A 56685-nucleotide genomic window follows, 5' to 3' on the forward strand; every position below is an offset into this window, starting at 1 on the left:
ACCCACAACGCAACCGGCCCCGCCCCCCGAACGGGGACGGGGCCGGAACGCTCACCCGGGGACCGGCTCCGGCGTCACCCGCCGGTGCCGAAGCCGATCGCCAGGTACTCCTTGTCACGCGCGCTGCTCGGCTTGCTGGCGTACACCTGCGACATGTACAGGTGCCCCTGCTCGTAGATCAGCTCGGAGTAGTCCGGCGACATGCTGGACTCCACGTCCCGCACGGCCTCCGTGGCCGGGTTCTCCATCAGCGTCGTCTGCTTGAACGTGGAGCCGTCGATGCTGACGATCTGACCGCCCTTGTCGTACGGCGGACGCTTGTAGGCGAGCACGTTGCCGCCGTCCATGCGCAGCGGGGTGATCGTGTAGTCGTCGCCGGAGTCGGCGCGCTGGCCGGTCTGCTTGCCGGTGGCGAGGTCGAAGGCGACGACCTCGTTGGCCCGGCTGTAGGACTTGCCGCTGCCCTCGTGCTCCTCGGTGGCGATGTAGAGCTTGCCGTTGCCGGTCGCGAGCCCCCTGCAGCCCTCCGGCTTGGTGATGCTGTCGCAGCGGGCCGCGTACTGGTCACCCGGCGCCGAGATGCGGGTGAGCAGCTTGCCGGTCTTGTTGTCGATGGAGAAGAAGTCCGAGATGCCGCTGCCGTCACCGGCGGAGTCACCGACGTCGGCGGCCACGACCAGCGGGTTCGTCGACACGATGCCCGCGTACTCGATGCCCTTGGCCATCTTGTACTCGGAGAGCACCTTCCCGTTCTTCGGGTCGATGGTCTGGATGTGCAGCTCCCGCGCGTCGTACGAGCCGCACTTGCGCACCGCGACCAGCTTCTCGCCGCCGCCGTAGCCCGCGTCGTAGCAGGAGTCGCCCGGCTTCGGGGACCAGAGGATGTCGCCCTTGGCGATGTCGAAGGCGACACCGCCGTCGGTGCTGCCCAGGGCGACGGTGTCACCGCTGATCGTGACGTTGTTGAAGGAGATCGGCCCCTCGCCCGCGGTCTTGGTCCACACCTTCTTCCCGGCGTCCAGGTCGAGGACGGCGACCTGGGTGCAGCCGTGCGAGGGCTCCGCCTTGGTCGGCATGGCGGGCTGGTGGATGATCACCGTCTTGTTGTCGTCGGTGACGTGCGGGGTGACCGCGCAGACCGGTCCCTCCAGCTTGATCGACCACTTCTTGCTGCCCTTGTCGCGGTCGTAGCCGACGACTTCGGCGATGCCGCTCTTGGCGTACACCGTGTCGGTGAGCCACGAACCGGAGACGACGACGCTGTCGTCGTCCTTGGGCAGCGCGGGCATGGGCACCTGGAAGAGCACCTTCGCGGAGGGGTCGGCGGGCGCCTTCTCCTTGGCGCCGGAGGTCTTGCCGCCGTCGCCGCCCTTCTGGTCGGTGCCGCCGTCGCCGCCGGTGCCGCCGCTGGTGCCGGCGGTGTCCTTCTTGCCGTCGTCCTTGCCGGAGGAACCCGCGTACCAGACGCCGCCACCGATGATCAGGGCGATCGCGACGACGGCCGCCACGATGATCGCGACCTGCGCGTTGATCTTCCGTCCGCCGCCGCCCGCGCCCTGCGGCTGCATCGGCATGGTCGGCGGCTGGTAACCGGGCTGGTAGCCGTACCCGGGCTGGCCGGGCGGCTGGCCCGGCTGCCCCGGCTGGCCGTAGGCCGGCGTCGGCTGCCCGTACGCAGCGGGCGGCTGACCGGGGTAGCCGTATCCCGGCTGGGGCTGCGGCGGGGTCTGCGGGTACCCGTACCCCGGCTGCTGGGGCGGCGGCCCGGCGGGCGGGGCCGGCGGAGCCGCGGGTGCCTGTGGCGGGGTCGGCGGGGGCGTACCCGGAGTCTGCGGGTAGCCGTAACCCGGCTCGGGCGCCTTGCCGAAGCCGGGCCCGGAGGGCGCGGCGGGCGGCTGCGGCGGCTGGTGCTGTGCCGGCTGGTTCTGCGGCGGCTGGTCCTGCGGCGGGCCGAAGCCGCCGCCCTGCGGAGGCTGGTTGGGCGGCGGGGGCGGCGGCTGGGTCATGACGTGAGCACCTCGGGAAGCGGAAACGACGGGAGGGGAACGGACCACGGGAGCGCGGCCGGAAGAACGGCCGGGAAAGCGGTCGGGAGAACGGCCGGGAAAGCGTCCGGAGAAGGGTCACTTGCCGTAGGCGAGCATCAACTTCTCCTTCGACTCGTCGTTCCCGTTCAGGCGGGTGGTGGAGATGTAGAACCGCCCGTCGACCCAGTCGATGTCCTTGGAGTAGAAGCCGTTCTCGATCTCCGCGACACTCGCCGGATTCTGCAGCAGCGTGGCCGGCTGGTGGCTGGCGCCGCCGGTCGGGATGGACACGACCCGGCCGCCCGCCTCGTAGGACGGCTGGACGTAGGCGATGAGCTGGTCGCCCTCGGCCTTGATCGGCGTCATCGACTCGTCCACGGGGGACTTGGTGCGCCACTTCTCCTTGCCGGTGGCGAGGTTGATCGCGACGATCTCGTTGGCGCCGCTGGTCGCCTTGGTCGGCAGGTAGAGGGTGCCCTGGGCGACGGTCACGCCGGTGCAGCCCTGGAGGTCGCGTTCCATGATGGCCCAGCCGCACTCGGGGGCGAAGTCCTCGTCGACGCCGACCTGTTCGAGGACCTTGCCGCCGGAGGTGAAGGTGGAGATGTTCCAGACCTTGTCGTCCTCGTTGTTGGCGTAGACGACGAGCGGGTCGACGGAGTAGGCGCGGGCCACCCGCCAGCCCTTCTCGTACGGGTAGGTCCACAGGACCTTGCCGGTCTTGGGGTCGAGCCCCTGGAGCTCGTCGTGCGCGTTGTTGCCGCCGGCGCCGCAGGAGGCGACCTGGACGAGCTTGGTCGCGCTGCTCGCGAATCCGGCGGGGAAGCAGGCGTCGCCGTACTTCTTCTTGTCGTAGAGCTTCTTGCCGCTGCGGACGTCGTAGGCGGTGCCGGACTGGGAGCGGCCGACCATCATGACGTCGCCGCTGAGCGAGAGTTCGAGGGAGAGCGTGGAGTCGAACAGGTCGCCCTCGGCCACCTTCTCCGTCCAGCCCTTCGCACCGGTGGCGAGGTCGATCTCCTGGAGCTGGTTGCACTTGGCGCGGTCGCTGGAGCCGCTCATGTAGGCGACGACGATCTTGTCGGCGGCCGTCTTCTGCGGGGTGACCGCGCAGATCTTCTGCGGGAAGACGACCGGCGCCCACGTGGGCTTGCCGTCGTCGACGTTGTAGGCGAAGACCTGCTTGTAGGCGGCCTTCACGGCGGCCTTGTCGGTGATCCACATGCCGTCGGCGTCGGCACCGGAGCCGGGCGCGTCGGGCGCCTCCTTGTACCAGAGCACCTTGGACTCGCCGTCCTGGCGGCCCTTGTTCAGGTCCTGGGTCTCCTCGGCACCGTCGCCGCTGCCGTCACCGGGGTCGACGGGGGCGCCGCCCTTGGAGCCGGAGGGCTTGGGGTCGTCGCTCTTGGCGGCGACGGGCTTCTTGTCCTTGTCGTCGTCACCGCCGCTCGCGGTGACCGCCCACACGCTGCCGCCGATGACGACCAGGGCCGCCACCGCCGCGGCGACGGCGAGGGCGGGCTTGCCCTTGAAGGGGTTGCGCGACCCGGGGCCGCCGGGCGGCGGGGTCCCGGGAGCGCCGGGCAGGCCGGGGTACGGCTGCTGCTGCGGGTAGCCGTAGCCGGGCTGCTGGCCGTACGGCCCCGGCTGCTGCGGCTGGGCGTACGGGCCGGAGTTGTACGGTCCGGGCTGCGCGTACGGCCCGGGCTGGCCGGGCTGGCCGGGCTGCTGCGGGTAGCCGTAGCCCGGCTGCTGCGGCGGCGGGCCGGTCGGCGGGCCCTGCGGGGGCGGCGGGGTCGGTGCCCCGAAGCCTCCCGGCGGCGGATCCTGCGGTGCTCCGAAGCCACCCGGCTGCGGCGGCTGATTCGGCGGCTGGCTCATCAGCGCGTTCCCCCCTTAGTGCTCACTCACTGATTTCTAGCCACGCCCCGGGTCACACGCTGGCCCCGGAGTCGTCGAAGGCGATCGTCGGACCTGTCTCGCACCGTGCTCGGACAGTCCTCGGACGGCCTTTCTATCACCCGCGGCGAAGCCCCCACCGGGCCGCGTCCACCGCTGTTCCCAAGGGAGGACCGGCCCGTGATGCCCCCGTTACGAGCCTTCACCCGCCCTTTACATCACCTGCGCCCGCCGCACGCGAGGGCTCAGGCGTCCTCGGCCAGTTCCAGCCAGCGCAGCTCCAGCTCGTCGCGCTGCCCCACCAGTTCACGCAGCTCGGCGTCCAGTTCGGCCACTTTCGCGAAGTCCGTGGCATTCTCGGCGATCTGGGCGTGCAGTGCGGTCTCCTTCTGGGAGATCCTGTCCAACTGCCGCTCGATCTTCTGCAGTTCCTTCTTGGCGGCGCGCACGTCGGCGGCGCTCTTCTCGGGTGCGGCGGCGGGCCTGGCCGCCACGGCCGGGGCGCTCGACGCGGCGGACTCCTCCATCCGCTGCCGCCGCTCCAGGTACTCGTCGATGCCGCGCGGCAGCATCCGCAGGGCGCCGTCGCCGAGCAGGGCGAAGACCCGGTCGGTGGTCCGCTCGACGAAGAACCGGTCGTGGGAGATGACGATCATCGAGCCGGGCCAGCCGTCGAGGAGGTCCTCGAGCTGGGTGAGGGTCTCGATGTCGAGGTCGTTGGTGGGCTCGTCGAGGAAGAGGACGTTGGGCTCGTCCATGAGCAGCCGCAGCAGTTGCAGCCGCCGCCGCTCACCGCCGGAGAGGTCCCCGACCGGCGTCCACTGCTTCTCCTTGCCGAAGCCGAAGGTCTCGCAGAGCTGCCCGGCGGTCATCTCGCGGCCCTTGCCGAGGTCGACGCGCTCACGGACGCGCTGCACGGCCTCCAGGACCCGCCAGTCGGGGTCCAGCTCGGCGACCTCCTGGGAGAGGTACGCCAGCTTGACGGTCTTGCCGACCCGCACCTGCCCGCCCGCCGGCTGCTCCTCGCCCTCGCTGCGGGCGGCCTCGGCCATGGCGCGCAGCAGGGAGGTCTTGCCGGCGCCGTTGACACCGACCAGGCCGATGCGGTCGCCGGGGCCGAGCTGCCAGGTGACGTGCTTGAGCAGCACCTTGGGACCGGCCTGGACGGTGACGTCCTCCAGGTCGAAGACGGTCTTGCCGAGCCGGGACGAGGCGAACTTCATCAGCTCGCTGCTGTCGCGGGGCGGCGGCACGTCGGCGATCAGCTCGTTGGCGGCCTCGACGCGGAAGCGGGGCTTGGAGGTGCGGGCGGGGGCGCCGCGGCGCAGCCAGGCCAGCTCCTTGCGGACCAGGTTCTGCCGCTTGGTCTCCTCGGTGGCGGCGATGCGCTCGCGCTCGGCGCGGGCGAAGACGTAGTCGGAGTAGCCGCCCTCGTACTCGTAGACGTCACCGCGCTGGACGTCCCACATGCGGGTGCAGACCTGGTCGAGGAACCACCGGTCGTGGGTGACGCACACGAGCGCGGACCTGCGCTCGCGCAGGTGCTTGGCCAGCCAGGCGATGCCCTCGACGTCGAGGTGGTTGGTGGGCTCGTCGAGGACGATCAGGTCCTGTTCCTCGATGAGCAGCTTGGCCAGGGCGATCCGGCGCCGCTCACCGCCGGAGAGCGGCCCGATGACGGTGTCGAGCCCCTGCGGGAACCCCGGCATGTCGAGCCCGCCGAACAGCCCGGTCAGCACGTCCCGGATCTTGGCGCTGCCCGCCCACTCGTGGTCGGCCAGGTCGCCGATGACCTCGTGCCGGACGGTGGCGGCGGGGTCGAGGGAGTCGTGCTGGGTGAGCACGCCGAGCCGCAGCCCGCCGGAGTGGGTGACCCGCCCGGTGTCGGGCTCCTCCAGCCGGGCCAGCATCCGGATCATGGTCGTCTTGCCGTCGCCGTTGCGCCCGACGACACCGATGCGGTCCCCCTCGGAGACGCCGAGGGACACGCCGTCGAGGAGGGCACGGGTGCCGTACACCTTGCTGACGTTCTCGACATTGACCAGATTGACGGCCATTTCTCTCCTGCCTGGGGGATCGCTCGACCCTCCAGGGTAGTCCGGCCGCCGCGGGCCTCATTCCAGGATGGTCGCCCCCGGCACCGCCCCGGCCGCCGTACGCACGTCGCGGCAGGTCCCCGAGGCCCGCAGCACCCCGGCGATGTCGGAGGCCGACCCGGCGTCGGTCGCGAGGAAGGCCGTCGTCGGCCCCGAGCCCGAGACCAGGGCCGCCAGGGCTCCCGCCGCCCGGCCCGCCGCGAGGGTGTCGGACAGCTCGGGGAAGAGGGAGAGCGCGGCGGGCTGGAGGTCGTTGGAGACGGCGACGGCGAGCGCGGCGGCGTCGCCCTTGGCGAGGGCGTCCAGGACCGCCTGGTCGGCGGCCGGCTCCGGGATCTCCAGGCCCTCCCCCAGCCGGTCGAACTCGCGGAAGACGGCCGGGGTCGACAGCCCCCGCCCGGCCAGCGCGAACACCCAGTGGAAGTCGCCACCCACCTCCAGCTCCGTCAGCCGCTCCCCCCGCCCCGTGCCCAGCGCCGCGCCGCCGACCAGGCTGAACGGCACGTCGCTGCCCAGCTCGGCGCAGATGTCGAGGAGTTCCTCGCGGGAGGCGCCCGTGCCCCACAGCGCGTCGCAGGCCAGCAACGCGCCCGCGCCGTCGGCGCTGCCGCCCGCCATGCCGCCGGCGACGGGGATGTCCTTGGCGATGTGGAGGTGGACGTCCGGTTCACGGCCGTACCGCTGCGCGAGGGCGAGTGCCGCGCGGGCGGCGAGGTTGGTGCGGTCCAGGGGCACCTGGTCGGCGTCCGGGCCCTCGCAGGTGACGCGGGGCCCGTCGGCGGCCGGGGTCGCGGTGATCTCGTCGTACAGCGAGACGGCGAGGAAGACGTTGGCGAGGTCGTGGAAGCCGTCGGCGCGGGCGGCGCCCACCGCGAGCTGGACGTTGACCTTGGCCGGGACGCGGACCCTCACGCTCACTTGCTCGTCACCCCTGGTTCTTGTGCTCGGCGATACGCGCGAACTCTTCCACGGTCAGCGCCTCTCCGCGCGCCTGCGGCGACACCCCCGCACCGACGAGCGCGGCCTCGGCGGCGGCGGCCGACCCCGCCCATCCGGCGAGCGCGGCCCGCAGGGTCTTGCGGCGCTGGGCGAACGCGGCGTCGACGACGGCGAAGACCTCGGCCTTGGACGCGGTGGTCTTCAGCGGCTCGGTCCGCCGGACGAGTGACACGAGCCCGCTGTCGACGTTCGGCGCGGGCCAGAAGACGTTGCGGCCGATGGACCCGGCCCGCTTGACCTCGGCGTACCAGTTCGCCTTGACGGAGGGCACGCCGTAGACCTTCGACCCGGGTCCGGCGGCGAGCCGGTCGGCGACCTCGGCCTGGACCATGACGAGGGTCCGCTCGATGCTCGGGAAGGTGTCGAGCATGTGGAGGAGGACGGGGACCGCCACGTTGTAGGGGAGGTTCGCGACCAGCGCGGTCGGGGCGGGGCCCGGCAGGCCGGTGACGTGCATGGCGTCGGAGTGCACGAGCGCGAACCGGTCGGCGCGCTCCGGCATGCGCGCGGCGACGGTGGCGGGCAGGGCACCGGCGAGTACGTCGTCGATCTCGACGGCGGTGACCCGGTCGGCGGCCTCCAGGAGGGCCAGGGTGAGCGAGCCGAGACCCGGTCCCACCTCGACCACCACGTCGTCGGGGCGCACCTCGGCGGTGCGGACGATACGGCGGACCGTGTTCGCGTCGATGACGAAGTTCTGGCCGCGCTGCTTGGTGGGGCGTACGCCGAGGGCCGCCGCGAGTTCACGGACGTCGGCGGGACCCAGAAGGGCGTCGGGGGTGGGGCTGCTCACCCCGCAAGGGTAGCCGGGGGCACGTGGGGCTCCGGCCCGCAGCCGGGCACCACCCAGCGGCCGTGCGCCCGCACCCGGACACCACCCAGCGGCCTCGTGCCCGCGCTCCGGCACCACGAGCGGCCCCATGCCCCCAGCCGGACACCACGAGCGGCCTCATTCCCGCAACCGAACACCACCAGCGGCCCCACCCCACAACCGAACCACCACCGGCCCGGTACCCCCAGCCGGACACCACCACCAGCCCCATGCCCGCAACCGGACACCACCACCAGCCTCGTGCCCGCAACCGGGCGCCACACGGACGGCCCCACTCCGCAGCCGGTGCGCGGCGGCCCGGCTCCCGGCCCCCGCCTCGCGCTCGGGCGCCATGGGGCACCCCGGCCGCGGCCCACCGCGGCCCGCCACGGCCCGCCCCGCGCAGCCGGGCACCGGCGACGGCCCGTACTGCGGCCACTCTCCCCCCGCGCGCCGCCGCCGATCAGCGCGGCGAGCGCTTCGCGGCCCTCAGTAGCCGAAGGCGCGGGCCGTGTTCGCGGCCAGGGCGCCCGCCAGGGTGTCCTCGTCGACGCCCCGTACCTCCGCCATGGCCCGCACCGTGACCGGCACCAGGTAGGGGGCGTTCGGCCGCCCCCGGTAGGGCACGGGAGTCAGGAACGGTGCGTCGGTCTCCACCAGGACCAGTTCCGCCGGGGCGACGGCGAGGGCGTCGCGCAGGTTCTGCGCGTTCTTGAAGGTGACGTTGCCCGCGAAGGACATGTAGTACCCGGCGCGGGCGCAGACCTCGGCCATCTCGGCGTCGCCGGAGTAGCAGTGGAAGACGGTGCGCTCGGGGGCGCCCTCCTCCTTGAGGACGCGCAGCACGTCGGCGTGGGCGTCGCGGTCGTGGATGACGAGGGTCTTGCCGTGCCGCTTGGCGATCTCGATGTGGGCGCGGAAGGAACGCTCCTGCGCCTCCTTGCCCTCGGGGCCGGTGCGGAAGTAGTCGAGTCCCGTCTCCCCGACGCCCTTGACCTGTCCAAGCGCCGCGAGCCGGTCGATCTCGGCCAGCGCCTCGTCGAGCGCCGCGTCCCCGCCGGGCCGCCGCGCCCCCTGCCTGGACCACCCGTCGGGATCGCCGTGGACGATGCGCGGCGCCTCGTTGGGGTGCAGGGCGACGGTGGCGTGGACGGCGTCGTGCGCGGCGGCGGTCTCGGCGGCCCAGCGGGACCCCGCGAGGTCGCAGCCGACCTGGACGACGGTCGTGACGCCGACGGACGCGGCCTTGGCGAGCGCTTCGTCCACCGTGCCGGACTGCATGTCGAGGTGGGTGTGCGAGTCGGCGACCGGCACCCGGAGGGGCTCGGGGAGCGGGGGCGCGGCGTCCTTGTCGGACCGGCCCGAGGCGTTCGAGGGCATGCCCCGATCCTACGAAAGCCCCCGCGCTCCCCCGAAGCACCGGCTAGCCCGCCCGGCGGTGGAGGCGCAGGGCGCGCAGCAGGTCGCCCAGGTGCCACTGCCGGTGCCCGGTGCCGAGCCCCGGAGCCCCCGGTCCGGGTGCCTCGGGCGACTGCGGCAGCAGGGGCACCTCCGGCGGGCCGGCCGGCGGCACGTGACCCCCGTACGTGGTGCCGCGCACCGAGGCGACCCGGCCCGGGCGCATGATCCGTACGACGTGGTGGTCGCAGATCGCGCAGGTCGGCCGGGTCAGCGGTGAGGGGACGGGGCGGCCGTCCGCGACGTAGCGCACGTACTCGTGGCCGTCCGCGTCCGTGCGGTGTTCTATCTCGTACGCCTGCTCCCAGCCGTGCCCGCAGCGCATGCAGACGAAGGAGTACGACTCGTGGACGACGGCGGTGGCACCGGCACGCGTTCCGGTCCGCACGGCGCTCTCACTCATGCTCATCCCGGCTCCTTCGGTTCGTTCCGTTCCTTCCTCCAGTGGACTCCTCCACCGGCCGGAAAGCACCAGGTACGGCCGAGTATTTGGCCCGATTTGAGCCGGCCTTGGCGGGAGCGCCCGCACGGTCAGGGACGGGTCAAGAGCAGGGGGCTCCGGGTCAAGACGAGCCCTGCGGAACCCCTCGTTCTCACCCCTTCTTCCCGGAATTCCCCTCGGCGCCCTGCCCGGCGTCCCGCTCCGCGTTCTTGGCCGCCACGACCGCGTCGAACACCTCCCGCTTGGGCACGCCCGCCTGGGCCGCCACCGCCGCGATCGCCTCCTTGCGCCGCTCCCCCGCCTCCTCGCGCACCCGCACCCGGCGCACCAGTTCCCCGGCGTCGATCTCCTCGGCCCCCTTGTCGGGGGCGCCCTCGACGACGACGGTGATCTCGCCCCGCACCCCTTCGGCGGCCCACGCGGCCAGCTCGCCGAGGCCCCCGCGCCTGACCTCCTCGTACGTCTTGGTCAGCTCGCGGCAGACGGCGGCCCGGCGGCCGGCGCCGAAGACCTCGGCCATGGCGGCGAGGGTGTCGTCGAGGCGGTGCGGGGCCTCGAAGTAGACGAGGGTGCGGCGCTCCTCGGCGACCTCGCGCAGCCGGGTCAGCCGCTCGCCGGACTTGCGGGGCAGGAAGCCCTCGAAGCAGAACCGGTCGACCGGCAGCCCCGACAGGGCGAGCGCGGTCAGCACGGCGGAGGGCCCGGGGACGGCGGTGACGCGCACCCCGCGCTCGACGGCGGCGGCGACCAGCCGGTACCCGGGGTCGGACACGGACGGCATCCCGGCGTCGGTGACCAGCAGCACCCGCGCGCCCCCCACCAGCTCCTCCACCAGCTCGGGGGTACGGGCGGACTCGTTGCCCTCGAAGTACGACACGACACGCCCCGCGGGCGCGACGCCGAGCGCCTGGGTGAGCCGGCGCAGCCGCCGGGTGTCCTCGGCGGCGACGACGTCCGCACCGGCCAGTTCCGCGGCGAGCCGGGGCGGGGCGTCCTGGACGTCGCCGATGGGAGTGCCCGCGAGTACAAGGGTTCCAGTCACGCCCCCATCCTCCCAGCCGTCCCGAGCGGGGGACGTATCCGCGCCCGGCAGGCCCGTGCGCGGGACGCGCACAGCGCGGTTCCCTACGATGGCGCGGTGACCAGTACCGCGTCCTCCACGGACACCCGGCAGGGCCAGGCCCCGCACGACGAGCGGCCCACCTGGCAGCAGCGGCTGCGCCGCTTCGGCTACACGGCGGGGCCCGCGGCCGACGACGTCCGCGACCGGCTGGTGCCGCCGTACACGAGCCCGAGTCCCCGTATGTGGACGTTCCTGGGCCTGTCGAAGGCGCTCGGCGAGCGGATGGTCCGCTGGTCGGCGTGGGGCGGCCCGCTGCTGGTGGCGCTGCTCGCGGGCGTGCTGCGGTTCTGGAACCTGGGCAGCCCGAAGGCGGTGATATTCGACGAGACGTACTACGCCAAGGACGCGTGGGCGCTGATCCACCGCGGTTTCGAGGTCAACTGGGACAAGAACGCCAACGACCTGATCCTGAACTCGGGCGGCCACGTCCCGATCCCGGCCGACGCGGCGTACGTGGTGCACCCGCCGGTCGGCAAGTACGTCATCGGCCTGGGCGAGCTGCTGTTCGGTTTCGACCCGTTCGGCTGGCGCTTCATGACCGCGCTGCTCGGCACCCTCTCGGTGCTGCTGCTGTGCCGGATCGGCCGCCGCCTGTTCCGCTCGACCTTCCTCGGCTGCCTGGCGGGCGCGCTGATGGCACTGGACGGCCTGCACTTCGTGATGAGCCGCACCGCGCTGCTGGACAGCGTGCTGATGTTCTTCGTCCTGGCCGCCTTCGGCTGCCTGGTCGTCGACCGCGACAGGGCGCGGGCCCGGCTCGCCGCCGCCCTCCCGGTGGACGAGGACGGCCGTGTCCGCCCCGACGCGCACATCGCGCAGACCCTCCGCCTCGGGTGGCGCCCCTGGCGCCTGGCGGCGGGCCTGATGCTGGGCCTGGCGGCGGCCACCAAGTGGAACGGCCTCTACATCATGGCGGCCTTCTGCGTGATGGCCGTCCTGTGGGACGTCGGCTCCCGCCGCGTCGCGGGCGCCCCCCGCCCCTACATCGCCGTACTGCGCCACGACCTCGGCTGGGCCTTCCTCTCCACCGTCCCGGTGGCCCTGGCCACGTACCTCCTGTCCTGGCTCGGCTGGATCCTCTCCCCGTCCGACGGCACCGGCGGCTACTACCGCGACTGGGCCGCGAAGGACGGCGCGCACAGCTCCTGGTCGTGGCTCTTCCCCGACTGGTGGCGCAGCCTGTGGCACTACGAGACCCAGGTCCTCGAATTCCACACCCACCTGACCTCGCCGCACACGTACCAGTCGAACCCGTGGAGCTGGATCGTCCTGGGCCGCCCGGTCTCCTACTTCTACGAGTCCCCGTCGGCGGGCTCGGACGGCTGCCCGGTCGACGCGGGCGAGAAGTGCGCCCGCGAGGTGCTGGCGTTGGGCACCCCCCTCCTGTGGTGGGTGGGCTGCTTCGCGCTCCTCTACGTCCTGTGGCGCTGGTTCTTCCGCCGCGACTGGCGCGCGGGCGCGATCGCCTGCGGCCTGGCCGCCGGGTACCTGCCCTGGTTCCTGTACCAGGAGCGCACGATCTTCCTCTTCTACGCCGTTGTCTTCGTCCCGTTCCTGTGCCTGGCGGTGGCGATGCTCCTGGGGGCGATCATCGGCCGCCCGGGCTGCAGCGACACCCGCCGCGTCGCGGGCGCGACGGGAGCGGGCGTCCTGGTCCTCCTCATCGCGTGGAACTTCATCTACTTCTGGCCCCTGTACACGGGCACGGCGATCCCGATGGAGGAGTGGCGGGCACGGATGTGGCTGGACACGTGGGTCTAGCCGGCCGGCCCTGCCCGGCGGCACGGCGTTCCCTGACGGTCGCCGCCGGTACCTGACGCACCCCGCGGAGCGCCCCGCCGGGCCGCCGACGGAGCGGGCCGCCGACCGCGCACCCGTGTGCGGAACGCGTGATTCAATGACGCGCATGGTGGGGGACGGTACGTCGCTGGGGCCGTTGGAGCTGTTCGACGGGCGCTGGGGAGTCGGTGACGCCTCCCGCCCGGACACCCACTGGGTGGAGTTCCGCCCGGACGGGCTCCACCAGCACGAGCCGGACTCCGAGGGACGGTCGGTCCCCTGGTCGAGGATCATGACCGGCGTCCGGCTCACCTGGGGCGAGCACTCCTGGAGCACGAACAGCAGGGGCATGTACACGCTGAAGGGGACGGTCGCGGGGCGCGCCGGCGGCTGGATGCACCTGACGCTGCGCCACCCGTACGAGGACCAGGCGCTGCGCTTCGACCAGCACGAGCGCCCTTACCGGGCGGTGGACGCCCTGCGGCTGGAGAGTCTGATGCGGCGGCTCGTGGACGAAGGAAAGCTCCAGCTCCTCGGCGACCCGGACTGGGTGGGCCGCGCCGTGGTGTCCCTCACCGGCGGCAAGAACCGCTGGATCACGAGCCGTGCGCTGCGGCGGGCGGTGACCGGGGCGATGGCCTCGGCCGATCGCGCAGGCCCCTCCGATCCCGCCGGCCCCTGACGGCCCGCCGGGTATGAGGGACTCGCCCCGCCCCCGTGTCCGCCGACGGAGGATCCGAGCGGGGCTCAACCGAGACAGGCCGCCGTGTCCGCACCGGCCCCGATGGTGAACTCGGCCCAGACCGTCAGCCCTCCGCCCGTTCGCCGCGTCCCCCACCGGGTGGCCAGCGCGTCGGTGATCAGGAGCCCTCGTCCGCCTTCGCAGGCACCGGTCGACTCGGAGATCACCGGCGTACCGCCGCCTCTGCCGTCGTCGGTCACGCCGAGCGTGGCGGTATCGCCGGTGAGGCAGCAGGTGATCGCGATGGTGTGGCTGTCCGTGTGTTCCAGGGCGTTGGCGACCAATTCCCCGGTGACGGACACAAGGTCGTCCGTCATGCCGGTCGGCAGGCACCACGACCGGCACGTGTCACGGACGTAGTGCCGTGCGGTTCGGGCGGAGGCCAGGTCCTCACCGGGGAGCGCAAGCATGGCGTACGCACGGAGTTCCGCCAAGTGTGCGTCCACGGGCTCGGGTTCCGTATCCCTGAGGCGAGCGCCCCGGGACTCGGCGATGAGCAGGGTGTCCGCCAGCGCGTCCGTCAACTGGCCTGTCATGAGGCGGAGTTCCCGCATCGTCGGTCGCTGCTCCTCCAGCGTTGCCCGTGCCTTGGCGAGGAGCCGCTCTCCCAAGCCCAGTTGCGCCACCTCCATACGGTCGGCGAGCCGGGAAACGGTACCGTCCCCGTCCGTGAGCAGCAGGGCGGTGCGCCCTTGCCCGTCAGCGCGCGGCAGGATCCGTACGCGGCCCGCCCCGGCCCTCACGCTGCCACCTCCGGACGGGCGTGGATGTCACGGGTGTCGAGGTCGACGCCGTACGTGGCGCACCAGAGGATGTCGCGACGCAGCCGCTGGATACGGGCCTTCTCGTCGCGCTCGTAGGCAGTGAGGTAGGGGCGGACGAGGGGGGTGGACGTACCGTCGATCGGCTCGTTCCAGTGGCGGGCGACGGAGGCGCGGAAGCGCGATGGCGCCGCGGCAGGTGCACCGGCGGGCATGTCGACGGGACGCACCTTCGGCGGCCGTCTCGCTCGATGGCGCCCAGAAGGTAGGACCACCGCTCCCAGCCGACGGATCAGGATTCGCGTAAGCCCAGCCATGCCCTCAACTCCTCGTCACCTCCGAGAACAATGCAGGGGAAAACTCTCATGGGATTCCCATAATGGGCGCCCCCATGAGGGGAGTTCACTGATGTGGGTGACGAAGCTCGAATCCCCGTCCGACGTCCTGGGAAGGTCCATAGGGTCGGGGCGTTGGCCGGCGCCGGCAAGCCGAGCCGCACGTTTCACAGGCGGAGGGGATGCGACGTGAGCGCTACGCAGACGGGACCGGCCGGTCGGATGCAGATCGCACGGGGCCTGACCTCACTGCGCGAACGATGCGGACTCACCCAGACGCAAGTGGCGGCCCGTGCGGGCGTCAGCACCACCACGGTCAGCCGGTATGAGGCATGGCAGGATCGCGCCCGCATCCGCTGGGCAACGGTGAAGGCCCTGGCCGACGCATGCGACGCCACACCCCAGGAACGCGACGCCCTCGTAGCAGTGGCCAAGTCGCAGGCCGACGGATGGTGGGTCGGCAACAACGCCGTGCCCGAGTGGCTGGATCCGCTCGTCTCGTTCGAGCACCAGGCAGCCTACGAACACGTCTTCGCGAACACCGTCGTTCCGGGCCTGTTGCAGACGCGGGAGTACGCCCTCGCCATCCATCAGGCCAGGGAGGTGCGGAGCCCGAACAAGAGCATCGAGCGGATGGTCGAGGCGCGCATGCAACGTCAAACCATCCTGATGCGCGATCCGGCCTTGCACCTGTGGGTGGTCCTGGACGAAGCGGTGCTTCGCAGGACCGTAGGAGACCCCGACATCATGGACCAGCAGCTCAAGCATCTGCACGAGACGGCCGAGAGCCCCAACGTCGACCTTCAGATCCTGCCGTTCAGCGCGGGGGCGCACGCCGCCGGGGCCGGGCACTTCGTGATCCTCGGACGTGACGACGAGCGGGAACCGCTCAACTCCATGGCGGTCGTGTACATCGAGATGCGCCGTCGCGGCGTGTATCTGGATGACGCGGAGGACGTCAGTGCCTATAAGTTGACGTTCGACTACCTTCGTTCGCAGGCTGCCGACGTCACCCTCTCGTCGCGGCTGGTCGCCAGAGCACGTCAGGAGCTGTCCTCATGACCGGCATAGCGCCTTCCCCGCCCGAGCCCACGAACGGACAGTGGTTCAAGAGCAGTTACAGCGGCGGCGAGGGCAACGAGTGCGTCGAAGTCGCCGACCGCGGTCCGCGGGTGGCGATCCGAGACTCGAAGGCACCTCGTAAGACCCTCACCTTCTCCACGCCCGTCTTCGTCGCATTCGTCGAAGGCCTGTCGAACGCTCATCGCTGATCGCCTGCGATCCCGGCACGCGCCGCCCCGGTCTCCTTTGGGCCACCAAACGGCAACACCCGTACCGCCGTTCACCCACGCCGCATAGGGTGTGACCTACAGCTACTTCTGAACGCGTTCAAGAAGGCGGGCGGAAGTCCGACGGGGAGGGGACTGCCGATGGGCAGGGGGGTCAAGGCCGCCGTCATAGGCGGGGTGCTGGCCGTGATGGTGGGCGGTGCCGGGTACGGCGCCTACAACGTGGTGTCGGCGCTGGACGGGGGCGGGGGGTCCGCCGGGTCGGAGGCCAAGAGCGGGCCGCCGGGCGAGGACGAGGTCGCGGAGACCAGCGAGAAGTTCTTCGCGGCCTGGGAGAAGGGCGACGCGGCGAGTGCCGCCTCGTACACGAACAACGCCTCCGTCGCCGGGCCGTTGCTGACCGCCTACGGCGAGGACGCGCACATCACCGGCGTCGAGATCACGCCGGGCACGGCGGCCGGGACCTCCGTGCCGTTCACCGTGAAGGCGAAGGTGTCGTACGAGGGGACGGTCAAGCCGCTCCGTTACGAGAGCCGGCTGACCGTGGTGCGCGGGGAGACCACGGGACGCGCGCTGGTGGACTGGGAGCCGTCCGTCGTCCACCCGGACCTGAAGGACGGGGACACCCTGGTCACCGCCGAGTCGGCGACGCCGCAGATCCAGGCCGTCGGACGGGACGGTGCCGTGCTGAGCAAGGAGAAGTACCCCTCGCTCGGGCCGGTCCTCGCCAAACTCCGGGAGAAGTACGGCGACCGGGCCGGCGGCACCCCCGGCGTCGAGCTGGCGGTCCGGCACACCACCACGGAGGCTCCGGACACCCCGCTGCTGACACTGACCGAGGGAAAGCCCGGGAGGCTGCGCACCACGATCGGCGCGAGCGCGCAGGCCGCGGCCGAGAAGGCGGTGAAACGGTACGGCGAGTCCTCCGTGGTCGCCGTGAAGCCCAGCACCGGTGAGGTCCTGGCCGTGGCGAACAACCGCAAGGACGGGTTCAACGCGGCCTTCCAGGGAACTGTCGCCCCCGGCTCCACCATGAAGATCATCACCGCGGCCATGCTCATCGACAACGGTGTGACCTCGATGAACGGCCCGGCGCCCTGCCCCGACACCGCGACCTGGCAGAGTCAGACCTTCCGCAACATCACCACCATGAAGCCCGACCTGAGCGCCACCCTCGCCACCACCTTCATGCGCTCCTGCAACACCGGCTTCATCAAACTCATCGACGAGGAGCCGCTCACCGACTCCTCCCTGACCCAGGAGGCCGAGGAGCGCTTCGGGCTCGGGCGGAACAACTGGCAGACCGGCATCACCTCCTTCGACGGCAAGGTCCCCGCCGTGAGCGGCCCCGACCGCGCCGCCAACGCCATCGGCCAGGGCCAGGTCCAGATGAACCCGCTGAACATGGCCTCGGTCACCGCGACCGCCGTCACCGGCGAGTTCCGCCAGCCCTACCTGGTCCCGTTCGACCTCGACGACCGCAAGCCCGCCACCGCCAAGGGGCTGCCGCAGAGCACCGTCGCACAGCTCAAGCAGATGATGCGGCTCACCGCCACCCGGGGCACCGCCGTCGAGGCCATGTCCGGGCTCGGCGGCGACATCGGCGCCAAGACCGGGTCGGCCGAGGTCGACGGGCAGGCGGTGTCCAACAGTTGGTTCACCGGCTTCCGCAACGACGTCGCGGTGGCGGCCATGACCGAGGAGGGCGGCCACGGCGGCGACGCGGCCGGGCCGATCGTCGCGGACGTGCTGCGAGCCGGCGGCTGACGCGGCGGCTGACGCAGACCGGTGGCCATGGATGGCCGTACTGTGGTCGCCGTCGCCGGAACCGGCACCGACGCCCCGCGCGTCCCCGTAGACACGTGGGCACCGCACCAGACACGCGGGCACCGCATCGCAGGCACCGAGGAACGGACACCGTGGGCAGCAGAAGGGGCGCCGCCGCCGAGCGGCGCAGGACGAAACCCGCCGTGATCGGCAGCGTCGCCGCGGTGGTCGTGGCCGGAGCCGGCTTCGGTGCCTACGCGATGTACGGCGGCGGAGCGGGCGACGACGACACGGCACGCGCCAAGTCCGCGGCGGCCGCGGAGAAGGTGAAGTCGGGACCGCTGACGGCGGCCGAGGTCACCTCGACGGCCCAGCGGTTCCTCACCGCCTGGCAGCAGGGCGACGTGTCCGGCGCCGCCGCCGCGACCGACGACGCCGAGGCCGCGAAGGCCCTGCTCACCGGGTACGCCAAGGACGCCCGCGTCAAGGACGCCGTCTTCACTGCGGGCACCCCGGCCGGTGCGAAGGTCCCGTTCTCCGTGAAGGCCACCGTCGCCTACGACAGGAAGACCGCGCCGCTCGCGTACGACAGCGCACTGACCGTCGTCCGGCGGGAGGGCGACGGCGAGCCCCGCGTCGACTGGCAGGCCGCAGTCGTGCACCCGGACCTGCGCGACGGCGACCGGCTGGTCACCGGGAAGGCCGGAGACCCGCCGGTGAAGGCGCTGGACCGCGACGGCGGAGAGATCACCGCCGCCGCCTACCCCTCCCTCGGCACCGTCCTGGACGGCCTGCGCGACAAGTACGGCAAGAAGGCCGGCGGCACCCCGGGCGTCGAACTGCGCGTGGTGCGCGGCAGGGCGGACGGGGAAGCGGACGACGGGAAGGGCTCCAAGGAGGCCAAGGGCTCCGGAGCCGGTGACGTCGCCGACAAGACGCTGCTGGAGCTGAGCAAGGGCACGCCCGGCACGCTGAAGACGACCCTCGACCCCGCCCTCCAGCGCGCCGCCGAACAGCAGGTGGACGGCAAGAAGGGCGCGTCGGTCGTGCTGCTGCGCGCCTCCACCGGCGAGATCCTCGCGGTCGCCAACGGCGGGCACGGCTTCAACACCGCCTTCCTCGGCTCGCTCGCCCCGGGCTCCACCATGAAGGTCGTCACCGCCTCGATGCTGCTCGAGAAGGACCTGGCGTCCGTGAACGAGCAGCACCCGTGCCCGAAGTACTTCAGCTACGGCGGCTGGAAGTTCCAGAACGACGACGAGTTCGAGATCAAGGACGGCACCTTCAAGGCGAGCTTCGCCCGCTCCTGCAACACCGCCTTCATCAGCCAGGCCCCGGAGCTGTCGGACGACGACCTGACCAAGCAGGCCAAGGAGGTCTTCGGCCTGTCCATGAACAACTGGTCGGTCGGCGTGCCCACCTTCGACGGCCGGGTGCCGGTGCAGAGCAAGGCCCAGATGGCGGCCTCCCTCATCGGCCAGGGCGGCGTGCGGATGAACCCGCTGAACATGGCGTCGGTGTCGGCGACCGTGAAGTCGGGCAGCTTCCACCAGCCGTACCTGGTCGCCCCGTCGGTGGACGGGCGGACGCTCGCGACGGCCTCCCGCACGATGTCGGCCGCCACCCTCGGGTCGCTGCGCGAGCTGATGTCCTACACGGCGGCGTACGGCACCGCGGCGGAGGCGATGGCCGGCGTCGGCGGTGACGTGGGTGCCAAGACCGGCTCGGCGGAGGTCGACGGGCAGGAGCAGCCCAACGGGTGGTTCACGGCGTACCGGGGCGACGTCGCCGCGGCGGGCGTGGTCCAGCAGGGCGGGCACGGCGGCGACACGGCGGGGCCGATCGTCGCGGCGCTGCTCAAGGCGGCCGGCTGACGGTCCCTCCACTCGGGGAGCCACCGGGCGGGCGGCGCTCAGCGGGCCACGGGACGGGCGGCGCTCAGTGCGCCACCGGCTGGGCGACGGCCTGGTGGGTGCGGCGCAGGAACCGCACGAGTGCCTTGTTCTCGAACTGGACCACCGAGCAGCCCTGCGGCGAGTGGAACTCGATCACGGCCTGCACCCGCCCGCACGGCCACACCCGCACGTCGCCGTCCCCGGCGGGCGCACGCAGCCCCTGTTCCAGCAGCCCGCGGGGGAAGGTCCACTCGCGGGGCCGGGCGCCTCGGCCGCCCCGGCCCGGCAGGGCGACGCGCACCGCCGAGGGGTCCAACTCGGGGTCGTAGCGCAGCACGACGGGTATCGCTCCGCCGTCGTCCTGGTCGGGGAGGTCCGCGTCCGTCAGGATGTGGGCTCGCGCGTACTGTTCGACTACGGACATGGGGTCGCCCCTTACGCTCTGCCACCTGTGTTGAAGCTGTGCGTCCACCCCCACTCCAATGTCCCATATTTCCCGGCTCACGCCCTGTGAGCCGGATATCACATGTGAGATCGAGCTTTACACCAGCCTTTACCTCGCTCTTGCGAACGAGTTGCAACTGGTCCCTATCATCGGACCGTGCATGTACCTGACGGATTCATCAACGCCCCGACCTCCGCGGTGACCGGAGTCGTCGCCGCGGGCGCCATCGCGGGCAGCCTGCGCGGCGCGCGCCGGGAACTGGACGAGCGGACGGCGCCGCTGGCCGGGCTGGTCGCGGCGTTCATCTTCGCGGTGCAGATGCTGAACTTCCCGGTCGCGGCCGGGACCAGCGGCCACCTGCTCGGCGGTGCGCTGGCCGCCATCCTCGTCGGTCCCTTCACCGGCGTGCTGTGTGTCTCCGTCGTCCTGCTCATGCAGGGCATCCTCTTCGCCGACGGCGGCCTGACCGCGCTCGGCGTGAACATCACCGACATGGCGATCGTCACCACCGTCGTCGCCTACGCCCTCTTCCGGGGCCTGGTGAAGGTCCTGCCGCGCACCCGGCGCTCGGTCACCGTCGCCTCCTTCGTCGCCGCGCTCGTCTCCGTGCCGGCCGCCGCCCTCGCCTTCACGCTCCTGTACTGGATCGGCGGCACCACCGACGTCTCGATCGGCAAGGTCGCCACCGCGATGATCGGCGTGCACGTGCTGATCGGCATCGGCGAGGCCGTGATCACCGCCCTGACCGTCGGCGCCGTCGTCGCCGTACGGCCGGACCTGGTGTACGGGGCGCGCGGGCTGCGGCAGCGGCTCAGGCTGCGGGTGAACGGCGAACTGGTCGACGCCCCCGGCGGCGCGCCGGCCCCCGGCCCCGCGCCCGTCGCCGCCCGCTCGCACCGCAAGGTGTGGATCACCGGCCTCGTCGCCTCCCTGGTCCTCGCCGGCTTCGTCAGCTTCTACGCCTCCGCCGACCCCGACGGCCTGGAGAAGGTCGCCTCCGACAAGGGCATCGACAAGAAGGCCGAGGAGCACGCCTCGGCCGACTCCCCGCTCGCCGACTACGGCGTCAAGGACATCGCCGACGCCCGGATCTCCGGGGGCCTGGCGGGCGTGATCGGCGTCGGCGTCACCGTCGTCGCGGGCAGCGCCGTGTTCTGGGCGGTGCGCAGGCGCCGCAGCGACGACGCGTCCCCGAGCACCACGGAAACGACCGTCTGACATGGGTGCGGGTCACGCTCACCGGCTCTACCGGCACGGCCACTCCCCCGTGCACGCTCTGCCGCCGCACACCAAACTCGCCGCGGCCTTCGCCTTCGTGGTCGTCGTGGTGTCCACGCCGCGCGAGGCGATGTGGGCCTTCGGCCTGTACGCGCTGCTGCTCGCGGCGGTGGCGTACGCCGCCCGCGTCCCGGCCGCCTTCCTGCTCAAGCGACTGCTGATCGAGGTGCCGTTCGTCGCGTTCGCGGTGCTCATGCCGCTCGTGGCGGAGGGCGAGCGGATCGATGTACTCGGCGTGTCCCTGAGCGTCAACGGCCTGTGGGGCGCCTGGAACGTGCTGGCCAAGGGCACCCTGGGCGTCGCCGCCTCCGTGCTCCTGGCCGCCACCACCGAGCTGCGGGAACTCCTGCTGGGCCTCCAGCGGCTGAAGCTTCCCCCGCTGCTGGTGCAGATCGCCTCGTTCATGATCCGGTACGGCGACGTGATCACGGACGAGATGCGGCGGATGCGGATCGCCCGGGAGTCCCGGGGCTTCGAGGCGAAGGGCGTACGGCACTGGGGCGTGCTCGCCAAGTCCGCGGGGGCGCTGTTCATCCGCTCCTACGAACGCGGCGAACGCGTCCACCTGGCCATGGTCAGCCGCGGCTACGCCGGTGCGATGCCGGTGATCGACGAGGCGACCGCGTCCCGGGCGCAGTGGTCGTACGCGCTGGCCCTCCCCTGTGCGGCACTCGTCGTGTGTCTGCTGGGATGGACGCTGTGACCGAACACCCCGCCACCGGCGGCCCCGTGACCGACCCGCCCGCCTCCCTCGACGTCTCCGGCCTCGCCTTCGCCTACCCCGACGGGCACCAGGCCCTGTTCGGCGTGGACTTCTCCGTCGCGCGCGGCGAGCGGGTCGCGCTGCTCGGGCCGAACGGCGCGGGCAAGACCACCCTCGTCCTCCACCTCAACGGCATCCTGACCGGCGGCACCGGCACGGTCGCCGTCGCCGGACTGCCGGTCGACAGGCGGAACATGGCCGAGATCAGGCGCCGGGTGGGCATCGTCTTCCAGGACCCCGACGACCAGCTCTTCATGCCGACGGTGCGCGAGGACGTGGCCTTCGGGCCGGCGGCGGCCGGGGTGAAGGGGCCGGAGCTGGAGGCCTGCGTGGACCGGGCGCTCGCTCTGGTGGGCATGGCGGAGTTCAAGGACCGGCCGCCGCACCACCTCTCCTTCGGCCAGCGGCGCCGGGTGGCGGTGGCGACCGTGCTCGCCATGGAGCCGGAGATCCTGGTGCTGGACGAGCCCTCCTCCAACCTGGACCCGGCCTCCCGCCGCGAACTCGCCGACATCCTGCGGTCCCTGGACGTCACGGTGCTGATGGTCACCCACGACCTGCCCTACGCCCTGGAGCTGTGCCCCCGCGCCCTGATCCTCAGCGACGGCGTGATCGCGGCCGACGGTCCGACGGCGCGACTGCTGTCGGACGACGCGCTGATGCGCGCCCACCGTCTGGAGCTGCCGTTCGGTTTCGACCCGCGGTCGGTGCCGGCCGCCGGCTGAGGAATGGCGGGCGGTCCGTGGCGGTTGCACCCACTGTCACCGGCGGCCGGAAGGGACGGACGGAAGTGGAAGCGGACGTGGACGTGCACGGCACGGTGGCCGGGGGCTTCGAGCCGGTGAGGGACGCGTTCGTACGGAACTTCACCGCGCTCGGCGAGCGGGGCGCGGCCGTGGCCGTCTACCGGGACGGGCGCAAGGTCGTCGACCTGTGGGGCGGCACCCGGGACGTCGACGGCACCGCACCGTGGCGCCGCGGCACCGCCCAGGTGGTCCGCTCGGCGACCAAGGGCGTCGCCGCGGCCGTACCGCTGCTGCTGCACCGGCGCGGGGAGCTGGACCTGGACGCGCCGGTGGGCGAGTACTGGCCGGAGTTCAAGGCGCACGGCAAGGAGCGGGTGCTGGTCCGGCACGTGCTGAACCACCGGGCGGGGCTGCCGGTCCTGGACCGTCCGCTCACCCCCGGGGACGCGCTCGACCCGCTGCGGGGCCCGGCGGCCGTCGCCGCGCAGGCGCCCGCGTGGGAGCCGGGCACCGACCACGGCTACCACGCGCTGACCTACGGCTGGCTGCTGGACGAACTGGTGCGCCGGGTGACCGGCGGGCGGGGCGCCGGACAGTGGATCGCGGACGAGATCGCCGGACCGCTCGGCCTGGACCTGTGGGTGGGGCTGCCCGCGGCGGAGGAGGCGGCGGGCCGGGCCGGGCGCGTCGGACGCCTGGCGGAGCCCGAAGCGTCGGGGAACGGCCCCCGGCTGCGACCCAAGCGCGCGGTCACGGAGGCCTACGGCGACCCGGACTCCCTCACCCGCCGCGCCTTCGCCGCGATCACCCCGTTCCCCGACCAGAACGACCCGGTGTACCGCGCCGCCGCCCTCCCGGCCGCCAACGGCATCGCGACGGCGGACGGTCTGGCCCGCTTCTACGCGGCGCTGATCGGCGAGGTCGACGGCGTGACGCGGAGCGTGCGGCTGTTCGACCCGGCGACGACGGAACGGGCCCGCGCCGAGGAGTCCGCCGGCCCGGACCGGGTCCTGGTCGTGAACACCCGGTTCGGCCTCGGCTACATGCTGCACGGCAGCGCGTCCCCGTTCCTGTCCCCCGGCTCCTTCGGCCACCCGGGCCGCGGCGGTTCCCTCGGCTTCGCCGACCCGGAGGCCGGCGTCGCCCTGGGCTATGTCACCAACGGCTTCCGCAAGACCGTGACGGCGGACCCGCGGGCGCAGGCACTGGTACGGGCGGTACGCGTGTCGCTCGCGGGGTCCGGCTCAGACGTGGATGGGATGTGAGGTCCGGCCCGAGGCCGCGTCGATCTCCTCGTGGGCCTTGGTGAGCAGGCGCATCGCCAGTTCGTTCAACGCGCGTGCCCCCGCGACCTCCTCGCCGACCCGTGGCTGCTGGGAGTCGACCCGGTGCCGGCTGGCGTGGCCGTGCGCGCGCATCTCGCTGCCGTCGGGCAGCCGCACCATCGCGACCGCCCGCGTGTGCTGGTCGTCCTCCATGAACTCCATCTCGACGTGCCAACCCACTGTGGTGTGCATCATGAGGATCACCTCCGGAACGTCTCCTTCCAGGGTGCGCCTCGGCACGGCGGTCCGCACGGCCCCGGCTACCCGGTGCGCAGCATCAGCCCGATCCCGACCACCAGCAGGCCCGCCGCCGCGATCCGGGGCGCACCGAACCGCTCCTTGAAGAAGACGGCGCCGATGGCCGCGCCGACCAGGATGGACGACTCGCGCAGGGCGGCGATGGGCGCGAGTTCGGCGCGGGTCTGGGCCCACAGGACCAGGGCGTAGGCGGCCACGGACAGGGCCGCGCCGAGCAGTCCGAGGCGGGCCTGCGGCCGCAGCAGCGCCCAGGACCCGGCGCGGTGCCGGTGGAGGAAGTACGCCGGCAGGACCGACCCCTGCACCACCATCAGCCAGGCGACGTACCCCAGGGAGGACCCGGAGGCGCGTACGCCCAGGCCGTCGACGACCGTGTACGCGGCGATGGTCACGCCGGTCGCCAGGGCCGCGCCGATGGCCGCCCAGTCGGGCCGGCGTCCGCGCAGCCCCCACAGGGCGACGCCGGTCAGCCCCGCGCAGGAGACCAGGACGCCCCCGGCCGCCCAGCCGTCCGGCACCTCGTGGGCGAAGAGGGCGGCGAGGAGGGTGACCAGCAGCGGCGCGCTGCCGCGGGCGATCGGGTAGGCCTGGCCGAAGTCGCCGAGCCGGAAGGACCGCATCAGCAGGGCGTAGTACGCGATGTGGACGGCGGCGGAGGCCAGCAGGTACGGCCACGCCCCGGCCGCCGGGAACGCCGTGAACGGCAGCAGGGCGAGCCCGATGAGCATCCCGCCGCCGGAGATCAGCGCGAAGCCGGTCAGCTTGTCGGTGATCCGGTGGGCGATGGCGTTCCAGCCGGCGTGGGTGACCGCCGCGAGCAGCACGGCGGCGGTGACCAGCGGGGTCACTCGGGGCGCTCGCGCACGTCCACGAGGGTGGCGCCGGCGGTGGCGACGAGTTCCTTGGGCTCGATCGGGAAGACGGCGTACGGCGTGCCGGCGGCGGCCCACACGACGTCGTGGGCGAGCAGCGACCGGTCGGCGAGGACCCGCGTGCGGGTCCGGTGCCCGAAGGGCGGCACCCCGCCGATCGCGTACCCGGTGGTCTCCCGTACGACGTCGGCCTTGGCCCGCGTGACCTTCCCGGCTCCGAGTTCCTCGCGGACCAGGTCCAGGTCGACGCGGGAGGCGCCGTCCATGAGGACGAGCACGGGGTCGCCGTCGGCGGCGAAGACGAGCGACTTGCAGATCTGGTCCAGCCCGCACCCGATGGCGGCGGCGGCCTCGGCGGCGGTGCGGGTGGCCTCCGGGAAGCGCCGGGCCCGTCCGGCCAGCTCGCCGAGGCCGAGTTCGCGCAGGGCGGCGGCGAAGCGGGGGTGGGCGGCGGAGGACTCGGGGGCGTCGTCGGTGGTCGTCATGGTGGGCACCGTAGCGGGCCGTGCGTCCTCGGGGCGACCGGGTTGCGGGGCCCGGAACGGAGGAAGCCGGTGAGGGCAGCCCCGTCCCCACGGGCCCTCACCGGCTGGTCTGTGCCGTCCTCCGTTCAGAGGCGGCGGGTCAGGCGCGTACCAGCTCCCGGTCCTCGTCGGGGTCGGCACCCCGCTCGCCGGCCGTGCGCAGGCCCTCGCCCTCGACGTCCACGTTGGGCAGTGCGCGGTCCAGCCACTTCGGCAGCCACCAGGCCCGCTTGCCGAGCAGCGCGAGGACCGCCGGGACGATGGCCATGCGGACGACGAACGCGTCGAAGAAGACGGCGATCGCGAGGCCGAAGCCGATCATCTTGACCATGGACTCGCTGGAGCCGATGAAGCCGGCGAAGACCGCCATCATGATCACGGCCGCGGCGGTGACGACCCGGGCGCCGTGCTTGAAGCCGGTGACGACCGCCTGGTGGGGCTTCTCGCCGTGGACGAATGCCTCCCGCATGCGGGTGACCAGGAAGACCTCGTAGTCCATGGCCAGGCCGAAGACCACGCCGACCATGAAGATCGGCATCATCGACATGACCGGACCGGTCTCCTCGACGCCCATCAGGCCGGACAGCCAGCCCCACTGGAAGACCGCGACGACCGCGCCGAGCGCCGCCATGACGGAGAGCAGGAAGCCGAGGGCCGCCTTCAGCGGGACCAGGATCGAGCGGAAGACCACGATGAGGAGCAGGAAGGCCAGGCCGACGACCAGGACCAGGTAGGGCACCAGCGCGTCGTTGAGCTTCTCGCTGACGTCGATGTTCATCGCCGTCGAGCCGGTGACCAGGGTCTCGGCACCGGTCTTCGCCTCGATGTCGCCGCCCGCGTCACGGATGGCGTGCACCAGGTCCTCGGTCTGCACGGAGGACGGCTTGGAGTCCGGGACCACGGTGATCGTCGCGGTGTCGCCGTCCTTGTTGGGCGCGGGCGGGGTCACCGCCACGACGCCGTCGAGGCCCTCGATCTTGCCCGCGACGTCGCTGAAGGCGTCCTTGGGGGCGTCGCTGCCCTTGGCGTCGACCACGACCATCAACGGGCCGTTGAAACCGGGGCCGAAGCCCTCGGAGAGCAGGTCGTAGGCGCGGCGCTGGGTGGTGGACGTCGGCTGGGAGCCGTCGTCGGGCAGGCCCAGCTCCAGCGAGGCCGCGGGGACGGCGGCGGCACCGAGGCCGATGACGCCCAGGAGGAGGACGGCCAGGGGACGGCGGACGACGAAGCTCGCCCAGCGGGTGCCGAGGTTGGCCTTGGGCTGGGCCCCCGGCGCCTCCGTCTTCGGCTCGCTCTTGCGCGAGCGGCCGAACCGCCTGCCCTTCGCACCGGCCGGCTTGACCCTGCGGCCGGCGTAGCCGAGCAGCGCCGGGATCATCGTCAGGGCGATCAGGACCGCGATGGCGACGGTGCCGGCCGCCGCGACGCCCATCTTGGTGAGCATCGGGATGTTGACGACCGCGAGACCCACCAGGGCGATGACGACCGTGAGGCCGGCGAAGACGACCGCCGAGCCCGCCGTGCCGACCGCCCGTCCGGCGGCCTCCTCGCGCTCCCGGCCCTCGGCGAGTTCGGCGCGGTAGCGGGAGACGATGAACAGGGCGTAGTCGATGCCGACCGCGAGACCGATCATCATGGCCAGGATCGAGGTGGTCGAACCCAGTTCGAGCGCGCTGGCCAGCGCGGTGATCGTGGAGACGCCGATGCCCACGCCGATCAGGGCGGTGAGCAGGGGCAGCCCGGCCGCGACCAGCGAGCCGAAGGTGATGACCAGGACGACGGCGGCGACCGCGATGCCGATGACCTCGGTGGCGCCGGTCTCCGGGACCGCCTGGAGCGCGTCGCCGCCGATCTCGACGGTCAGCCCGGCGTCGCGTGCCTGCTGGGCGGCGTCCTCCAGGGCGTCCTTGGTTGACTCCTCCAGCTCCATGCCGGAGACGTCGTACTTCACCGACGCGTAGGCGATGGCGCCGTCCTTGCTGACGGCGTTGCCGGTGTAGGGGTCGGCGACCGAGGCGACCTCGGAGCCGTCGGCGAGCTCGTCGACGGTCTTCTGCACGGTCGCCTTGTTGCCGGCGTCCGTCATCTTCTCGCCGGAGGGTGCCTTGAAGACGACGCGTGCGGTCGCCCCGTCGGCGCTCGCCCCGGGGAAGCGCTGTTCCAGCAGGTCGAAGGCCTTCTGGGCCTCCGTGCCCGGAATGGAGAAGGAGGAGTTGCCGGCGGGCGGTGCGCTGGCGGCGCCGACGCCGGCGAGCGTCAGCAGGGCCACCCAGATGAGGGCGACGAAATGCCGTCGGCGGAAGGCGAGCCGGCCGAGTTTGTAGAGGAACGTGGCCACGGGGGCGTACTCCCGGTCAGGTCGTGGGATCTTCGGGGCAGGGATGATCGGCCCGACGACGTGAGCGGTTACGTCAGGTGGGGCTCAGGTGTCACTGGGGTGCAGGGACGTGTCAGGGGGTGGAGACGCCGAGGGCGGGGAGGATCACGGCGTCGATGTAGGAGACGAGGAACGCCCGGGTGGGCGGCTGGTCGTCCAGCAGGGTGCGGGTGGCGAAACCGCCGACCATCATGTGGACGAGGAAGTCCAGGGCCGGACAGTCCGGTCTGATCTCACCGCGGTCGACGGCACGCTGCAGCACGCGCTGGAACTCCGCCATCTCCGGTTCGATGAGCTGGTCCCGGAACGCCTGGCGCAGGTCCGGGTTCTGGTGCAGCGCCATGGCGACGCCCCGCATCAGCGCGGAGTTCTGTTCCATGGTGCAGTCGTCCTCGCGCGCCAGGAGGGCGTGCAGGTCGCCGCGGAGCGAGCCGGTGTCGACGTCGCCGACCTTGCCCGGCTTGCTGTGCCGCATGGCCTTGACGACCAGCTCCGGCTTGCCGCCCCACTGGCGGTAGAGCGTCGCCTTGCTGGAACGGGTGCGGGTGGCCACGGCGTCCATGGTGAGGGCGTCGTAGCCGACCTCGCGGAGCAGGTCGAGCACGGCCTCGTACAGCTCGGCCTCGCGCTCGGGAGTGATCCGACTGCGGCGCGCGGTGGCGACCTCGGTCATCTCGCTCACTCCTCTCCGTTCCCGTTCCGTCCGGCGTCCGTCAAGACGGCGCCGTTTCGCACAGGACGAATGTACCCCAGCCCCCTAACGAAACGAAACTGTTTCGTTCGTGTTCTGGGTCACGGTTGTCGGTACCGCATAAGTTGCCGGTACCCGGTGCCCGTCCAAGCATGGGGCGGGTGAGTTATCTGCGCCTACCGCACCTCAGTGGCGACCGTCTGTGCTTCGTGGCCGAGGACGACCTCTGGCTCGCGCCCCTCGACGGCCCGGGCCGGGCCTGGCGGCTCACCGTCGACCGCACCAAGATCGGCCACCCCCGCTTCTCCCCCGACGGCCGGCACATCGCCTGTACCAGTTGGCGCAGCCTGGTGCCGGAGGTCCACCTCGTGCCGGTGGACGGCGGGCCCGGACGGCAGCTCACCCACTGGGGCGGCTTCGACACCCGGGTCTGCGGCTGGTCGCCCCCGGACCCCGACGGCACCACCGCGGTCCTCGCCGTCGCCTCGCACGGCGAGCCCTTCTCACACCTGACCTGGGCCTACAAGGTCACCCCCGACGGCGATCCCGGCCGCAAGCTGCCCTGGGGCCCGGTCACCGACATCCAGGCCGCCGACCTCGACGGCGAACGCAGGACCCTGCTCCTGACGGGCACCCCGCCGCACGAGCCGGCCGCCTGGAAGCGCTACCGGGGCGGCGCCACGGGCCGGCTCTGGCTGCACGGCGAACGGCTCCTGCCCGACCTCGGCGGACACCTCGCCGCCCCCATGTTCGTGGGCGGCCGGATCGCCTTCCTCTCCGACCACGAGGGCGTCGGCAACCTCTACTCCTGCGCCCACGACGGCACCGACCTGCGCCGCCACACCGACCACGACGCGTTCTACGCCCGCAACGCCTCCAGCGACGGTACGCGGGTGGTGTACCAGTGCGCGGGCGACCTGTGGCTCGTGGACGACCTCGCGCCGGGCTCGGTGCCGCGCCGGCTCGACGTGCGGCTGAGCGGTCCGCGGGCGGGACGGCGCACGTACCAGGTGCCGGCCGCGCAGCACGTGGGCGGCGTCTCGGTGGACGAGACGGGCCGGGCTAGCGCCGTCGTCGTGCGGGGCAGCCTGTACTGGCTCACCCACCGCGACGGCCCGGCCCGCACCATCGCGGACACCCCGGGGGTACGGGTGCGGCTGCCGGAGATGCTCGGGGAGAGCGGGCGGATCGCGTACGTGACGGACGCGGAGGGCGAGGACGCGGTCGAGATCTCCTACCTGCCCCGGGCGACCGGCGGCCGAGCGGCCCGGCGGCTTGCCTCGGGACACCTCGGCCGGGTCCTGGAGCTGGTCTCGGACCCGGCGGGCGACCGCCTCGCCGTCGCCTCGCACGACGGACGGCTGCTGATCCTCGACGCCTCGGAACCGGACACGGAGGTCGCGCTGGCGCTGGAGGCGGTGGAAACCGGGTACGCGCCGGAGACGGAGGCACCGGAGACGGAGGCGGGGGACGCGCCGGAGGCGGACGGCGGCACGGAGAGGGACTTCCCGGGCGCAGACGCCCCCGCGTCGGCCGGCACCCCGGGGACCGGCGCTCCGGGAGACGCCCGGGCAGCCGACGCCGCCCCCGGAAGCAGCCCCGCCGACAGGGCCCCCGCGGACAGCGGCACGACGGGGAACCGCGCGACGGACAGCGACACAGCGGAAGGCGGCGCAACGGAAAGCGGCGCAACGGAAAGCGGCGCAACGGGAAGCGGCGCAGCGGGAAGCGGCACAACCGCCGACGGGACGACGCGGGACGCCCCCGCGGCCTCCGCACCCCGCGCGGGCGCCCCGCCCGCCGACGGCACAGGCGCCGGTGACGGCGCCGTCACCGAGCTGATCCGCTCCGTCAACGGCCCCGTGCGCGACCTCGCCTTCTCCCCCGACGGGGCCTGGCTCACCTGGTCGCACCCGGGCATCGGACGCACCCTGCGGCAGATCAAGATGGCCCGGATCGACGGCCCCGAGGGCACCCTCGTCGTCGACGTCACCAACGGCCGCTTCGAGGACGAGAACCCGGTGTTCACCAGGGACGGCCGCTACCTCGCCTTCCTGTCCTGGCGCGGCTTCGACCCCGTGTACGACGTGCACACCGGCGACCTGTCCTTCCCGCTGGGCTGCCGCCCCTACCTGGTGCCGCTGTCCTCGGCCACCCCCTCCCCCTTCGCCCTCAACCCCGAGGGCCGCCCCGCGGCCGGCGGCCTGGACCCCCTGGAGGACGAGAGCGGCGAGGGCGGCGCGGTCACCGTCGAGGTCGAGGGGCTGGAGAACCGGGTGACGCCCTTCCCGGTCCCCGCCTCCAAGTATTCGGCGCTGGAGCCGGTCGCGGGCGGCGGCCTGGTCTGGCTGCGCTGGCCGATCTCGGGCGCGCTCGGCGAGACCTTCGCCAACCCCGCCGACCCGAGCGAACGGCCGACGCTGGAGCACTTCAACCTGGCCAAGGCGAGGAAGTCCGAACTGGTCGACCACCTGGACTGGTTCCGGGTCAGCGGCGACGGCAGCCGCCTGGTGGTGCTCGACGAGGGCGACCTGCGCGCCGTACCCGCGACCGAGGCCGGCGACGGGGACTCGACCACCTGGATCGACCTGCGCCGCATCCTGCACGAGGTCGACCCGGCCGCCGAGTGGCGCCAGGCGTACGACGAGGCGGGCCGCCTGATCCGCGCCTACTTCTGGGACCCGGGCATGTGCGGCATCGACTGGGACGCGGTCCTGGAGCAGTACCGCCCGCTGCTCGAACGGGTGGCCTCCCCCGACGAGTTCGCCGACCTGCTGCGCGAGGTGCTCGGCGAGCTGGGCACCTCGCACGCCTACGTCGTCGCCGCCCGGCGCAACGAGGGCCCGGCGCACTACCAGCGCCGGCAGGGCCTGCTCGGCGCCAACTTCGTGTGCCGGGAGGGGCGGTGGGTGGCCAGGCGCATCCTGCCGGGCGACTCGTCCGACTCGAAGGCCCGCTCCCCGCTGGCCGGCACGGGCATCCGCGACGGGGCCGTCCTCACCCACGTCGACGGCCGCCCGGTCGACCCGGTCCTCGGCCCGTCCCCGCTGCTGGCGGGCGCGGGCGGTACGACGGTGGAGCTGACCTTCGCGCCCGCCGAGGGCTGCCGGGGGCCGTCCCGCCGGGTCGCCGTCGTCCCGCTCGTCGACGAACGCCCCCTGCGCTACCAGGACTGGGTGGCCAAACGGCGCGAGGTGGTAAGGGAGTTGAGCGGCGGGCGCTGCGGCTACCTGCACATCCCGGACATGGGCGGCTCCGGCTGGGCGCAGTTCAACCGCGACCTGCGCATGGAGGTGTCCCGGCCCGCGCTCATCGTGGACGTGCGCGGCAACGCGGGCGGGCACATCAGCGAGCTGGTCATCGAGAAGCTGACCCGGACCATCCTGGGCTGGGACCTCACCCGGGACGCCCAGCCGGTGTCGTACACCTCCAACGCCCCGCGCGGACCGGTCGTCGCGGTGGCCGACGAGGCGACCTCCTCCGACGGCGACATGATCACGGCGGCGTTCAAGCTGCTCCGGCTCGGCCCGGTGGTCGGGCAGCGCACCTGGGGCGGGGTGGTCGGCATGACCGGCCGGCACCGGCTCGGCGACGACACGGTGATCACGGTGCCGATGAACGCGGCCTGGTTCGACGCCTACGGCTGGTCCGTGGAGAACTACGGCGTCGCCCCCGACGTCGAGGCCCTGCGCACCCCGCTGGACTGGGCGGAGGGCCGCTACCCGGTCCTCGACGAGGCGGTCCGCCTCGCGTTGGAGCTGCTGGAGACTAACCCGCCCGCGAACCCTCCCGGTTACGACGCCGTACCGGACCGCTCGCGCCCGCCGCTGCCGCCGCGCGCGTAGCGGCACCCGCACGCACATCCCCCGGCGGCACGGGAAAGGGCGCCCGCCCGGACCGGCCGGGGGGGCGCCCTCTCACGTCAGCGGCGGCGCGTCAGGCGTCGAAGCTGTCCTGGAGCTGCTCGTCCTCGTCGCGGCGGCGCGAGGACGGGTCCTGGTGCTGCGACTCGCGGCGGCGCGCGGCGGGGTCCGCCTCGTCCTCGCCGCGACGGCGGTCGCGGTTCTGGAACTGGTCCCGCGCCTGCTCGGCCCGCTGCTTGCCCTGCTGCTGCATGCGCTCGGCCTTGTCCTGGAACTGGTCCTTCATACCCATGTGGGTTCACTCCTGTGGTGATCGGGCCCGACCGGATCGGTCGGGCGCTCGATCAGATTCACACGGGCCGTGACCCTGCGCATGTCGATCACTCACGGACCGTAGCCGCCCCGGTCCGGCGCTGTTCGTCGGCCGCTCCGCCGGCGCCGACGAGTCCGACCCGCAGGCCGTCGAGCCGGTCCCCGAAGCGCCGCATCTCCCGCTGCCCCACGGTGCCGATGAGGGCCGGCAGGTAGCCGCGCACACCCTGCATGCCGCGCAGCCACCACTGCCCGTACACGTGCGCGGCCCGGCGCTCGACGCCCTCCACGAGCCGGTCGACCGCCGGGCCCAGCGGATAGGTCTTGTTCGTCGGCCAGGGCAGCCGCTGCCGCAACTCCCGCATCACGTCGTCCCGGTCGGCGCCGCGCACCATGTCGGTGTCGGTCCACGACAGATAGCCGACGCCGACCTTCACGCCCCGGTGCCCGACCTCGCCGCGCAGGCTGTGCGCGTACGCCTCGACGCCGGACTTGGAGGCGCAGTAGGCGCTCATCATCGGGGCGGGGGTGAGGGCGGCCAGCGAGGCGATCTGGAGCAGGTAGCCGCGGGTCTCCAGCAGCGCGGGCAGGAAGGCGCGGGCGGTGACGGCCGAGCCGATCAGGTTGACCTCTATGACCCGCCGCCAGGACTCCGGGTCGGAGTCGACGAAGGGACCGCCGGTGGCCACGCCCGCGTTGGCGACGACGATGTCGACCTTCCCGAACCGCTCCTTGACCTCCGCCGCGACGCGGGCCATCGCCTCGTGGTCGGTGACGTCGGCGTGCCAGTGGTCGCTGTCGCTGTGCAACCGCGCGGAGACCTGCTTGAGTTCGTCGGGCTCCAGGCCGACCAGCGCCACCTTCACCCCGCGCGCTGACAGCTTGCGGGCCATCAACTCCCCCACGCCCCGCGCCGCTCCGGTGACGACGGCGACCCGCCCCTCCAGGCTCACCCTGCTCATGCGCTCTCCTCGGCGTGTACGGCACGCTCCTGGCGTGCGCTCGGTATGTAGGTGGCGGCGAGGGCCCGTATCTTCCCGGTGACCAGGTCCGGTGCCTCCACCGGCGTCATGTGGCCGAGCCCCGGCAGTTCGGTCAGGCCCACGCAGTTCGGCAGCGCGGCGGCCAGGGCGCGGGCGTGCACGGGCGGCGTCAGCCGGTCCGCCGTGCCGACGACGATCTCGACCGGCATGCGCAACTCCCGTACACCGTGGTCGAGGTCGAGCAGGTCGAGCACCTGGGACCAGCCGTGCCGCACCCGGCTAGGGCAGGCGTGCACGATCCGGGCGCAGGCCTCGACCATGTGGGGGCTCGAACCGGGGCCCATCGTCCCGTACTTGAGGATCCGGCGGGCCGGCGGCGTGACCGGTCCGAGCGGCGCCCGGGAGCCGAGGATCCGCCGGGTCAGCCAAGTGCGCGCCCGGCCCGCCCGCATCGGCACCACGGTGGCGGACGCCACCAGCCGCGCGCTGCCCGTGCTGCACAGCAGGACGGCCGCCGCGTGCGCGCGCACCGCGGGCCGCGTCGCCGCCGCCATCAGCGTCATCCCGCCCATGGAGTGCCCGGCGATCACCGCGCGCTCGCCCGGCGCGAGGGTGGCCTCCAGGACGGCTTCGAGGTCGTCGGCGAGCGGCTCGGTGCCGTACGCCGGGTTGGCGGGGCTGCGGCCGTGGCCGCGCTGGTCGTAGGCGATGACCCGGTGTCCGGCGGCCAGTTCGCGGATCTGCGCGGCCCAGAAGGCGGTGGAGCAGCACCAGCCGTGCGCGAGGACGACCGCCGGGGCGTTCTCGGGGCCGTGCACCTCGACGTGGAGGCGGGCGCCGTCGGCGGCGGTGACGGTCAGCTCGTGGGCGGGCACGGGCGGCGCGTACGGCCCGTCGGCGACGTGCGGCAGGCGGCTCACGCGCTCACCCCGGCGTCCGCGCCGGCCGTCGGCACTGTGGCTGTCGCCGTGGCCGTGCTCTTCGCCGGGGCGGGGCGCAGCACCTGGTACTCGGCGAGGTCCACGCGCCGGGTCTCGCGCCGGAACTCGGCGGTCGTGCCGGGCCAGACGGTGGTGTTGCGGCCGGCGGCGTCCAGGTACCAGCTCGTGCAGCCGCCGGTGTTCCACACCGTGCGCTTCATGCGCTCCTGCACCCGGTGGTTCCAGTTGCGCACGGCGGCGGGGCGCGGGTCGAGGGCGGTGCGGCCGCCGAGGACGTTCAACTGGCGCAGGTAATCCGCCATGTAGTTCAACTGGGACTCGATCATGAGGATCATGGACGAGTTGCCGAGGCCGGTGTTGGGGCCGATGACGGTCATGAAGTTCGGGAACCCGGCCGCCGTGCCGCCCCGCAGCGCCTCCATGCCGCCCTTCCATGCCTCGGCGAGGGTGCGCCCGTCCGCGCCCACGACACGTTCGGCGATGGGCATGTCGGTGACGTGGAAGCCGGTGCCGAAGATGATCGCGTCCGCCTCGGCCTCGGTGCCGTCGGCGGCGACCAGGGTGGACCCGCGCACCTCGCCGAGTCCGCTCGCGACCACGTCGACGTTGGGGCGGGCGAGCGCCGGGTAGTAGGTGCTGGACAGCAGGATCCGCTTGCAGCCGATGCGGTAGTCGGGGGTGAGCTTGGCGCGCAGGGCGGGGTCCTTGATGGCGGCGCCCATGTTGCGCTTGGCGATCCGCTCGACGAAGCCCAGCTCGTCGGGGTGCTTGGTGAAGGCCTGCACCTGGAGTTCCCGGATGCCCCACAGCAGCCCGCGGCGGAGCTTGGTGGTGGCGGGCACGGCCCGGTGCAGGGCGCGCTCGGCGCCGCTGATGGCCCGGTCCATGCGGGGCATCACCCAGGCCGGGGTGCGCTGGAAGAGGGTGAGCCGGCCGACCTTCGGCTGGATGGACGGCACGATCTGGATGGCGGAGGCGCCGGTGCCGATCATGGCGACGCGCTTGCCGGTGAGGTCGTAGTCGTGGTCCCAGCGGGCCGAGTGGAAGACCTTGCCCGGGAAGGAGTCGAGCCCCGGGATGTCGGGGACCTTGGGGTCGGACAGCGGCCCGGTCGCGGACACGACGACGTCGGCGGTCAGCGTCCCGCGCACGGTCTCGATCTCCCACCGGAGCTGCTCGGTGTCCCACGTCATCCGCTTCACCTCCGAGTCGAAGCGGAGGTGGGGGCGCAGCCCGAAGGTGTCGGTGACGTGCTCCAGGTAGGCGCGGATGTGCTCCTGCCCGGAGAAGGTGCGCGGCCAGTCGGGGTTGGGTGCGAAGGAGAAGGAGTACAGGTGGGACGGCACGTCGCAGGCGCAGCCGGGGTAGCTGTTGTCCCGCCAGGTGCCGCCGACGCTGCCGGACCGCTCCAGTACGACGAAGTCGGTGATCCCCTCGCGCCGCAGCCGTACGGCGGCCCCCAGCCCGCCGAAGCCGGACCCGACCACCGCCACCCTTACGTGTTCGTGAACCTGCTCGTGCTCGGCCATCCCGGAGCCTCCACGCTTGCCTGGACCGTCTGGAATCCGTCTCGAACCGTGCCAGTGAACACTGGCGCAATGGGAGCGTAGAACAGCTCCGTACTCATGGGTAGGGGGTACGCGCGGGAAAGTTACCGCGGGTACGCCCTAAGGTCGTCACGTGACCGAGAAGCGCGAATACCGCATGGAGGAACTGGCCCGGCTGGCCGGCATCACGGTGCGCACCCTGCGCTTCTACCGCGAACGCAAGCTGATCCCGCCGCCCCGCCGCGAGGGCCGCATCGCCTGGTACGACGACCACCACCTGGCCCGCCTGCGCACGATCGCGGCGCTGCTCGACCGCGGCCACACCCTGAACGGCATCGCGGAGCTGGCCGACGCCTTCGACCACGGCCGCGACGTCGGCGACCTGCTCGGCCTCGGCGAACCCACCGAGGAGACCCCGGTCCGCCTCACCCCCGAGGAACTCGCCGCCCGCTTCGAGGGCGAGGTCACCCCGGAGAACCTGGCCGCCGCGATGGAACTGGGCTACCTCGGCACCGACGGCGACGAGCTGGTCCACATCAGCCATCGCCTGCTGGAGGTCTCCTCCGCCCTGGTCCGCGAGGGCATCCCGCTCGGCGAGGTCCTCCAGGCCGGGGCCCGCGTCCGCGAACACGCCGACGCCCTCGCCGAACTCTTCGCCGACCTGATCCTGCGCCACGCCCCCGAACCGGAACTCCACCGCCTGCGCCCGCTGGCCCGCAGCGTGGTGGAGGCGGAACTGTCCCTGGCACTGGACCGGCGGATACGCAGGCAGACGGACCGGCGGACGCACTAGACGAGGCGTGGGCACCTTGGCTACGGCGTCAGCACGATCCTCCCGAAGACCTCGCCCGCGGCCATCTTCCGGTGCGCCAGCACGGCTTGGTCCAGTGGCAGCACCTCGTGCACCACGGTTTCGATCTCGCCGCGACCGGCTGCGGCGAACTGCTCGCCGCGCACGGCGCGCAAGTCTGCCCGGGTGACGGTGGCCGCGCTGAAGGCGGCGAAGGACATCGACTTCTGGAACGCCGCCATGATCTTCGTGCCGAAGTCCGCGGGCGGCCGGCCCGCGACCGCGCCCACGGCCACCATGCGGCCGTTCGGGTTGAGCCGGTCGAAGAACGACGGCATGTCCTCACCGGCCACGACATCGATGATGACGTCATAACCCGCAGGAGCCTCTCCCCCTCCGTGGCCGGAGCGCTCCAGCACGTGGGTCGCGCCGAGACGGCGCAGCCGTTCGCCGCGCTCGGCCGACGAGGTCGTGACCGCCACCGCGGCAGCCCCACCGCGAGCCGCGAGCTGCACCGCCATGATCCCGATGCTGCCGGCCGCGCCACGCACCAGGACCGTCTCCCCGGGAGCGAAGTGGGCGTGGCGAAGGCCGAAATGGGCCACCGCACCGGCACTGCCGAGCGTCACCGCGGCGACGGCGGACAGGCTGTCGGGCAGGGGAAGGGTCTGCTCGGCCGGCACGACGGCCTGTTCGACGTAGCCTCCGCCGGTGCCGGTGAAGCCCCACACCCGCCGGCCGGTCCACGCCGCGTCGACGCCGTCGCCGACCGCGGTCACGGTGCCCGCCACCTCGCCACCCGGGACGAATCCCTCCTTGAAGCCGTAGGCGGCCAGAGCCCCGCTCCGGATCACCGTGTCGACCCCACCGACGCCCGCCGCCTCCACGGCGATCAGCACCTGCCCGGCAGCAGGTGCGGGTACCGGCAGGTCGACGACCGCCAGCCCGTCGGGACCCCCGTACCTCTGGATCGAGATCGCCTTCAATGTGGTCTCCAGGTTCTCGGACCGCTCGAGCGGAGAGCTTCTACGTCTCGGACGGTAACGGACGCCCCCGTCCGTTTAGGTAAAGTGAGAGCGGTGACCGACCGTTTGCCTCACAAGCTGCGTTCCGACGCGATGGACAACCGCGACCGCATCCAGGACGCGGCCCGAGCACTGTTCTCGGCCGAGGGCCTGGATGTGCCGATGCGGGAGATCGCGCGGCGCGCCGGGGTGGGACCCGCCACCTTGTACCGGCACTTCCCGACCAAGCAGACGCTGGTCGCCGAAGCCTTCGCGGACCAGCTACGCGCATGTCGCACCGTCGTCGACGAGGGGTGCGCAGATCCCGATCCGTGGCGCGGCCTCTGCCTGGTGATCGAGAAGATCTGTGAGCTGCACGCACGCGATCGGGGCTTCACCGAGGCCTTCCTGTCGACCCTCCCGGGGGCACCGGACGTCGCGGGACGTGAGTACACGGTGAAAGCAGTCGCCGGACTGGCCCAGCGAGCCAAGGACGCAGGGCGGCTGAGGGCCGACTTCGTCCTGGACGACCTCATTCTCGTACTCATGGCCAACAAGGGGATCCACGCCGCGTCCACCGCCACCCGGGTCATGGCCTCCCGGCGCTTCGCGGGGCTGGCGATCCAGGCGTTCGAAGCCTGCCCCCACCACGCACCGCTGCCACCAGCCGCACGACTGGCATCCGCGGCACCGGCCGGCGCCTGACCGTGGGCGAGCGGTGTCCACACGCGACGCGCGAACCACGGAACTGCTCGGAAGGGATCGGCCGGGCGAAGTGCCGGTCGCTCAGCGGTCGTAGACCACCGTCACCGGGGCGTGGTCGGACCACCGCTCGGCGTGCGTGGCGGCCCGCTCGACGTACCCCTTGAGCGCCCTGGCGGCCAGGCCGGGGGTGGAGACGTGGTAGTCGATGCGCCACCCCGCGTCGTTGTCGAAGGCCCGCCCCCGGTAGGACCACCACGAGTACGGCCCCTCGACGTCCGGGTGCAGGGAGCGCACGACGTCCACGTAGCCGCCGTCGGCCGGGTCCAGGACCCGCCCCAGCCACTCCCGCTCTTCCGGGAGGAACCCGGAGTTCTTCTTGTTGGCGCGCCAGTTCTTCAGGTCGGCCTCGCGGTGGGCGATGTTCCAGTCGCCGCAGACGACGACCTCGCGCCCCTCGGCGGCGGCGCGCTCGCGCAGCTCCTTGAGGTAGGCGAGGAACTCGCCCATGAACCGGACCTTCTCGTCCTGGCGCTCGGTGCCCACCTCGCCGGAGGGCAGGTACAGGGAGGCGACCGTCACACCGGGCAGGTCGGCCTCGACGTAGCGCCCGCCGGTGTCGAACTCCGCCGAGCCGAAACCGACGCGGACGGCGTCGGGCTCACGGCGCGTGTACAGGGAGACCCCGGCACGGCCCTTGGCGGCGGCGGGGGCGTGCGTCACGTGCCAGCCGTCGGGGGTGCGGACGTGTTCCGGCAACTGCCCGGGCTCGGCCCGCACCTCCTGGAGGCACAGCACATCGGCGGAGGTGTCGGCGAGCCACGGCACGAAGCCCTTCTTCGCGGCGGCGCGCAGACCGTTCACGTTCACGGAGGTCACGGTGAGCACCAGGGCACGATACCGGCACACTGGACATCGTCCCTCTCCGGATACGCATCGATTTACGGTAGGAAGCATGAACATACGCCGGGTCCCCTTCGACCACCCCGACGCCGTGAAGCTCAACGACGAGGTCCAGGCCGAGTACGACCTCCGCTACGGCGACGGCGGCGACGCGACGTCCCTGGCCCCGTCCGACTTCGCACCGCCGAACGGCCTGTACCTGATCGCCTACGACGAGAACGGCGCCCCGGTCGCCTCCGGCGGCTGGCGCAGCCAGGACGCCAACGACGAGGGCAATCTCGACGGGGACGCCGAGCTGAAGCGGATGTTCGTGACCGAGCAGGTGCGCGGACGCGGGCTGGCCCGGCGGATCCTGGCCGCCCTGGAGGAGGACGCCCGGGCGGCGGGGCGGACCCGGATGGTCCTGGAGACGGGCACCAAGCAGCCGGAGGCCGTGGCCCTGTACACGTCCAGCGGCTACGAGCCGTGCGTGAAGTTCGGCTACTACCGCTTCCACGAGGAGAGCCTCTGCTACGCGAAGGCCCTCCGCGTCCCGCAGGGCTAGCACACGACGAAGGTCCCGTCCGATCGTGAGGATCGGACGGGACCTTCGTCAATGTGCGTGGACCTGAGGGGATTTGAACCCCTGGCCCCCTCGATGCGAACGAGGTGCGCTACCGGACTGCGCCACAGGCCCTTGCAACGAGTGAAACTTTAGCACCCCGACGGGCCTGCTCAAAAATCGCTTCCCGGGGCCGCGGCCGAGGCAGCCCCGGTCGCGGCTACTCGTTGGCCGCGCGGGGACGGTCGCCGTCCTCGTACTGGTCGAAGAGCGGTGTGCGGCCCCGTTCCCTGGCCCGGCGGGCGGACGCCGCGCGGCGGGCGTCGCTGCGGCCCGGGGCCTGCGGGCGCTCGTCGGCACGGTCGGCCGGACCCTCCTCGGCACGGTCCGCCGGGCGGTCCCGCTCCGGGGCGGGGGCCTGGACGGCGTCCTCCCCGTCGGGCACGACGGCGCTGGAGCGTGCCGAGCTCCACGCGTCCGGCGCCGCGAGGTCCACGTCGGGGGTGGCGCGGGGGGCTACCGGCGCGGTCACGTACGTGGGCAGGGGCACCGGGACCGGGTCCCAGCTCTCGCCCTGCGGACGCCCCCGGCGTTCCCGCTGCTGGTCGACCCACTCGGCGTGGTCGGTCTGCTCGACCAGCGCCCGCCGGTCCGCGGCGAGCGCCGACATCCCGGCGCCGGGCTCCACGTCGGGGCCGTCGTCCGGCTCCTCCGCGTCGAGGTCTCCGACCGGTCCGTCCGGGTCGGCGGGCCCGCGCCTGCGCGGGCGCGGGTCGCGGTCGCGCAGGCGCTGCGCGGCGGCCTCGGCCTGGCGGCGGTCCATGTGGAAGGCGAAGCGGCGGCGCTCCTGGGCGCGCAGGTGGGCGATGTAGGCGCTGAGCAGCAGCGCGGGCACGCCCGGCGCCCACAGGAACGCGAGTCCGCCGACCGCGGCGACGACCGAGCCGAGCGTGAAGGCCAGGAAGAGCACCACCGTCGTACGCCGGCGGCGGGCGAGGACCTTGGTACGCCGCGCCCGTGCCGCGGCCGCTCCCGGGGAGAGGGGCGCACGCCGGGCCTGCGGCACCCGCCCCCGCGCCGGTGCCGCGCCGGACCCGGCCGGGTGGGCGGGGTCCGCGTTCTGCCCGGCTCTCGGACCGTGCCCGGAACCGCCCGGCTCGGGGCGCGCCGCCTCCGGCCGCTCCGCCGTCGGCCGCGAAGGCACCGGGCGGGTGTGGCGCCGGGTCCTGGACACGGCGAAGGCCCGGACGTCCACCGAGTCGGTGACGGCGTCCGGGGCGTCGGCGTCGGGCTCCGCCTCGTCGGCGGTGCGCGACCGCAGGTCCTTGGCGTACCGGCGCTCCATGCCCGCCCGTCCGGACAGCAGCCGGATGGCGGTACTGAAGCGTTCCGTCGGACGGGCCTCGTTCAGCTCGTCCTGCCTACGGAGCCACATCGGCACCAAGTAGGCGGCCCAGGCCCCGACGATGACTGCGTAGATGAGGCCGCTGCTGCTCACGCCTCACACGGTAGAGGGGTTTGCGTGAGGCCATCCGCCAATTGAGCCGGTGTGTCGCACGATCTGGCTGATATTTCGAACTTTTCTTGTGACCGATCCGATCAACCGACTGTCAGGAACGGGAAATTATCCGTTTCGGGACGGTCGGGAGGGTCGAGGCGCGGTCAAATTCGAACGTTTATTCAATTACTCGGATTCCCGGTGCTTCCGGTACCGCCGGTGCTCCCGCTGTTCCCCGCGTTCGGCGCACCGCCCCGCCGTGACCGGTGCCAACGCCGCAGCAGCCCCTCGGGAACCTCTTCGGCGGTGAGCGCGAAGACGAGGTGGTCCCGCCAGGCCCCGTCGATGTGCAGATAACGCGGCCGGAGGCCCTCCTCCCGGAATCCGAGTTTCTCCACGACCCGGCGGCTGGGGGCGTTCTCGGGACGAATGCAGACCTCGACCCGGTGCAGTCCGACGGTGCGGAAACAGTGGTCCACGGCCATCGCGACGGCCGTCGGCATCACCCCGCGCCCGGCCACCGCCTCGTCCACCCAGTAACCGACGTGCCCGGAGCACATCGAGCCCCAGGTGATCCCGGCCACCGTCAACTGGCCTGCCAGGCGGCCCCGGTACTCGATGACGAAGGGCAGCATCCGGCCCGCGTGGGCCTCGGAGCGCAGGTGCCGCACCATCTGGCGGTACGTCGGCCGGTGCGCGATCGGACCGCCGGGCCCGGGCGGCGGGATGGTGGCCTCCCACGGGCGCAGCCAGTCCCGGTTGCGCCGGTTGACCTCGCGCCAGGTCCGCTGGTCGCGCAGCCTTATCGGCCTCAGGACGATGTCGCCGTCCGTCAGCTCGACGGGCCAGGACGGGCCGTTCAGCTCGCACCCCCACCGCTGGCGGGTCTCGGGTGGTCGCCGCCGCGGAGCTGGTCCACCGCGTGCCGCAGCAGCGGCTCCAGCACGGCGAGGCCGTCCTTCACCCCGCCGGAGGAGCCCGGCAGGTTCACGATCAGCGTGCTCCCGGCGACGCCGGCCAGGCCCCTGGAGAGCACCGCGGTGGGCACCTTGTCCCGGCCGTACGCCCGGATCGCCTCCGCGATGCCCGGGACCTCGTAGTCGATCACCGCGCGGGTCGCCTCGGGGGTGCGGTCGGTGGGCGAGACGCCGGTGCCGCCGGTCGTGACGATCACGTCGTAGCCCGCGCCGGCGCCCGCGCGGAGGGCGGCTTCGACCGGGTCGCCGTCGGGGACGACCCGCGGGCCGTCGACGGCGAAGCCGAGGCGGCGCAGCCCCTCGGCGACCAGTGGTCCGCCCTTGTCCTCGTAGACACCGGCGGCGGCCCGGTTGGACGCCGTGACGACCAGGGCCGCGTACGGCCCGGGCAGGGCGTCTTCCTGCGTCATGACCGGTTCCAGTCGCCGGACTTGCCGCCCGTCTTCTGCTCCACCCGCACGTCCGTGATGACCGCTCCCTTGTCGACCGCCTTGACCATGTCGACCACGGTGAGCGCGGCGACGGAGACCGCGGTGAGCGCCTCCATCTCGACGCCCGTGCGATCCGTCGTCCGCACCGTGGCGGTGATCTCCACGGCGTCGTCCGCGACCGACAGGTCCAGTTTCACACCGGAGAGCGCCAGCGGGTGGCACAGGGGGATCAGGTCGGGGGTGCGCTTGGCGCCCATGATGCCCGCGATCCGGGCGGTGGCCAGGGCGTCGCCCTTCGGTACGCCCTCGCCGCGCAGCAGCTCGACCACGCGGGGCGCGACGAGGACGCGTCCGCTGGCGCGGGCGGTGCGGGCGGTCACGTCCTTGCCGGACACGTCGACCATCCGGGCGGCGCCCGCCTCGTCGATGTGCGTCAGCCGGTCCTGCGGCTCCCGTCCGCTCCCGGACGGTCGGTCCTGCGTACTCATGCTCGTGCGGCGCTCCCGGTCCTGGCCCGGCGCGGTGCGGCGCGCGGGCCTGTCGTGCGCGACACGGTACCGCCATCGGGGGCCGGTCAGCCGAGCAGGACCACCTCGACCTCGGTGCCGGGCTCGACGGACTCGGTGTCCTCGGGGACGACGATCAGGGCGTTCGCCTGCGCGAGGGCGGCCACGAGGTGGGAGCCGGAGCCGCCGACCGGGGTGACCGATCCGTCGGCGTGGCTGCCCCGCAGGAACTGCCGGCGCCCCTTCGGCGAGGTCAGCGCCCTGCTCGCGGCCAGCGACGCGGTCACCGTCGGACGGTGCACGTCGGGCAGGCCCATGAGGGTGCGGATCGCGGGGCGCACGAACAGCTCGAAGGAGACGTACGACGACACCGGGTTGCCGGGCAGCGCGAGCAGCGGGGTGTGGTCGGGGCCGACCGAGCCGAAGCCCTGGGGCTTGCCGGGCTGCATGGCGAGCTTGCGGAAGTCCACGCCGCCGCCCGGCTCGTCCTCGTCGCCGACGTGCGCCAGCGCCTCCTTGACGACGTCGTACGCCCCGACGCTCACGCCGCCGGTGGTGACCATCAGGTCGGCGCGCACCAGTTGGTCCTCGATGGTGGAGCGCAGGGTGTCGGCGTCGTCGGTGACGGCGCCCACCCGGTAGGCGATGGCCCCGGCGTCGCGGGCGGCGGCGGTGAGGGCGAAGCTGTTGGAGTCGTAGATCTGACCGGCCGCCAGGGGCTCGTCGGGCTGGACGAGTTCGCTGCCGGTGGAGAGCACCACCACGCGCGGGCGCGGGCGCACCCGTACGGTGCCCCGGCCGATGGCGGCGAGCAGGCCGATCTGCGGCGGGCCGAGCACGGTGCCGGCCGTCAGGGCGCGGTCGCCGGAGCGGACGTCGCTGCCCCGGGCGCGCACGTGCGCGCGTTCCTCCACCGGCCGGTACACGTGGACGTGTCCCCGGTCGCCCTCGGGCGCCAGACTGCGGGCGCGCATGCCGGCCACCGGGCCCTCGCCGAGCCCGCCGTCGGTCCACTCCACGGGGACGACCGCCTCGGCGCCCGGCGGCAGCGGGGCGCCGGTCATGATGCGGGCGGCCTGGCCGGGGCCGACGGCGACGGGGTCGGCCTGTCCGGCGGCGACGTCCCCGACGACCTCCAGGACGGCGGGGAACTCCCCGCTGGCGCCCGCGACGTCGGTGACCCGCACCGCGTACCCGTCCATGGAGCTGTTGTCGAACGGCGGCAGGGACAGCGGCACCGTGACGTCGTCGACCAGGACGCAGCCCTGGGCGTCGAGCAGGTTCAGCTCGATGGGGTCCAGGGGCCGGACGGTGGCGAGGACGTCGTCCAGGTGCTCCTGGACCGACCACAGCCGGTCCGGGCCGGCGCCCGCGGTGGCGAGGTCGTGACCGGTGTCACGGTGCGCGCTGCTGCTCAACGTCCCTGCATCTCCTCGGCTACGTAACTGCGGAGCCAGGTCCGGAAGTCCGGGCCCAGGTCTTCACGTTCGCATGCGAGTCGGACAATGGCACGCAGGTAGTCGCCGCGGTCGCCGGTGTCATAGCGGCGGCCCTTGAAGACGACGCCGTGCACCGGGCCGCCGGTCTTCTCGTCCGCCGCCAACTGCTGGAGGGCGTCGGTGAGCTGGATCTCGCCGCCGCGGCCGGGCTCCGTGGTGCGGAGTATGCCGAAGATGTTCGGGTCGAGGACGTAGCGGCCGATGATGGCGTAGTTGGACGGGGCGTCGGCCGCGTCCGGCTTCTCGACCAGTCCGGCGACCTTGACGACGTCGCTGTCCTCGGTGGCCTCCACGGCGGCGCAGCCGTAGAGGTGGATCTGCTCCGGCGCGACCTCCATGAGGGCGATCACGCTGCCGCCGTACTGCTCCTGGACGTCGATCATGCGCTGGAGCAGCGGGTCGCGCGGGTCGATCAGGTCGTCGCCGAGCAGCACCGCGAAGGGCTCGTGGCCGACGTGCGGGGCGGCGCACAGCACGGCGTGGCCGAGGCCCTTGGGGTCGCCCTGGCGGACGTAGTGGATCATCGCCAGGTCGCTGGACTCCTGGACCTTGGCGAGGCGGTCCGCGTCGCCCTTCTTCTGGAGGGCGGACTCCAGTTCGTAGTTGCGGTCGAAGTGGTCTTCCAGGGGGCGCTTGTTGCGGCCCGTGACCATGAGGACGTCGCCGAGGCCCGCGGCCACGGCCTCTTCGACCACGTACTGGATCGCCGGCTTGTCGACGACCGGCAGCATCTCCTTGGGAGTGGCCTTGGTGGCCGGCAGGAACCGGGTACCGAGGCCGGCTGCTGGGATGACAGCCTTGCTGATCCTGGGGTGGGACTGAGTCATGCGCGCCACCCTATCCGGTGCCTATAGGGAGAATCTGTGACGCGAGGACCTAGACGCTCATATGAGCGCATGAGTGCGGTACAGGAGTCTCCCATGCCCCGGATCGAACCCGCGGACGAACCTGACAAGCGGACATTGCGGCGGGATGTCCTCGTGGCGAGGAACAGGTTGACCCAGGATGACCTGCGGGAAGCCGCCGACGCGTTGGCCCGGCGCGCGCTCGGGCTGCCGGAGGTCGCGGGGGCGCACGCCGTGGCCGCGTACGTCTCCGTGGGCGCCGAGCCGGGCACCCTCGCGCTCCTGGACGCGCTGCGCGCGCGGGGTGTGCGGGTGCTGCTGCCCGCACTGCTGCCGGACAACGACCTGGACTGGGGCGAGTACACCGGGGAGGACTCCCTCGCGCGCGTGCGGCACGGCGGGCGGATGGAGTTGTCCGAGCCCGCCGGCGAGCGCCTGGGGCCGGACGCGGTGACGCGTGCGGACGTCGTGCTGCTGCCGGGGGTGGCGGTGGACCGGCGCGGTATGCGCCTCGGGCGCGGCGGCGGGTCGTACGACCGGGTGCTCGCACGTCTGGAGGCCGCGGGCGCGCGGCCCGCGCTGCTGGTGCTGCTCCACGACCGGGAGGTCGTGGACCGCGTTCCCGCCGAGCCCCACGACCGGCCGGTGGACGCGGTCGTGACGCCGTCCGGGGTGCGCAGGTTCCGCTGACCCCCGGGTGCACGGAAAACGGCCTCCACGCGCGCGTGGAGGCCGTTTTCCGTACGACGGGCGCCGGGGCTACGGCTTGAGCACCAGGGTGTCGCTCGTGCTCTCGTCGACCGCCTTCTTCGAGAAGGCCCACGGGAGCAGTTCGCCGTTGGCCCACTTGTCGGTCTGGTCGGTGTAGTGGGCGCTGTAGGCGTGTCCGGAGGCGCCGGTGAGGTTGATCCAGCGGGACTTGTCGAGGTCGCCGAGGTTGACCACCATCCGCATGGACGGCACCCAGATCACCCCGTAGCCGCCGGCCGCGTTCCACCCGGAGGCGTTGACCGCCGCCTCGCCGCCGCTGAGCTTCCAGGGGCCGCGGTTGAGCGCGTACTTCAGGAAGCCGGGGCCCTCGGTGCCCAGGGTCTGGTTCTTCAGGAACAGGCGGTGCAGCCGGCCCCAGTTCCAGGTGTCGAGGTCCTTGCCGAGCTTGGCGGTCAGCTCCCAGCGGGCGTCGATCATGGCCCGCTTGAACAGGTCGTCGCGGTTGTGGTCGGCGCCCTTGCGGGTGCCGTTGGCGGGCGTCGTCCACCAGTCGCTCTTCGGCTTGTCCATCAGGCCGCGCACGACCTCGAACCAGCGGTCGCCGCCGTCCGGCTGCGCCTGGCCGGGGTCGCGCTGGCCGCACTCGCGGACCTTGTTGGTCTTGTCCGCGGGGCCGGTGGTGTTGACCGGGTCGACCCACAGGCACTGGCCCTCGACGCGCAGTTCCTTGGGCAGCTTGTTGCCGAAGGCGAGCTTGAGGATGTTGCGCCAGACGGCGTTGAAGTAGGCGGCGGCGGCCGAGTCGGCGTCCTGGGTGTAGTCCCAGCCCTCCAGCAGCTTCTGGGCCTCGCGGACGTCCTTGTCCTCGACGTCGATCTTCAGGAGCTGCGGCACGAGCAGCTTGGCCATCTCGCTGCTGTTGTCGAGCTGCATCTGGCGCATGTCGTCGGTGGAGATCTTCCCGCCGTCCTTGATCTTCTGCTCGATCAGGGAGGTGATGCGCTGGCTGCGGGCGCCGTAGCCCCAGTCCGTGGTGAGCGTGTACGGGTAGTCGTCCTCGTCGACGACGGCCTGGTTGGCGGTCACGATGTAGCCGCGCTCCGGGTCGTACTCGTAGGGCAGCTCGTCCTGGTCGATGTACTCGCCGGTCCAGCGGTACTTCGGGTCCCAGCCCGGCGCCGGGACCGAGCCGTCGTGGCCCTCGGCGCGCACCGGGATCCGGCCGGGCAGCGTGTAGCCGATGTGCTCGTCGTCGGCGTAGACCAGGTTCTGCGAGGGGACGTCGAAGAGGGTGGCGGCCTCGCGGAAGTCCGCCCAGTTCTGCGCCCGGTCGATCGCGAAGACGGCGTCCATCGTGGTGCCGGCCTCCAGCGCGGTCCAGCGCAGGGCGACGCCGTAGCCGTCGCCGCGGTCGGGGGCGGCGGTCTCGACGGTGGCCTTCTTGCCGGTCTTCACCAGCTCGTCGTCGCGGTCGGAGAGCAGGGGGCCGTTGTTGGTCTCGCGGACGACGATCTTCTTGGAGTTCCCGCCGGCGACCTTGATGGTCTCCTCGCGCGTCTCGAAGGGGACCACCTTGCCGTCGTACTGGTAGCCCTCGCCGGTGATCTTCTCCAGGTAGAGGTCGGTGACGTCGGCGCCGGAGTTGGTCAGGCCCCAGGCGATCTCCTGGTTGTGGCCGATGACCACGCCGGGCATGCCCGCGAAGGTGTAGCCGGCCACGTCGTACTGGCACTTGGCGGAAACGGTGCGGCAGTGCAGACCCATCTGGTACCAGACGGACGGCAGGGACGGCGACAGGTGCGGGTCGTTGGCCAGCAGCGGCTTGCCGGTGATGGTGTGCTTGCCGGAGACGACCCAGGAGTTGGAGCCGATGCCGTTGCCGTTCACGCCGACGGCGGTGGGGAGGCCGTCCAGGACCTCCTGGAGGCCGCCCAGTTGGCCCTGGAGGGCGTTGCCGGAGCCGGTGCCGGTGCCGGTGCCGGTTCCCGTGCCCGTCCCGGTGCCCGTACCGGTCCCGGTACCCGTGCCCGTGCCGTCGTCACCGCTGCCGGACGTGCCGCCGTCGCCGCCGTCGAAGGTCTGGGTGAGCTCGTCGTACTGGCCCTCCTGGACGATCGCCTTGTTGCGGTCGTACGGGTACGCCGGGTAGAGGTCGGCGATCTGCTTGGGGCCCAGGCGGCTGGTCATCAGGGCGCGGTCGACCTCGTCCTGCATGTTGCCGCGCAGGTCCCAGGCCATCGCCTTGAGCCAGGCCAGCGAGTCGACGGGCGTCCACTCCTGGGGCTTGTAGTCGTTGGTGAAGCCGAGGGCGGCGTACTCCAGGGAGATGTCCGCCCCGTCCTTGCCCTTCAAGTAGGCGTTGACGCCCTTGGAGTAGGACTGGAGGTACTTCTTGGTGGAGTCCGACAGCTTCTCGTCGTACTCCTTCTTCGCCACCCGATGCCAGCCCAGGGTGCGCAGGAAGGCGTCGTTGTCGATCTGGCTCTTGCCGAACATCTCCGACAGGCGCCCCGCGGTCATGTGCCGGCGGACGTCCATCTCGTAGAACCGGTCCTGCGCCTGGACGTAGCCCTGCGCCATGAACAGGTCCTCCTCGGTGGAGGCGTAGATCTGCGGGATGCCGTACCCGTCGCGCTGGACGTCGACCGGGCCGGACAGGCCGTCCAGCTTGATCGAGCCCTTGGTCTGCGGGAAGGACGCGCGGACGGTGCTGACCGACCAGTACGCCCCGTAGGCGAGGCCGCCGATGAGGGCCAGGACCAGCACGAGGACGAGCAGCCGGCCCTTGCGCCCCTTCTTCCTGCCGTTCCTGCCGGACGTGCCGGACTGCTGACCCGGGGAGGCGGTGGTGGTGGGGGGCATCGCTGTCCTTGCTGTCCTAACACGAGCGGCAGGGGCGGGCTGTGCTTCGTACGGAGGCTGGGCGCTGAGCGCCGAGCGCTGGAGCAACTCTAGGCGCAGGCCCGGCTCCGCCTTGACGCGGAGTCGGGTACAGGGACGCACGGGCGTTCGATCTTGCCAGGTTCGGCGTCAAGAAAGCGTCAAGAGTTAGGTAAGGTAACGAAGTAGTTGCCCGTGCAGCACAGCGGATTCGTGTGCCATGGAGGTACGCCCGGCGCGCAACGCGGGCGCGTCCGCCCCCGCTGTGATCCGTGCTGTGTGCCAGGGAAGGGAACGGCCGCTGACTGTCCACCACCTCAACCAGCTCCTGCTCGTCTGCTCGCTCGTCCTGCTCATCGCCGTGGCGGCGGTCCGGATCTCCTCGCGCAGCGGGCTCCCCAGCCTGCTCGTCTACCTGGCCATCGGCGTCGCCATGGGCCAGGACGGCATCGGCGACATCAAGTTCGACAACGCCGAACTGGTCCAGGTCATCGGGTACGGGGCGCTCGTCGTGATCCTGGCCGAGGGCGGCCTCGGCACGAAGTGGAAGGAGGCGAAACCGGCCCTCCCGGCCGCCTCCGCACTGGCCCTCGCCGGAGTCGCGGTGAGCGTCGGCGTGACCGCGACGGGCGCGCACTACCTGACGGGGCTGGAGTGGCGGCAGGCTCTCATCATCGGCGCCGTGGTCTCCTCCACGGACGCCGCGGCCGTCTTCTCCGTGCTGCGCCGGATCCCGCTGCCCAAGCGGATAACCGGCACGCTGGAGGCCGAGTCCGGCTTCAACGACGCCCCCGTGGTCATCCTCGTGGTCGCCTTCTCCGCGGCAGGACCGATCGAGCACTGGTACGTGCTGCTCGGCGAGATCGCCCTGGAACTGGCCATCGGCGCGGCCATCGGCCTCGCGGTCGGCTGGCTCGGGGCCTGGGGGCTCAAGCACGTCGCGCTGCCCGCCTCCGGCCTCTACCCCATCGCCGTCATGTCGATCGCCATCGCCGCCTACGCGGCCGGCGCCATCGCCCACGGCAGCGGCTTCCTGGCCGTCTACCTCGCCTCCATGGTGATGGGCAACGCGCGGCTGCCGCACTGGCCCGCCACCCGGGGGTTCGCCGACGGGCTCGGCTGGCTCGCCCAGATCGGCATGTTCGTCCTGCTCGGCCTGCTCGTCACCCCGCACGAACTGGGCGACGACATCCTGCCCGCCCTCGTCATCGGCCTGGTGCTCACCATGGTCGCGCGCCCGCTGAGCGTCGTGCTGTGCCTGGTGCCCTTCCGGGTGCCCTGGCAGGAGCAGGCCCTGATGTCGTGGGCCGGGCTGCGGGGCGCGGTGCCCATCATCCTGGCGACCATCCCCATGGTGGAGGGCGTCGCGGGCAGCCACCGCATCTTCAACATCGTCTTCGTACTGGTCGTCGTCTACACCCTGGTCCAGGGCCCGACGCTGCCGTGGCTGGCCCGCAAGCTGCGGCTCGGCAAGGGCGACGAGGCGGCCGACCTCGGCATCGAGTCCGCGCCCCTGGAGCGGCTGCGCGGACACCTGCTGTCGGTGACGATCCCCGAGGGCTCCAAGATGCACGGCGTCGAGGTCAACGAGCTGCGGCTGCCCACCGGGGCGGCCGTCACGCTGGTGGTCCGCGACGGGACGTCCTTCGTGCCGCTGCCCACCACGGGACTGCGACGCGGGGACGAACTCCTGGTGGTCGCCACCGACCCCGTCCGGGACGCCGCCGAGGCGCGGCTGCGCGCGGTCGGCCACGGCGGCAAGCTGGCCGGCTGGCTGGGCACCGGGGAGACCGAGGGGGCCCGCCGCAATCGCAGGTGAGCACGGGAGGGGTGCTCCCTTTCACAGGCCGCTCCCCTCCCGCCCCCTGTACGATGAAGGCCGCACCTGATCGAACCACCTCTGCCTGAAGCAGAGCTGGCGCGACCGTATGGCGGTCGGATCGCCCCCTCATCCACGCGGGCTCCGGCATCTACCGCAGTCCGCGCGAGTGGACAGCTCTCGGCGCTCCCGCACGACGCCCGCACGGGGCCGGGACCGCGCTACCAGGCGGCAGAAAGGCACGGGCCGTGGCATCCACGGTCACCCGTCCGGGATACGGGCAGTTGCTGCGCACCCGCGGCGCCTGGACGTTCCTGCTCCCCGGCTTCGCGGCACGCCAGCCGTTCGCGATGCTGACGCTCTCCATCGTGCTGCTGGTGCAGCACACCACCGGCTCCTACGGCGTCGCAGGCGCCGCCGCCGCCGTCACCGGCGTCTCCATGGCCCTGTTCGCCCCGTACAGCGGACGGCTCGCCGACCGCTACGGGCAGCGCGCCGTCCTGCTGCCCGGGGTGCTGGTGCACGCGGCGTCCGGGCTGACCCTGACCTTCCTCGCGCTCGCGGACGCGCCCCTGTGGGCGCTGTTCCTGGCGGCGGTGCCCACCGGTGCCTCGGTGCCGCAGGTCGGGCCGATGGTGCGGGCCCGCTGGGCCGCGAAGCTCAAGGACTCTCCCCTGATGAGCACCGCGGCCGCCTTCGAGTCCGTCACCGACGAGCTGACCTTCGTCCTCGGCCCCCTGGTGGCGACCGCCCTGTGCACCTCCGTCGACCCCGCCGCGGGCCTGCTCACGGAGGCCGCGCTCACCCTGGTGGGCGGTTTGCTGTTCGCCGCGCAGAAGAGCACCCAGCCCGCCGTCGGCGGCACCGGCGGCGCCGACGACGGCCACGCGCGCGTGGAGCACGTTTCCGCGCTGCGCGTCCCCGGCGTGCGGGTCCTGATCGTGGTCTTCCTGGGCATCGGTTCCGTCTTCGGGGGCATGCAGGTGTCGCTGGCCGCCTTCACCGAGTCGATCGGCGAGCCCGGCCTGAACGGCGTCCTGTACGGCGTCTTCGCCGCGGGCAACATGATCTCCGGCCTGGCCTGCGGCGCCATCGCCTGGAAGGTGGCCCCGCAGCAGCGCCTCCTGGTCGGCTACACCGCCCTCGCGCTGACCGCGTCCGGTCTGTGGGCCGCGCACTCGGTGCTCGTGCTGGCCGGCCTCGGCCTGCTGGTGGGCATGTGCGTCGCGCCCGCCATCGTCACCGGTTACACCCTGGTCGAGGGGCTCGTACCGGCGGGCGCCCGCACCGAGGCCTTCACCTGGCTGACCGGGGCCGTCGCACTGGGCCAGGCGGCGGCCGTGACCGTCGCCGGACAACTGGAGGACCGCTTCCGGGACGGCGCGGGGTTCCTGGTGCCGATGGGCGGCACGGTGCTCGCGCTGGTGGTCCTGGTGACGCTGCGCTCGCGGCTGGCGACCCGGTCCCCGGGCCGTACGGTGGCACGTGGTGTCGGTCACCGCGCGCCCGCCGCAGTGGACTGATCCCTCGGAATACGTCACTATGGACCGTCGTTAGCACTCATCGAGTGAGAGTGCCAGGAGGAAGACAGTGCCGACGTACCAGTACCAGTGCACCGAGTGCGGCGAGGGCCTCGAGGCGGTGCAGAAGTTCACCGACGACGCCCTCACCGAGTGCCCGAACTGCCAGGGTCGCCTGAAGAAGGTGTTCTCGGCCGTCGGCATCGTCTTCAAGGGCTCCGGTTTCTACCGCAACGACAGCCGTGGCAGCTCGTCGAGCAGCTCGCCCGCGTCGTCGTCCTCGAAGGCGTCCTCCTCTTCGTCCTCCTCGGACTCGGGCTCGTCCTCTTCGTCCTCCTCGGGCTCGTCGTCCTCGGGCGCCGGCTCGTCGTCGGGCTCGGGCAGCTCCTCCGCGAGCACCAGCGCCGCGTAGGGCCCCTCCGGGCACCGGTATCCCACGGGACCCTGTCGTCGTCCGACGGCGGGGTCCTCGGCGTACTCGGCGTCGCGTGCGGCGGTTAGGGTGCGGGCATGGCAGACAACGCGAAGGCCGAGGGCGGTCGGGCCGAGGACGGTCGGGCCGAGGGTGTGCGGGCCGAGATCGGTGTGATCGGGGGCTCCGGGTTCTACTCGTTCCTCGACGACGTGACCGAGGTCCGCGTGGACACCCCCTACGGGCCGCCCAGCGACTCCCTCTTCCTCGGCGAGATCGCCGGCCGGCGGGTCGCCTTCCTCCCCCGCCACGGTCGCGGCCACCATCTGCCGCCGCACCGGATCAACTACCGCGCCAACCTGTGGGCGCTGCGCTCGGTCGGCGCCCGCCAGGTCTTCGGCCCGTGCGCGGTCGGCGGCCTGCGCCCCGAGTACGGGCCGGGCACGCTGCTGGTGCCGGACCAGTTCGTCGACCGCACGAAGTCCCGCCCGTCGACCTACTTCGACGGGCTGCCGACGCCCGACGGCGCGGTGCCCAACGTGGTGCACGTGTCGCTGGCCGACCCCTACTGCCCCACCGGACGTGCCGCCGCGCTGAAGGCGGCCCGGGGACGGGACTGGGAGGCGGTGGACGGCGGCACCCTGGTCGTGGTCGAGGGGCCGCGCTTCGGCACCCGCGCGGAGTCCCTGTGGCACCGGGCGCAGGGCTGGTCGGTGGTGGGCATGACCGGCCACCCGGAGGCGGCACTCGCGCGTGAACTGGAGCTCTGCTACACCTCCCTGACCCTCGTGACCGACCTGGACGCCGGTGCGGAGAGCGGCGAGGGCGTCTCGCACGAGGACGTGCTGCGGGTGTTCGCGGCCAACGTGGACCGGCTGCGGGGCGTGCTGTTCGACGCGGTGGCCGCGCTGCCGGCGACCGGTGACCGGAGCTGCCCGTGCGGGGCTGCGCTGGGCGGGATGGACCCGGGGATCGCGCTGCCGTAGGGGGGTACAGATCGCACTGCCGTGGGAAGTGCGGATGGTGCTGCCGTAGGAGGCAGGTGTCGCACTGCCGTAGAAGGCAGGGATCGCACTGCCGTAGGAGGCGCGGGCGGCGGTCGGGGAGCCGGAGGGAGCGGAAGGCCACGTTCCGGTGAGGGAGTTGTCCACAGCCGGGCCGTGGTCCACGAGCCTCGGCGGGGTCCGGCGGAAAGCCGCATCGTGGGAGCGCAAGCCGGTCCCTCGTCACAGGTGGTGATCACCGTGTTCCGTCCCGCCCTGCCCTCCCCCTCGCTGCCACCCTCCCCTTCCGTCGCCCCCTCCGCCCTCTCCTCCGCGGACTCGTACACCCCCTCCTCCGGCTCCTCGGCCGTCTCCTTCGCCCCGGCTCCTGTCTCGGACGCCCTTCCTTCCCCGCTTCCGGCCGGCGTCGACGCCCCGCCCACCTGTGAGGTGCCGCACTTCCCTCCGGTGCGGGTGCGCGGCGGGCGCCACCGGCTGCACCGGCTCGTGCGGCACCGGCGGCGCGCCCTCGCCGCGGGGCTCGCCGTGACGGCCGCGGCGCTGGTGGCCGCGGGCCCGCATCCGGGGAGCGGCGGAGAGGAGGCGCGGCGGGCACGCGGGCATCCGGCGACCGGGCCGACGGACGGTCCGGTGGGCGAGCCCGGGCGCGAGCGGGACGGCGGCACCCGACTCGTGGCGGCGCCGGTGCGGATCGCCGACGCGGCCACGGTGCGGCTGCTCAGGCCGGGCGACCGTGTCGACGTCGTCGCGACCGGGGACGGCGGCGCGGGGGACGCCCTGGTGCTCGCGCGCGGTGTGCGGGTGACGAAGGTGCCCAAACCGGTGGAGGACGCGGCGGCGGGCGGGGCGCTGGTCGTGGTCTCGGTGCCGCGCGCCTCCGCTCACCGGCTGGTCGGCGCCGCTACCACGGCACGGCTGGCGGTGACCCTGTGCTGAGGGTGTCAAGTCACTCGTTCGTGGGATCGGATTGGACAGGACGGCCCAACGCTGTCGTAGGTTTCCAGGCGTTTGGTCTCTACACCTGTTCGAGCGAGGAGTGCTCCCCCCGTGAGCGAGAAGAACGGACCGAGTGTCTGGCAGGGCTTCAAGGCCTTCCTGATGCGCGGCAACGTCATCGACCTGGCGGTGGCGGTCGTCATCGGCGCCGCCTTCACCAAGATCGTCAACTCGGTGGTGGAGGGGGTCATCAATCCCCTGGTCGGGGCGTTCGGCACGCAGAGCCTGGACGGTTACAGCTCCTGCCTGAAGGGCCCCTGCACCGGCACGGGCGACAGCGCCACGGGCGTGCGCATCCAGTGGGGCTCGGTGCTGGGCGCCACCCTCACGTTCCTGATCACGGCGGCCGTCGTCTACTTCCTGATGGTGCTGCCCATGTCGAAGTACCTGGCCCGGCAGGAGGCCCGCCGCAAGGCCAAGGAGAGCGCCGAGGAGGTCATCGAGGTCTCCGAGCTGGAGGTGCTCAAGGAGATCCGCGACGAGCTGGTCGCCCAGCGCGGCTCGGGCCGGGACCGTTCGTAGCGCTTCAGATGTGGTGCGGCGGCTTCTCGTCGAGGAAGCGCTTCAGGTCGGCCGCGCTGTCGGCCTCGGGCCGCTCGCCCCAGCCGCGGTCGGTGTCGTCCGAGGTCTGCTGGTCCAGCGGGTCGTCGAAGACCAGCGCGGGCCGGGGCGCGCGGGGCTCGGGTTCGGGGGTGGTACTCATGGCTCCAGGGTACGGCTCGCGCCGTGGACGCGGTCCGGTCCCGGGCGGGGCAGCAAGCGCGTCCACGCCGTCTCTGCTGTGCTGGGAGCCATGATGTCCAGTCCCTCCTCCCCGACCTCCTCCGCGAGTGAGCCCACCGCGCCTCCGCCCGACGGCCACCCTCCGGTGCGCCGGCTGAAGGCCCGCCCCCGGCACGAGCCGCATCGCGTCGCCACGCCGCTGGAGCTCTTCTTCGACCTGTGCTTCGTCGTCGCCATCGCCCAGGCCGGCGTCCAGTTGGTGCACTCCGTCGCCGGGGGGCATGCCGGGCAGGGCGTCCTCAACTACGCGATGGTCTTCTTCGCCATCTGGTGGGCGTGGATGAACTTCGCCTGGTTCGCCTCGGCCTACGACAACGACGACGTGCTCTACCGGGTCGTCACCCTGGTGCAGATCGCCGGGGTGCTGGTCCTGGCGGCGGGGGTCTCCCGGGCGTTCCAGGACCACGACTGGGCGGCCGTGATCATCGGCTACGCGATCATGCGGGTGGCCATGTCCGCGCAGTGGCTGCGGGCGGCGCGTTCGGCCGGCGGGGCGGAACGGGCGATGGCACTGAG

Annotated in this window: 52 protein-coding genes and 1 tRNA gene (1 of these 53 only partly in view); 22 read left to right on the forward strand and 31 right to left on the reverse strand. The window is 72.6% G+C overall.

Going from position 1 to position 56685, the window contains the following annotated elements:
* Positions 1-74 precede the first annotated feature (74 nt).
* The 8 genes from IG88_RS38465 to rsmI form a co-directional block, all read right to left on the reverse strand.
* Positions 75-2006, reverse strand: coding sequence for a PQQ-binding-like beta-propeller repeat protein (locus tag IG88_RS38465; RefSeq protein ID WP_031036679.1), 1932 nt, complete (start codon positions 2004-2006; stop codon positions 75-77).
* Positions 2007-2123: 117 nt separating this feature from the next.
* The gene (locus IG88_RS0108045) at positions 2124-3908 is read right to left on the reverse strand and encodes a PQQ-binding-like beta-propeller repeat protein (RefSeq protein ID WP_031036682.1); all 1785 of its coding nucleotides are present in this window, start codon (positions 3906-3908) and stop codon (positions 2124-2126) included.
* 263 nt (positions 3909-4171) lie between these two features.
* Complete coding sequence (locus IG88_RS0108050; RefSeq protein WP_031036684.1) at positions 4172-5983, reverse strand: ABC-F family ATP-binding cassette domain-containing protein; 1812 nt, start codon at positions 5981-5983, stop codon at positions 4172-4174.
* Between the two features lie 57 nt (positions 5984-6040).
* Positions 6041-6940, reverse strand: coding sequence for a 4-(cytidine 5'-diphospho)-2-C-methyl-D-erythritol kinase (locus IG88_RS0108055; RefSeq protein ID WP_031036687.1), 900 nt, complete (start codon positions 6938-6940; stop codon positions 6041-6043).
* A gap of 7 nt (positions 6941-6947) precedes the next feature.
* Entirely contained in the window at positions 6948-7814 is an 867-nt protein-coding gene (gene rsmA / locus IG88_RS0108060) for a 16S rRNA (adenine(1518)-N(6)/adenine(1519)-N(6))-dimethyltransferase RsmA (protein WP_031036690.1), read from the reverse strand.
* Between the two features lie 507 nt (positions 7815-8321).
* Positions 8322-9212, reverse strand: coding sequence for a TatD family hydrolase (locus tag IG88_RS0108065; RefSeq protein ID WP_031036693.1), 891 nt, complete (start codon positions 9210-9212; stop codon positions 8322-8324).
* Positions 9213-9255: 43 nt separating this feature from the next.
* Positions 9256-9699, reverse strand: a complete 444-nt coding sequence (locus IG88_RS0108070; RefSeq protein ID WP_031036695.1) for a hypothetical protein — start codon at positions 9697-9699, stop codon at positions 9256-9258.
* Between the two features lie 184 nt (positions 9700-9883).
* Complete coding sequence (gene rsmI, locus IG88_RS0108075; RefSeq protein ID WP_031036698.1) at positions 9884-10774, reverse strand: 16S rRNA (cytidine(1402)-2'-O)-methyltransferase; 891 nt, start codon at positions 10772-10774, stop codon at positions 9884-9886.
* A 96-nt stretch (positions 10775-10870) separates the two neighbouring features.
* On the opposite strand from rsmI, the gene IG88_RS0108080 reads away from it, so the two are divergent.
* Together IG88_RS0108080 and IG88_RS0108085 are read left to right on the forward strand one after the other, a co-directional pair.
* Positions 10871-12616 (forward strand): dolichyl-phosphate-mannose--protein mannosyltransferase, encoded by a 1746-nt coding sequence (locus tag IG88_RS0108080; RefSeq protein WP_031036700.1) that lies wholly within the window; start codon positions 10871-10873, stop codon positions 12614-12616.
* 145 nt (positions 12617-12761) lie between these two features.
* Positions 12762-13316 (forward strand): hypothetical protein, encoded by a 555-nt coding sequence (locus IG88_RS0108085; RefSeq protein WP_051851829.1) that lies wholly within the window; start codon positions 12762-12764, stop codon positions 13314-13316.
* Between the two features lie 65 nt (positions 13317-13381).
* Here the strand turns inward: IG88_RS0108085 and IG88_RS40170 are convergent, their stop codons facing one another.
* Positions 13382-14119: an ATP-binding protein gene (locus IG88_RS40170; RefSeq protein WP_051851830.1), complete on the reverse strand. Its 738-nt coding sequence runs from the start codon at positions 14117-14119 to the stop codon at positions 13382-13384.
* Positions 14116-14352, reverse strand: coding sequence for a hypothetical protein (locus tag IG88_RS0108100; RefSeq protein ID WP_051851831.1), 237 nt, complete (start codon positions 14350-14352; stop codon positions 14116-14118). Before IG88_RS0108100 ends, IG88_RS40170 begins: the two co-directional genes overlap by 4 nt.
* 309 nt (positions 14353-14661) lie before the next feature.
* On the opposite strand from IG88_RS0108100, the gene IG88_RS0108105 reads away from it, so the two are divergent.
* The 4 genes from IG88_RS0108105 (at position 14662) to IG88_RS0108120 (ending at position 19402) form a co-directional block, all read left to right on the forward strand.
* On the forward strand, positions 14662-15534 hold the full coding sequence (locus IG88_RS0108105) for a helix-turn-helix domain-containing protein (protein ID WP_234332074.1): 873 nt from the start codon (positions 14662-14664) through the stop codon (positions 15532-15534).
* Entirely contained in the window at positions 15531-15743 is a 213-nt protein-coding gene (locus tag IG88_RS0108110) for a DUF397 domain-containing protein (protein WP_051851832.1), read from the forward strand. Before IG88_RS0108105 ends, IG88_RS0108110 begins: the two co-directional genes overlap by 4 nt.
* Before the next feature lie 159 nt (positions 15744-15902).
* A complete protein-coding gene (locus IG88_RS0108115) occupies positions 15903-17528 on the forward strand; it encodes a penicillin-binding transpeptidase domain-containing protein (protein ID WP_031036713.1) in 1626 nt (541 codons plus the stop codon).
* A 152-nt stretch (positions 17529-17680) separates the two neighbouring features.
* Positions 17681-19402: a penicillin-binding transpeptidase domain-containing protein gene (locus IG88_RS0108120; protein WP_031036716.1), complete on the forward strand. Its 1722-nt coding sequence runs from the start codon at positions 17681-17683 to the stop codon at positions 19400-19402.
* Positions 19403-19466: 64 nt separating this feature from the next.
* Here IG88_RS0108120 and IG88_RS0108125 read toward each other — a convergent pair whose 3' ends face one another.
* Positions 19467-19847 carry an SsgA family sporulation/cell division regulator gene (locus IG88_RS0108125; RefSeq protein WP_031036719.1) on the reverse strand — a complete coding sequence of 127 codons (381 nt, stop codon included), beginning with the start codon at positions 19845-19847 and terminating at the stop codon, positions 19467-19469.
* Positions 19848-20024: 177 nt separating this feature from the next.
* Between IG88_RS0108125 and IG88_RS0108130 the strand changes: the two genes are divergently transcribed.
* The 4 genes from IG88_RS0108130 (at position 20025) to IG88_RS0108145 (ending at position 23920) form a co-directional block, all read left to right on the forward strand.
* Positions 20025-21086 carry an energy-coupling factor ABC transporter permease gene (locus IG88_RS0108130; protein WP_031036722.1) on the forward strand — a complete coding sequence of 354 codons (1062 nt, stop codon included), beginning with the start codon at positions 20025-20027 and terminating at the stop codon, positions 21084-21086.
* Between the two features lies 1 nt (position 21087).
* Positions 21088-21849, forward strand: a complete 762-nt coding sequence (gene cbiQ, locus IG88_RS0108135) for a cobalt ECF transporter T component CbiQ (RefSeq protein WP_031036725.1) — start codon at positions 21088-21090, stop codon at positions 21847-21849.
* Positions 21837-22634 (forward strand): energy-coupling factor ABC transporter ATP-binding protein, encoded by a 798-nt coding sequence (locus IG88_RS0108140; protein ID WP_051851834.1) that lies wholly within the window; start codon positions 21837-21839, stop codon positions 22632-22634. Before cbiQ ends, IG88_RS0108140 begins: the two co-directional genes overlap by 13 nt.
* Positions 22635-22711: 77 nt before the next feature.
* A complete protein-coding gene (locus IG88_RS0108145; protein ID WP_031036731.1) occupies positions 22712-23920 on the forward strand; it encodes a serine hydrolase domain-containing protein in 1209 nt (402 codons plus the stop codon).
* Here the strand turns inward: IG88_RS0108145 and IG88_RS0108150 are convergent.
* The 5 genes from IG88_RS0108150 to IG88_RS0108170 form a co-directional block, all read right to left on the reverse strand.
* Positions 23900-24175: a DUF1876 domain-containing protein gene (locus IG88_RS0108150; RefSeq protein WP_031036734.1), complete on the reverse strand. Its 276-nt coding sequence runs from the start codon at positions 24173-24175 to the stop codon at positions 23900-23902. The two genes, IG88_RS0108145 and IG88_RS0108150, sit on opposite strands and share 21 nt — an antisense overlap.
* A 65-nt stretch (positions 24176-24240) precedes the next feature.
* Positions 24241-25086, reverse strand: a complete 846-nt coding sequence (locus tag IG88_RS0108155) for an EamA family transporter (protein ID WP_031036739.1) — start codon at positions 25084-25086, stop codon at positions 24241-24243.
* Positions 25083-25595: a YbaK/EbsC family protein gene (locus tag IG88_RS0108160; protein WP_031036741.1), complete on the reverse strand. Its 513-nt coding sequence runs from the start codon at positions 25593-25595 to the stop codon at positions 25083-25085. The genes IG88_RS0108155 and IG88_RS0108160 overlap by 4 nt, the downstream gene beginning before the upstream one ends.
* A gap of 139 nt (positions 25596-25734) precedes the next feature.
* Complete coding sequence (locus IG88_RS0108165; RefSeq protein ID WP_031036744.1) at positions 25735-27972, reverse strand: MMPL family transporter; 2238 nt, start codon at positions 27970-27972, stop codon at positions 25735-25737.
* Positions 27973-28084: 112 nt separating this feature from the next.
* A complete protein-coding gene (locus IG88_RS0108170; protein ID WP_031036747.1) occupies positions 28085-28684 on the reverse strand; it encodes a TetR/AcrR family transcriptional regulator in 600 nt (199 codons plus the stop codon).
* Between the two features lie 170 nt (positions 28685-28854).
* On the opposite strand from IG88_RS0108170, the gene IG88_RS0108175 reads away from it, so the two are divergent.
* On the forward strand, positions 28855-32547 hold the full coding sequence (locus IG88_RS0108175; RefSeq protein ID WP_031036750.1) for a S41 family peptidase: 3693 nt from the start codon (positions 28855-28857) through the stop codon (positions 32545-32547).
* A 91-nt stretch (positions 32548-32638) separates the two neighbouring features.
* Here IG88_RS0108175 and IG88_RS0108180 read toward each other — a convergent pair whose 3' ends face one another.
* The 4 genes from IG88_RS0108180 to IG88_RS0108195 form a co-directional block, all read right to left on the reverse strand.
* Positions 32639-32857 carry a hypothetical protein gene (locus IG88_RS0108180; RefSeq protein WP_030399223.1) on the reverse strand — a complete coding sequence of 73 codons (219 nt, stop codon included), beginning with the start codon at positions 32855-32857 and terminating at the stop codon, positions 32639-32641.
* Between the two features lie 88 nt (positions 32858-32945).
* Positions 32946-33839 (reverse strand): SDR family oxidoreductase, encoded by an 894-nt coding sequence (locus IG88_RS0108185; RefSeq protein ID WP_031036753.1) that lies wholly within the window; start codon positions 33837-33839, stop codon positions 32946-32948.
* Positions 33836-34780: an alpha/beta fold hydrolase gene (locus IG88_RS0108190; RefSeq protein ID WP_031036756.1), complete on the reverse strand. Its 945-nt coding sequence runs from the start codon at positions 34778-34780 to the stop codon at positions 33836-33838. Before IG88_RS0108190 ends, IG88_RS0108185 begins: the two co-directional genes overlap by 4 nt.
* Positions 34777-36330: a flavin-containing monooxygenase gene (locus IG88_RS0108195; protein WP_031036759.1), complete on the reverse strand. Its 1554-nt coding sequence runs from the start codon at positions 36328-36330 to the stop codon at positions 34777-34779. The genes IG88_RS0108190 and IG88_RS0108195 overlap by 4 nt, the downstream gene beginning before the upstream one ends.
* A 151-nt stretch (positions 36331-36481) precedes the next feature.
* On the opposite strand from IG88_RS0108195, the gene IG88_RS0108200 reads away from it, so the two are divergent.
* Positions 36482-37141 (forward strand): MerR family transcriptional regulator, encoded by a 660-nt coding sequence (locus tag IG88_RS0108200; RefSeq protein WP_031036761.1) that lies wholly within the window; start codon positions 36482-36484, stop codon positions 37139-37141.
* A 20-nt stretch (positions 37142-37161) separates the two neighbouring features.
* Here the strand turns inward: IG88_RS0108200 and IG88_RS0108205 are convergent, their stop codons facing one another.
* Complete coding sequence (locus IG88_RS0108205; RefSeq protein WP_031036765.1) at positions 37162-38124, reverse strand: zinc-binding dehydrogenase; 963 nt, start codon at positions 38122-38124, stop codon at positions 37162-37164.
* Between the two features lie 93 nt (positions 38125-38217).
* Here IG88_RS0108205 and IG88_RS0108210 point away from each other — a divergent pair, with 93 nt between their 5' ends.
* Positions 38218-38847 (forward strand): TetR/AcrR family transcriptional regulator, encoded by a 630-nt coding sequence (locus IG88_RS0108210; RefSeq protein WP_031036767.1) that lies wholly within the window; start codon positions 38218-38220, stop codon positions 38845-38847.
* Between the two features lie 81 nt (positions 38848-38928).
* On the opposite strand, the gene IG88_RS0108215 is transcribed toward IG88_RS0108210, so the two are convergent.
* A complete protein-coding gene (locus tag IG88_RS0108215; protein WP_031036771.1) occupies positions 38929-39732 on the reverse strand; it encodes an exodeoxyribonuclease III in 804 nt (267 codons plus the stop codon).
* Between the two features lie 67 nt (positions 39733-39799).
* Between IG88_RS0108215 and IG88_RS0108220 the strand changes: the two genes are divergently transcribed.
* Positions 39800-40291 carry a GNAT family N-acetyltransferase gene (locus IG88_RS0108220; protein ID WP_031036773.1) on the forward strand — a complete coding sequence of 164 codons (492 nt, stop codon included), beginning with the start codon at positions 39800-39802 and terminating at the stop codon, positions 40289-40291.
* Positions 40292-40349: 58 nt separating this feature from the next.
* Here IG88_RS0108220 and IG88_RS0108225 read toward each other — a convergent pair.
* From IG88_RS0108225 to galU, 7 genes are all read right to left on the reverse strand, one after another.
* Positions 40350-40423 (reverse strand) — tRNA-Ala (locus IG88_RS0108225).
* Positions 40424-40508: 85 nt separating this feature from the next.
* A complete protein-coding gene (glpR, locus tag IG88_RS0108230; RefSeq protein ID WP_031036775.1) occupies positions 40509-41786 on the reverse strand; it encodes a gephyrin-like molybdotransferase receptor GlpR in 1278 nt (425 codons plus the stop codon).
* 182 nt (positions 41787-41968) lie between these two features.
* Entirely contained in the window at positions 41969-42649 is a 681-nt protein-coding gene (locus IG88_RS0108235) for a GNAT family N-acetyltransferase (protein WP_078861443.1), read from the reverse strand.
* On the reverse strand, positions 42646-43173 hold the full coding sequence (locus IG88_RS0108240) for a MogA/MoaB family molybdenum cofactor biosynthesis protein (RefSeq protein ID WP_031036778.1): 528 nt from the start codon (positions 43171-43173) through the stop codon (positions 42646-42648). Before IG88_RS0108240 ends, IG88_RS0108235 begins: the two co-directional genes overlap by 4 nt.
* The gene (moaC, locus tag IG88_RS0108245) at positions 43170-43682 is read right to left on the reverse strand and encodes a cyclic pyranopterin monophosphate synthase MoaC (RefSeq protein WP_031036781.1); all 513 of its coding nucleotides are present in this window, start codon (positions 43680-43682) and stop codon (positions 43170-43172) included. Before moaC ends, IG88_RS0108240 begins: the two co-directional genes overlap by 4 nt.
* 86 nt (positions 43683-43768) lie before the next feature.
* Complete coding sequence (gene glp / locus IG88_RS0108250; protein ID WP_031036784.1) at positions 43769-45118, reverse strand: gephyrin-like molybdotransferase Glp; 1350 nt, start codon at positions 45116-45118, stop codon at positions 43769-43771.
* The gene (gene galU / locus IG88_RS0108255) at positions 45115-46026 is read right to left on the reverse strand and encodes a UTP--glucose-1-phosphate uridylyltransferase GalU (RefSeq protein ID WP_031036786.1); all 912 of its coding nucleotides are present in this window, start codon (positions 46024-46026) and stop codon (positions 45115-45117) included. The genes glp and galU overlap by 4 nt, the downstream gene beginning before the upstream one ends.
* 93 nt (positions 46027-46119) lie before the next feature.
* On the opposite strand from galU, the gene IG88_RS0108260 reads away from it, so the two are divergent.
* On the forward strand, positions 46120-46734 hold the full coding sequence (locus IG88_RS0108260; protein ID WP_031036789.1) for a 5-formyltetrahydrofolate cyclo-ligase: 615 nt from the start codon (positions 46120-46122) through the stop codon (positions 46732-46734).
* Between the two features lie 69 nt (positions 46735-46803).
* On the opposite strand, the gene IG88_RS0108265 is transcribed toward IG88_RS0108260, so the two are convergent.
* On the reverse strand, positions 46804-49617 hold the full coding sequence (locus IG88_RS0108265) for a penicillin acylase family protein (protein ID WP_031036792.1): 2814 nt from the start codon (positions 49615-49617) through the stop codon (positions 46804-46806).
* Between the two features lie 238 nt (positions 49618-49855).
* Between IG88_RS0108265 and IG88_RS0108270 the strand changes: the two genes are divergently transcribed.
* The 6 genes from IG88_RS0108270 (at position 49856) to mscL (ending at position 55908) form a co-directional block, all read left to right on the forward strand.
* A complete protein-coding gene (locus tag IG88_RS0108270) occupies positions 49856-51454 on the forward strand; it encodes a potassium/proton antiporter (RefSeq protein WP_234332075.1) in 1599 nt (532 codons plus the stop codon).
* Positions 51455-51702: 248 nt separating this feature from the next.
* Positions 51703-52977 (forward strand): MFS transporter, encoded by a 1275-nt coding sequence (locus tag IG88_RS0108275; protein ID WP_031036797.1) that lies wholly within the window; start codon positions 51703-51705, stop codon positions 52975-52977.
* A gap of 67 nt (positions 52978-53044) precedes the next feature.
* Positions 53045-53386: an FmdB family zinc ribbon protein gene (locus IG88_RS40975; RefSeq protein WP_031036800.1), complete on the forward strand. Its 342-nt coding sequence runs from the start codon at positions 53045-53047 to the stop codon at positions 53384-53386.
* Between the two features lie 98 nt (positions 53387-53484).
* A complete protein-coding gene (locus tag IG88_RS0108285; protein WP_051851835.1) occupies positions 53485-54372 on the forward strand; it encodes an S-methyl-5'-thioadenosine phosphorylase in 888 nt (295 codons plus the stop codon).
* A gap of 447 nt (positions 54373-54819) precedes the next feature.
* A complete protein-coding gene (locus IG88_RS0108290) occupies positions 54820-55326 on the forward strand; it encodes a hypothetical protein (protein WP_031036806.1) in 507 nt (168 codons plus the stop codon).
* 111 nt (positions 55327-55437) lie between these two features.
* Positions 55438-55908: a large conductance mechanosensitive channel protein MscL gene (mscL, locus tag IG88_RS0108295; RefSeq protein ID WP_031036808.1), complete on the forward strand. Its 471-nt coding sequence runs from the start codon at positions 55438-55440 to the stop codon at positions 55906-55908.
* A gap of 4 nt (positions 55909-55912) precedes the next feature.
* On the opposite strand, the gene IG88_RS42415 is transcribed toward mscL, so the two are convergent.
* On the reverse strand, positions 55913-56089 hold the full coding sequence (locus IG88_RS42415) for a hypothetical protein (RefSeq protein ID WP_037824264.1): 177 nt from the start codon (positions 56087-56089) through the stop codon (positions 55913-55915).
* Positions 56090-56182: 93 nt separating this feature from the next.
* Here IG88_RS42415 and IG88_RS0108305 point away from each other — a divergent pair, with 93 nt between their 5' ends.
* A protein-coding gene (locus IG88_RS0108305; protein ID WP_031036811.1) for a low temperature requirement protein A crosses the window boundary here: on the forward strand, positions 56183-56685 show its 5' portion. It continues 745 nt past the right edge of the window; only the first 503 of its 1248 coding nucleotides appear in the window; it begins with the start codon at positions 56183-56185; its stop codon lies beyond the right edge, outside the window.

Source organism: Streptomyces sp. NRRL F-5650, assembly GCF_000721365.1.
GTDB lineage: Bacteria > Actinomycetota > Actinomycetes > Streptomycetales > Streptomycetaceae > Streptomyces > Streptomyces ardesiacus.

Bases quoted from the DNA above. Each gene is read 5' to 3' on its own strand.
- IG88_RS0108160 (WP_031036741.1), bottom strand. From the start codon at position 25,595: ATGACGACCACCGACGACGCCCCCGAGTCCTCCGCCGCCCACCCCCGC.
- IG88_RS0108065 (WP_031036693.1), bottom strand. From the start codon at position 9,212: ATGCCCTCGAACGCCTCGGGCCGGTCCGACAAGGACGCCGCGCCCCCG.
- IG88_RS0108045 (WP_031036682.1), bottom strand. From the start codon at position 3,908: ATGAGCCAGCCGCCGAATCAGCCGCCGCAGCCGGGTGGCTTCGGAGCA.
- IG88_RS0108180 (WP_030399223.1), bottom strand. From the start codon at position 32,857: ATGGGTATGAAGGACCAGTTCCAGGACAAGGCCGAGCGCATGCAGCAG.
- IG88_RS0108240 (WP_031036778.1), bottom strand. From the start codon at position 43,173: ATGACGCAGGAAGACGCCCTGCCCGGGCCGTACGCGGCCCTGGTCGTC.
- IG88_RS0108270 (WP_234332075.1), top strand. From the start codon at position 49,856: ATGGAGGTACGCCCGGCGCGCAACGCGGGCGCGTCCGCCCCCGCTGTG.
- IG88_RS0108085 (WP_051851829.1), top strand. From the start codon at position 12,762: ATGGTGGGGGACGGTACGTCGCTGGGGCCGTTGGAGCTGTTCGACGGG.
- IG88_RS0108115 (WP_031036713.1), top strand. From the start codon at position 15,903: ATGGGCAGGGGGGTCAAGGCCGCCGTCATAGGCGGGGTGCTGGCCGTG.
- IG88_RS0108285 (WP_051851835.1), top strand. From the start codon at position 53,485: ATGGCAGACAACGCGAAGGCCGAGGGCGGTCGGGCCGAGGACGGTCGG.
- IG88_RS0108070 (WP_031036695.1), bottom strand. From the start codon at position 9,699: ATGAGCATGAGTGAGAGCGCCGTGCGGACCGGAACGCGTGCCGGTGCC.
- IG88_RS38465 (WP_031036679.1), bottom strand. From the start codon at position 2,006: ATGACCCAGCCGCCGCCCCCGCCGCCCAACCAGCCTCCGCAGGGCGGC.
- IG88_RS0108175 (WP_031036750.1), top strand. From the start codon at position 28,855: ATGGGGCGGGTGAGTTATCTGCGCCTACCGCACCTCAGTGGCGACCGT.
- IG88_RS0108125 (WP_031036719.1), bottom strand. From the start codon at position 19,847: ATGTCCGTAGTCGAACAGTACGCGCGAGCCCACATCCTGACGGACGCG.
- IG88_RS0108110 (WP_051851832.1), top strand. From the start codon at position 15,531: ATGACCGGCATAGCGCCTTCCCCGCCCGAGCCCACGAACGGACAGTGG.
- moaC (WP_031036781.1), bottom strand. From the start codon at position 43,682: ATGAGTACGCAGGACCGACCGTCCGGGAGCGGACGGGAGCCGCAGGAC.
- cbiQ (WP_031036725.1), top strand. From the start codon at position 21,088: ATGGGTGCGGGTCACGCTCACCGGCTCTACCGGCACGGCCACTCCCCC.
- IG88_RS0108140 (WP_051851834.1), top strand. From the start codon at position 21,837: ATGGACGCTGTGACCGAACACCCCGCCACCGGCGGCCCCGTGACCGAC.
- IG88_RS0108185 (WP_031036753.1), bottom strand. From the start codon at position 33,839: ATGAGCAGGGTGAGCCTGGAGGGGCGGGTCGCCGTCGTCACCGGAGCG.
- IG88_RS0108150 (WP_031036734.1), bottom strand. From the start codon at position 24,175: ATGATGCACACCACAGTGGGTTGGCACGTCGAGATGGAGTTCATGGAG.
- IG88_RS0108265 (WP_031036792.1), bottom strand. From the start codon at position 49,617: ATGCCCCCCACCACCACCGCCTCCCCGGGTCAGCAGTCCGGCACGTCC.
- galU (WP_031036786.1), bottom strand. From the start codon at position 46,026: ATGACTCAGTCCCACCCCAGGATCAGCAAGGCTGTCATCCCAGCAGCC.
- IG88_RS42415 (WP_037824264.1), bottom strand. From the start codon at position 56,089: ATGAGTACCACCCCCGAACCCGAGCCCCGCGCGCCCCGGCCCGCGCTG.
- IG88_RS0108170 (WP_031036747.1), bottom strand. From the start codon at position 28,684: ATGACCGAGGTCGCCACCGCGCGCCGCAGTCGGATCACTCCCGAGCGC.
- IG88_RS0108050 (WP_031036684.1), bottom strand. From the start codon at position 5,983: ATGGCCGTCAATCTGGTCAATGTCGAGAACGTCAGCAAGGTGTACGGC.
- IG88_RS0108100 (WP_051851831.1), bottom strand. From the start codon at position 14,352: ATGCCCGCCGGTGCACCTGCCGCGGCGCCATCGCGCTTCCGCGCCTCC.
- IG88_RS0108220 (WP_031036773.1), top strand. From the start codon at position 39,800: ATGAACATACGCCGGGTCCCCTTCGACCACCCCGACGCCGTGAAGCTC.
- IG88_RS0108260 (WP_031036789.1), top strand. From the start codon at position 46,120: ATGCCCCGGATCGAACCCGCGGACGAACCTGACAAGCGGACATTGCGG.
- IG88_RS0108195 (WP_031036759.1), bottom strand. From the start codon at position 36,330: ATGGCCGAGCACGAGCAGGTTCACGAACACGTAAGGGTGGCGGTGGTC.